Annotated in this window: 57 protein-coding genes and 1 pseudogene (2 of these 58 cut by a window edge); 27 read left to right on the top strand and 31 right to left on the bottom strand. The window is 41.0% G+C overall.

Translation table 11 applies throughout. From position 1 onward, the window contains the following. A protein-coding gene (locus ACSLGF_RS11160) for a D-TA family PLP-dependent enzyme (RefSeq protein ID WP_456005354.1) crosses the window boundary here: on the bottom strand, positions 1 to 1062 show its 5' portion. Its footprint begins 45 nt before the window's first position; 1062 of the gene's 1107 nt are visible here — the first part of the coding sequence; the start codon lies at positions 1060 to 1062; its stop codon lies beyond the left edge, outside the window. Positions 1063 to 1231: 169 nt separating this feature from the next. Continuing rightward, on the bottom strand, positions 1232 to 1810 hold the full coding sequence (locus tag ACSLGF_RS11165; RefSeq protein ID WP_456005356.1) for a competence protein ComK: 579 nt from the start codon (positions 1808 to 1810) through the stop codon (positions 1232 to 1234). Positions 1811 to 2099: 289 nt separating this feature from the next. On the opposite strand from ACSLGF_RS11165, the gene ACSLGF_RS11170 reads away from it, so the two are divergent. Further along, entirely contained in the window at positions 2100 to 2330 is a 231-nt protein-coding gene (locus ACSLGF_RS11170; protein ID WP_456005359.1) for an IDEAL domain-containing protein, read from the top strand. 62 nt (positions 2331 to 2392) lie between these two features. Here the strand turns inward: ACSLGF_RS11170 and ACSLGF_RS11175 are convergent, their stop codons facing one another. Continuing rightward, a complete protein-coding gene (locus ACSLGF_RS11175) occupies positions 2393 to 3253 on the bottom strand; it encodes an SDR family oxidoreductase (protein WP_456005362.1) in 861 nt (286 codons plus the stop codon). 141 nt (positions 3254 to 3394) lie between these two features. Here ACSLGF_RS11175 and ACSLGF_RS11180 point away from each other — a divergent pair, with 141 nt between their 5' ends. The 4 genes and pseudogenes from ACSLGF_RS11180 (at position 3395) to ACSLGF_RS11195 (ending at position 8493) form a co-directional block, all read left to right on the top strand. After that, the gene (locus ACSLGF_RS11180) at positions 3395 to 4927 is read left to right on the top strand and encodes an FAD-dependent oxidoreductase (RefSeq protein WP_456005364.1); all 1533 of its coding nucleotides are present in this window, start codon (positions 3395 to 3397) and stop codon (positions 4925 to 4927) included. Between the two features lie 25 nt (positions 4928 to 4952). Then, positions 4953 to 6314, top strand: a complete 1362-nt coding sequence (locus ACSLGF_RS11185) for a globin-coupled sensor protein (RefSeq protein ID WP_456005469.1) — start codon at positions 4953 to 4955, stop codon at positions 6312 to 6314. A 61-nt stretch (positions 6315 to 6375) separates the two neighbouring features. Next, a pseudogene (locus ACSLGF_RS11190) lies at positions 6376 to 6960 on the top strand (histidine phosphatase family protein). A gap of 387 nt (positions 6961 to 7347) precedes the next feature. Then, the gene (locus tag ACSLGF_RS11195) at positions 7348 to 8493 is read left to right on the top strand and encodes a serine alkaline protease SapB (RefSeq protein ID WP_456005366.1); all 1146 of its coding nucleotides are present in this window, start codon (positions 7348 to 7350) and stop codon (positions 8491 to 8493) included. A gap of 232 nt (positions 8494 to 8725) precedes the next feature. On the opposite strand, the gene ACSLGF_RS11200 is transcribed toward ACSLGF_RS11195, so the two are convergent. After that, positions 8726 to 10003: a M48 family metallopeptidase gene (locus ACSLGF_RS11200; protein ID WP_456005368.1), complete on the bottom strand. Its 1278-nt coding sequence runs from the start codon at positions 10001 to 10003 to the stop codon at positions 8726 to 8728. A gap of 177 nt (positions 10004 to 10180) precedes the next feature. On the opposite strand from ACSLGF_RS11200, the gene ACSLGF_RS11205 reads away from it, so the two are divergent. Then, positions 10181 to 10597: a sporulation protein gene (locus ACSLGF_RS11205; protein WP_456005370.1), complete on the top strand. Its 417-nt coding sequence runs from the start codon at positions 10181 to 10183 to the stop codon at positions 10595 to 10597. 213 nt (positions 10598 to 10810) lie between these two features. Here ACSLGF_RS11205 and ACSLGF_RS11210 read toward each other — a convergent pair whose 3' ends face one another. From ACSLGF_RS11210 to ACSLGF_RS11220, 3 genes are all read right to left on the bottom strand, one after another. Continuing rightward, the gene (locus ACSLGF_RS11210) at positions 10811 to 12364 is read right to left on the bottom strand and encodes a fatty acid--CoA ligase family protein (RefSeq protein WP_456005372.1); all 1554 of its coding nucleotides are present in this window, start codon (positions 12362 to 12364) and stop codon (positions 10811 to 10813) included. Between the two features lie 173 nt (positions 12365 to 12537). Next, complete coding sequence (locus tag ACSLGF_RS11215; RefSeq protein ID WP_456005375.1) at positions 12538 to 13527, bottom strand: lipoate--protein ligase; 990 nt, start codon at positions 13525 to 13527, stop codon at positions 12538 to 12540. 2 nt (positions 13528 to 13529) lie between these two features. Next, positions 13530 to 14273 carry an MBL fold metallo-hydrolase gene (locus ACSLGF_RS11220; protein WP_456005471.1) on the bottom strand — a complete coding sequence of 248 codons (744 nt, stop codon included), beginning with the start codon at positions 14271 to 14273 and terminating at the stop codon, positions 13530 to 13532. 156 nt (positions 14274 to 14429) lie between these two features. On the opposite strand from ACSLGF_RS11220, the gene yhfH reads away from it, so the two are divergent. Next, entirely contained in the window at positions 14430 to 14567 is a 138-nt protein-coding gene (yhfH, locus tag ACSLGF_RS11225; RefSeq protein ID WP_008359029.1) for a protein YhfH, read from the top strand. 339 nt (positions 14568 to 14906) lie between these two features. Continuing rightward, positions 14907 to 16196: a cation:dicarboxylate symporter family transporter gene (locus ACSLGF_RS11230; RefSeq protein ID WP_456005378.1), complete on the top strand. Its 1290-nt coding sequence runs from the start codon at positions 14907 to 14909 to the stop codon at positions 16194 to 16196. A gap of 222 nt (positions 16197 to 16418) precedes the next feature. Here ACSLGF_RS11230 and ACSLGF_RS11235 read toward each other — a convergent pair whose 3' ends face one another. From ACSLGF_RS11235 to ACSLGF_RS11265, 7 genes are all read right to left on the bottom strand, one after another. Then, positions 16419 to 17468, bottom strand: coding sequence for a M42 family metallopeptidase (locus tag ACSLGF_RS11235; RefSeq protein WP_456005380.1), 1050 nt, complete (start codon positions 17466 to 17468; stop codon positions 16419 to 16421). 328 nt (positions 17469 to 17796) lie between these two features. Further along, entirely contained in the window at positions 17797 to 20106 is a 2310-nt protein-coding gene (locus ACSLGF_RS11240) for a YhgE/Pip family protein (protein WP_456005383.1), read from the bottom strand. A 64-nt stretch (positions 20107 to 20170) separates the two neighbouring features. Beyond that, positions 20171 to 20749: a TetR/AcrR family transcriptional regulator gene (locus ACSLGF_RS11245; protein WP_456005386.1), complete on the bottom strand. Its 579-nt coding sequence runs from the start codon at positions 20747 to 20749 to the stop codon at positions 20171 to 20173. Positions 20750 to 20925: 176 nt separating this feature from the next. After that, positions 20926 to 22338: a protoporphyrinogen oxidase gene (gene hemY / locus ACSLGF_RS11250; protein WP_456005388.1), complete on the bottom strand. Its 1413-nt coding sequence runs from the start codon at positions 22336 to 22338 to the stop codon at positions 20926 to 20928. A gap of 22 nt (positions 22339 to 22360) precedes the next feature. Beyond that, positions 22361 to 23299 carry a ferrochelatase gene (hemH, locus tag ACSLGF_RS11255; protein ID WP_456005390.1) on the bottom strand — a complete coding sequence of 313 codons (939 nt, stop codon included), beginning with the start codon at positions 23297 to 23299 and terminating at the stop codon, positions 22361 to 22363. 32 nt (positions 23300 to 23331) lie between these two features. Next, complete coding sequence (gene hemE, locus ACSLGF_RS11260) at positions 23332 to 24390, bottom strand: uroporphyrinogen decarboxylase (RefSeq protein ID WP_456005393.1); 1059 nt, start codon at positions 24388 to 24390, stop codon at positions 23332 to 23334. A gap of 124 nt (positions 24391 to 24514) precedes the next feature. Continuing rightward, positions 24515 to 26650, bottom strand: coding sequence for a transglycosylase domain-containing protein (locus ACSLGF_RS11265; protein ID WP_456005395.1), 2136 nt, complete (start codon positions 26648 to 26650; stop codon positions 24515 to 24517). 127 nt (positions 26651 to 26777) lie between these two features. Between ACSLGF_RS11265 and ACSLGF_RS11270 the strand changes: the two genes are divergently transcribed. Continuing rightward, entirely contained in the window at positions 26778 to 27263 is a 486-nt protein-coding gene (locus tag ACSLGF_RS11270) for an antibiotic biosynthesis monooxygenase family protein (protein WP_099728533.1), read from the top strand. A gap of 72 nt (positions 27264 to 27335) precedes the next feature. Here ACSLGF_RS11270 and ACSLGF_RS11275 read toward each other — a convergent pair whose 3' ends face one another. Then, on the bottom strand, positions 27336 to 27614 hold the full coding sequence (locus ACSLGF_RS11275) for a hypothetical protein (protein ID WP_456005398.1): 279 nt from the start codon (positions 27612 to 27614) through the stop codon (positions 27336 to 27338). A 150-nt stretch (positions 27615 to 27764) separates the two neighbouring features. Here ACSLGF_RS11275 and ACSLGF_RS11280 point away from each other — a divergent pair, with 150 nt between their 5' ends. Beyond that, entirely contained in the window at positions 27765 to 28952 is a 1188-nt protein-coding gene (locus ACSLGF_RS11280) for a M20 family metallopeptidase (RefSeq protein ID WP_456005400.1), read from the top strand. Positions 28953 to 28966: 14 nt separating this feature from the next. On the opposite strand, the gene ACSLGF_RS11285 is transcribed toward ACSLGF_RS11280, so the two are convergent. Genes ACSLGF_RS11285 through ACSLGF_RS11295 form a run of 3 tightly spaced genes read right to left on the bottom strand, consistent with a single transcriptional unit; the run spans position 28967 to position 31693 of the window. Further along, positions 28967 to 29686, bottom strand: a complete 720-nt coding sequence (locus ACSLGF_RS11285) for an EcsC family protein (protein WP_456005403.1) — start codon at positions 29684 to 29686, stop codon at positions 28967 to 28969. A gap of 53 nt (positions 29687 to 29739) precedes the next feature. Beyond that, on the bottom strand, positions 29740 to 30960 hold the full coding sequence (locus ACSLGF_RS11290) for an ABC transporter permease (protein ID WP_456005406.1): 1221 nt from the start codon (positions 30958 to 30960) through the stop codon (positions 29740 to 29742). Beyond that, positions 30953 to 31693: an ABC transporter ATP-binding protein gene (locus ACSLGF_RS11295; RefSeq protein WP_099680073.1), complete on the bottom strand. Its 741-nt coding sequence runs from the start codon at positions 31691 to 31693 to the stop codon at positions 30953 to 30955. Before ACSLGF_RS11295 ends, ACSLGF_RS11290 begins: the two co-directional genes overlap by 8 nt. A 489-nt stretch (positions 31694 to 32182) precedes the next feature. Here ACSLGF_RS11295 and ACSLGF_RS11300 point away from each other — a divergent pair, with 489 nt between their 5' ends. The 3 genes from ACSLGF_RS11300 to ACSLGF_RS11310 all read left to right on the top strand — a co-directional run bounded on the left by ACSLGF_RS11300 (position 32183) and on the right by ACSLGF_RS11310 (position 34695). After that, positions 32183 to 32611 carry an HIT family protein gene (locus ACSLGF_RS11300; protein ID WP_008348883.1) on the top strand — a complete coding sequence of 143 codons (429 nt, stop codon included), beginning with the start codon at positions 32183 to 32185 and terminating at the stop codon, positions 32609 to 32611. 358 nt (positions 32612 to 32969) lie between these two features. Then, positions 32970 to 34049, top strand: coding sequence for a 3-phosphoserine/phosphohydroxythreonine transaminase (gene serC, locus ACSLGF_RS11305; protein WP_456005409.1), 1080 nt, complete (start codon positions 32970 to 32972; stop codon positions 34047 to 34049). Between the two features lie 127 nt (positions 34050 to 34176). After that, a complete protein-coding gene (locus ACSLGF_RS11310) occupies positions 34177 to 34695 on the top strand; it encodes a tryptophan transporter (RefSeq protein WP_456005411.1) in 519 nt (172 codons plus the stop codon). Between the two features lie 48 nt (positions 34696 to 34743). On the opposite strand, the gene ACSLGF_RS11315 is transcribed toward ACSLGF_RS11310, so the two are convergent. Continuing rightward, complete coding sequence (locus ACSLGF_RS11315; protein WP_034321482.1) at positions 34744 to 34935, bottom strand: hypothetical protein; 192 nt, start codon at positions 34933 to 34935, stop codon at positions 34744 to 34746. A 128-nt stretch (positions 34936 to 35063) separates the two neighbouring features. Here ACSLGF_RS11315 and ACSLGF_RS11320 point away from each other — a divergent pair, with 128 nt between their 5' ends. Further along, positions 35064 to 35420, top strand: coding sequence for a YtxH domain-containing protein (locus tag ACSLGF_RS11320; RefSeq protein ID WP_191097981.1), 357 nt, complete (start codon positions 35064 to 35066; stop codon positions 35418 to 35420). 187 nt (positions 35421 to 35607) lie between these two features. Then, positions 35608 to 36228, top strand: a complete 621-nt coding sequence (locus ACSLGF_RS11325; RefSeq protein ID WP_456005414.1) for an HTH-type transcriptional regulator Hpr — start codon at positions 35608 to 35610, stop codon at positions 36226 to 36228. Here ACSLGF_RS11325 and ACSLGF_RS11330 read toward each other — a convergent pair. Then, entirely contained in the window at positions 36206 to 36550 is a 345-nt protein-coding gene (locus ACSLGF_RS11330) for a YhaI family protein (RefSeq protein WP_230030962.1), read from the bottom strand. The two genes, ACSLGF_RS11325 and ACSLGF_RS11330, sit on opposite strands and share 23 nt — an antisense overlap. A 230-nt stretch (positions 36551 to 36780) precedes the next feature. Here ACSLGF_RS11330 and ACSLGF_RS11335 point away from each other — a divergent pair, with 230 nt between their 5' ends. Beyond that, complete coding sequence (locus tag ACSLGF_RS11335; protein ID WP_456005416.1) at positions 36781 to 37299, top strand: DUF3267 domain-containing protein; 519 nt, start codon at positions 36781 to 36783, stop codon at positions 37297 to 37299. Between the two features lie 82 nt (positions 37300 to 37381). Next, positions 37382 to 37567: a hypothetical protein gene (locus ACSLGF_RS11340; RefSeq protein WP_072368131.1), complete on the top strand. Its 186-nt coding sequence runs from the start codon at positions 37382 to 37384 to the stop codon at positions 37565 to 37567. Positions 37568 to 37620: 53 nt separating this feature from the next. Here ACSLGF_RS11340 and ACSLGF_RS11345 read toward each other — a convergent pair whose 3' ends face one another. Both ACSLGF_RS11345 and ACSLGF_RS11350 read right to left on the bottom strand, forming a co-directional pair. Further along, positions 37621 to 37710 (bottom strand): YjcZ family sporulation protein, encoded by a 90-nt coding sequence (locus tag ACSLGF_RS11345; RefSeq protein ID WP_017360317.1) that lies wholly within the window; start codon positions 37708 to 37710, stop codon positions 37621 to 37623. A gap of 145 nt (positions 37711 to 37855) precedes the next feature. Next, positions 37856 to 37942 (bottom strand): YjcZ family sporulation protein, encoded by an 87-nt coding sequence (locus ACSLGF_RS11350; RefSeq protein WP_008361129.1) that lies wholly within the window; start codon positions 37940 to 37942, stop codon positions 37856 to 37858. A 161-nt stretch (positions 37943 to 38103) separates the two neighbouring features. Between ACSLGF_RS11350 and ACSLGF_RS11355 the strand changes: the two genes are divergently transcribed. After that, positions 38104 to 38976, top strand: coding sequence for a peptidylprolyl isomerase (locus ACSLGF_RS11355; RefSeq protein WP_456005418.1), 873 nt, complete (start codon positions 38104 to 38106; stop codon positions 38974 to 38976). 56 nt (positions 38977 to 39032) lie between these two features. Here ACSLGF_RS11355 and ACSLGF_RS11360 read toward each other — a convergent pair whose 3' ends face one another. The 4 genes from ACSLGF_RS11360 to ACSLGF_RS11375 form a co-directional block, all read right to left on the bottom strand. Further along, positions 39033 to 39263 carry a sporulation YhaL family protein gene (locus tag ACSLGF_RS11360; RefSeq protein WP_456005420.1) on the bottom strand — a complete coding sequence of 77 codons (231 nt, stop codon included), beginning with the start codon at positions 39261 to 39263 and terminating at the stop codon, positions 39033 to 39035. 116 nt (positions 39264 to 39379) lie between these two features. Then, the gene (gene yhaM, locus ACSLGF_RS11365) at positions 39380 to 40327 is read right to left on the bottom strand and encodes a 3'-5' exoribonuclease YhaM (protein WP_456005423.1); all 948 of its coding nucleotides are present in this window, start codon (positions 40325 to 40327) and stop codon (positions 39380 to 39382) included. A 62-nt stretch (positions 40328 to 40389) separates the two neighbouring features. Next, a complete protein-coding gene (locus ACSLGF_RS11370; RefSeq protein WP_456005425.1) occupies positions 40390 to 43176 on the bottom strand; it encodes an AAA family ATPase in 2787 nt (928 codons plus the stop codon). A gap of 16 nt (positions 43177 to 43192) precedes the next feature. Continuing rightward, positions 43193 to 44407 (bottom strand): metallophosphoesterase family protein, encoded by a 1215-nt coding sequence (locus ACSLGF_RS11375; RefSeq protein WP_456005428.1) that lies wholly within the window; start codon positions 44405 to 44407, stop codon positions 43193 to 43195. A 170-nt stretch (positions 44408 to 44577) separates the two neighbouring features. Between ACSLGF_RS11375 and ACSLGF_RS11380 the strand changes: the two genes are divergently transcribed. Beyond that, positions 44578 to 44766, top strand: coding sequence for a YhzD family protein (locus ACSLGF_RS11380; RefSeq protein WP_456005430.1), 189 nt, complete (start codon positions 44578 to 44580; stop codon positions 44764 to 44766). A 226-nt stretch (positions 44767 to 44992) separates the two neighbouring features. On the opposite strand, the gene ACSLGF_RS11385 is transcribed toward ACSLGF_RS11380, so the two are convergent. Continuing rightward, positions 44993 to 45766: an enoyl-CoA hydratase gene (locus ACSLGF_RS11385; protein WP_456005432.1), complete on the bottom strand. Its 774-nt coding sequence runs from the start codon at positions 45764 to 45766 to the stop codon at positions 44993 to 44995. 573 nt (positions 45767 to 46339) lie between these two features. On the opposite strand from ACSLGF_RS11385, the gene ACSLGF_RS11390 reads away from it, so the two are divergent. Together ACSLGF_RS11390 and ACSLGF_RS11395 are read left to right on the top strand one after the other, a co-directional pair. Then, the gene (locus ACSLGF_RS11390) at positions 46340 to 46837 is read left to right on the top strand and encodes a cation:proton antiporter regulatory subunit (RefSeq protein WP_048238384.1); all 498 of its coding nucleotides are present in this window, start codon (positions 46340 to 46342) and stop codon (positions 46835 to 46837) included. 3 nt (positions 46838 to 46840) lie between these two features. After that, positions 46841 to 48064: a cation:proton antiporter gene (locus tag ACSLGF_RS11395; protein WP_456005435.1), complete on the top strand. Its 1224-nt coding sequence runs from the start codon at positions 46841 to 46843 to the stop codon at positions 48062 to 48064. 227 nt (positions 48065 to 48291) lie between these two features. Here the strand turns inward: ACSLGF_RS11395 and ACSLGF_RS11400 are convergent, their stop codons facing one another. Both ACSLGF_RS11400 and ACSLGF_RS11405 read right to left on the bottom strand, forming a co-directional pair. Beyond that, a complete protein-coding gene (locus tag ACSLGF_RS11400; RefSeq protein WP_456005438.1) occupies positions 48292 to 49791 on the bottom strand; it encodes a coproporphyrinogen III oxidase in 1500 nt (499 codons plus the stop codon). Between the two features lie 113 nt (positions 49792 to 49904). Then, positions 49905 to 50771, bottom strand: coding sequence for a Cof-type HAD-IIB family hydrolase (locus tag ACSLGF_RS11405; RefSeq protein WP_456005441.1), 867 nt, complete (start codon positions 50769 to 50771; stop codon positions 49905 to 49907). 67 nt (positions 50772 to 50838) lie between these two features. On the opposite strand from ACSLGF_RS11405, the gene ACSLGF_RS11410 reads away from it, so the two are divergent. Continuing rightward, positions 50839 to 51069 (top strand): hypothetical protein, encoded by a 231-nt coding sequence (locus tag ACSLGF_RS11410; RefSeq protein WP_456005443.1) that lies wholly within the window; start codon positions 50839 to 50841, stop codon positions 51067 to 51069. A gap of 153 nt (positions 51070 to 51222) precedes the next feature. Here the strand turns inward: ACSLGF_RS11410 and ACSLGF_RS11415 are convergent, their stop codons facing one another. Both ACSLGF_RS11415 and ACSLGF_RS11420 read right to left on the bottom strand, forming a co-directional pair. Beyond that, positions 51223 to 51579, bottom strand: coding sequence for a YlbF family regulator (locus tag ACSLGF_RS11415; protein ID WP_012009440.1), 357 nt, complete (start codon positions 51577 to 51579; stop codon positions 51223 to 51225). Positions 51580 to 51700: 121 nt separating this feature from the next. After that, positions 51701 to 52834 carry a DUF445 domain-containing protein gene (locus ACSLGF_RS11420; RefSeq protein ID WP_456005446.1) on the bottom strand — a complete coding sequence of 378 codons (1134 nt, stop codon included), beginning with the start codon at positions 52832 to 52834 and terminating at the stop codon, positions 51701 to 51703. 214 nt (positions 52835 to 53048) lie between these two features. On the opposite strand from ACSLGF_RS11420, the gene ACSLGF_RS11425 reads away from it, so the two are divergent. The 5 genes from ACSLGF_RS11425 to ACSLGF_RS11445 all read left to right on the top strand — a co-directional run. Then, positions 53049 to 54155 carry a YheC/YheD family protein gene (locus ACSLGF_RS11425; RefSeq protein WP_456005448.1) on the top strand — a complete coding sequence of 369 codons (1107 nt, stop codon included), beginning with the start codon at positions 53049 to 53051 and terminating at the stop codon, positions 54153 to 54155. Next, positions 54112 to 55470 (top strand): YheC/YheD family endospore coat-associated protein, encoded by a 1359-nt coding sequence (locus ACSLGF_RS11430; protein ID WP_456005450.1) that lies wholly within the window; start codon positions 54112 to 54114, stop codon positions 55468 to 55470. The genes ACSLGF_RS11425 and ACSLGF_RS11430 overlap by 44 nt, the downstream gene beginning before the upstream one ends. Positions 55471 to 55622: 152 nt before the next feature. After that, positions 55623 to 55832: a YheE family protein gene (locus tag ACSLGF_RS11435; RefSeq protein WP_003211787.1), complete on the top strand. Its 210-nt coding sequence runs from the start codon at positions 55623 to 55625 to the stop codon at positions 55830 to 55832. Positions 55833 to 55852: 20 nt separating this feature from the next. Beyond that, positions 55853 to 56728 (top strand): helix-turn-helix domain-containing protein, encoded by an 876-nt coding sequence (locus ACSLGF_RS11440; RefSeq protein WP_456005453.1) that lies wholly within the window; start codon positions 55853 to 55855, stop codon positions 56726 to 56728. Positions 56729 to 56867: 139 nt separating this feature from the next. Next, a protein-coding gene (locus tag ACSLGF_RS11445) for an ABC transporter ATP-binding protein (protein ID WP_456005455.1) crosses the window boundary here: on the top strand, positions 56868 to 57671 show its 5' portion. 303 nt of this gene lie beyond the right edge of the window; the window shows 804 of its 1107 coding nt (coding positions 1–804); its start codon is at positions 56868 to 56870; the stop codon falls past the right edge of the window.

Consider the following 57671-nt stretch of genomic DNA (forward strand, 5'->3'; position numbering starts at 1 on the left):
TTCACCATCTTGAATGAGGTATGCTTTTTCATGAAGATTGACCACAGGGCAAATGTGATTCGGAATAATTTGTACCTTCTCACCGATCTGGACGCTTTGGCGAAAGCCCTCATGATAGATGATGGCATGCTCGTCAAATACACTTGAAACAAATACATCATCATATTCTTTCACTTTGCCTAATCCTCTTGTTTTGGTCAGCCCTTTTGTACGAGTTTGAGCCGTCAGCCCTTTTGCTCCAACATCTGTAATGACCCGGGACTTTGTCGGTTTACTGATCACCGTCGTCAGCACGGTTGCCGCACAATGTGAAAATGTGCCGAGCACATTGGACTGGGAAGCATCCATCAAGATATACGTGCCTGGTCTGATTTCGGTTACTCCCTTTGGAATATCAAATTGAAATAAGAATGGAGGTGTTGACCCAATGCTCACTACCTCTAGCACCATGCCTGCTTCTTCTGCTATCTGTGCAAACTGAAGCGTTCGATTCACAGCGTCTTCGTATAATGCCTGACAATGTGCTTTACTTTCCGCCTTGTATGTATGTCCGTCATGAGAGAAAATTCCCTTTAAATGAACGAATTCACATGTCTGAATGGCTTGTAAGATTTGACGGAAATCACTCTCTTCAATGACACCAGACCTTTCTTCTCCAACCTCTATCTCAATTAAAACCTCAGCTTTTTTCTCTGCTTTGCGAAAGACATCTTCAATTTGATGAACAAGCTCTACACAATCAATACCGAAGGAAACATGTATCGACTCTGCCAGCTTTCGAATTCGCTTTAGTTTTGTCTCGCCTACAATTTGATTTGCGATAAAAATATCTGTCAGCCCATGAGATGCCATCACTTCAGCTTCTCCTACTTTCGCCACGGTCATGCCAGATGCGCCCATCTCCTCCTGCACCTTGGCAAGCCTAGGCGTTTTATGTGTTTTCGTGTGAGGACGCAGTTTTACTTGCTGACCATCAGCATATTGCTGCATAACGGCTATATTCTCCATCATCACCCGTTTATCAATTAATAGCGCCGGCGTATCCAGTTCATCATAAGTCATCATCATATCCCCTTTCACTGCCACTAGATATATAAAATTTTATACGATATAGTTAAATTATATAATTTTTTATATAAATATCAATTGTTTTTTCTACGAGGAAGAAATGACGATGTGCTAAGCTCGCGTAGGTTGAGGAGTCCAGCGGCTGTCTGCCGCTGGTTTTTGGTTAATATCTGTTACGAAGTTCTCTTAAAATAAAATCGTATACAAGATTGAGCTGTTGTTCCTTTGGATAGAGCATAAATTCTTGTTTTTTAGGAAGACCTCCATCAAGACGATCTTGAAATTTCGTTCGGAGATACGCTGTCCGGTGTACCTGACTCTCAAATGATTTATATGAGACATCTAGTTTGACCGTTTGCCCATTTGTAAACGTGACCATCGTGTCCCCGAGGGATGATTCTTGGAAGGTATGAATGTATTTGTGGGAGATCCAGCCGCACTGAGGACGATTGGATGAATAGGTTGGGAAGAAATACAGATGATTGGATGAGTCAATCACGATCGGAGGCTTGTGTGAAATTCCTGTTACTTCGTATGTTCCCGCCTTTCTGCCTGCATAGCTTGAGCCGAAGAATCTGCAGCTGCGCTCAATGATTTGCAGCGGCTTTAATTCGACGTAAAAGCTTGTCTCTCTTTCTATGACTTTTGAATATACTCTTTTTCCTTCTTCAATCGGAAGGACCGCCATCGTTGTTTGATTAATGACATATGAATCTAAAGGTGTTTCGCTAATTCCTGACACTTCATTTCCTCCTGTGTTAATTTTTGGTTATTTTAGATACTATTAATCTATCACCAACGTATAAGAAACGACAGGATTTTTTCAAAATTTATTTAAAATCATCTTTTTATCATATTTTTTAGTACATTCGATCTATCTAAAAGTCATTTTTAAAGGTATATCATATCCTGTCGATTGGATAAGAGGTGTCGATTTTGCTCAAAAATAAATTGTCTAAAAATTATAAATTCTTGTTGATTTTTTCTTTGCCAATCCATATACTATAAAAAAGGCATCGGGGGGATTCTTTATGAAAGAGAAAAAAACGTACGCTGAGCTCATGAAGTCCCGCAACACCCAAAAAACCGAAGAAAACGGCGTCACCATTTTAGACATCTATATTCAAATGGTTTTAGATGAGGCGCTTTATAAACAGCGCTTAACCTTCCTTAGAGAAGAGATTGATAGGGCACTGGATCAGCGTGATGAAAAGCGATTCAATGACCTGTCAGCTCAATATGCAGAACACTGCTTACATTAATCATGATGATTTTACTTGCGGCAGAGAGACAGCAACTCGTCTCTTTACCGCAAGTTTTTTGTTTACCCATTTAAAATGGTTCCGCCATTCACATGCAGGATTTGTCCATTCATGTAAGACGAGTCTTCGCTCGCTAAAAATAAATAACTTGGCGCAAGCTCTACTGGCTCACCAGGCCGTTCCATTGGGACATCTCCACCAAATTCAGAGACTTCCTTTTCCGTAAAAGTTGATGGAATCAGCGGCGTCCAAATGGGCCCCGGAGCGACCCCATTCACTCGAATCCCTTGTTTAATGAGCGATAAGGATAATGATCTGGTAAATGTCACAACCGCCCCTTTCGTCGATGAATAATCGATTAAGGTTTCATGCCCTTTATAGGCTGTGACGGAGGTTGTATTAATGATACTGCTTCCTTTCTTTAAATGAGGGAGCACAGCCTTTGTTAAATAAAACATGGCAAAAATATTCGTTTGAAATGTCCGAAGAAGCTGATGCGAGGTAATCTGTTCAATGCTTTTTTGCGGATGCTGTTCTCCTGCATTGTTTACCAAAATATCAATGGAACCGAAGGCATCTTTTGTTTTTTTAACGACCTCATTTGAAAAAGCCTCATCCCCTAAGTCACCTGCAATTAAGATGACGCGGCCTCCCGCCTTTTCAATATAGTCCTTCGTTTCCTCTGCATCACGATGTTCACTCAAGTAAACAATGGCTACATTGGCTCCTTCCTTTGCAAATAAGACAGAGACTGCTCTTCCGATCCCGCTATCTCCACCTGTCACAATGGCCGTTTTCCCCGCTAACTTTTTATTCTGCACCTCTCGATCAAAAATAGGTCTAGGGTTCATTTTATATTCAAGACCCGGACGTTCATTCTGATGCTGAGGCGGCAATGTTTTCTTCGGCTGCTTTGTTGACACGTCAGTCCACTCCTTCCTTTTATCTTGTTTATTTTTATGTGTTGGCTATTTTTTTATGTATGTCATGCTTGTTTCCTTTCAGATGTATGATTTTCTGCATTGTGGAAAAATTATACACAACAAGTAACTGGAGGCGACAACATGGAACAAGAACATAAAGGAATGAAGCAGGCAAAATCGTTATGGTTAGCGGAGAGTCAGAAGCATTCTTTTCCTTCTGTAAGTGAGGATCTCACAGCAGATGTGATTATTGTAGGTGGCGGTATCACCGGTATCGCTACTGCGTTTGAAATGACAGAACGCGGGCTGGATGTCATCATCATTGATGCCGATCAATTACTGCAAGGCACGACCGGACACACGACAGCTAAAATCACCTCACAGCACGATGTGTACTATCATGAGCTGATTCAGCAAATTGGCATGCCAAAAGCCCATTTGTATGTAGAAGCAAATGAGAAAGCAAAAGATCTCATTCAAGCACGTGTTAAAGAGCACGAAATCGATTGTCAGCTAGAGGTAAAAGATGCTTACCTTTATACAAAGGAAGAAAGCGGCATAAAAAAGTTAAAAAAGGAATTAGATGCCTACAAACAGCTAGGCATTGACCGAGAATGGAAAACAGAGCTTCCTTTTGACACTGACATAAAAGCTGCCCTTGCGATGACGCAGCAGGCACAGTTTCATCCCCTTCATTATCTAAATGCACTGATCGACCAGCTCATTGAGCGAGGTGTGCGTATTTTTGAACAGACAACCGCAGTCGATGTTAAAGAAGGGAAACGGCCTGCTGTCGTCACAAAAAGTGGGCATCATCTGATAGGCCGCTATATCATTACCTGTTCACACTTTCCTTTTTATGATGGCAAAGGACTTTATTTCACTCGAATTCATCCCGAGCAATCTTATGTAGTAGCAGCCAAAACAACCAAGCCGCTTCCAGACGGCATGTACTTAGGAATCGACCAGCCCGCTCACTCTTTAAGAACGGCAGAACTTCACGGTGAAGAAGTGGTTCTCATCGGAGGAGAAGGCCATAAAACCGGACAAGGCGGTGATGAATCCGCACACTATGAAGCACTAGAAAAGTTCGGAAACGATACACTTGGAATTGAGGAGGTTCTTTATCGCTGGTCGACGCACGATATGGTCACTATGGATCAAATCCCTTACATTGGCCACCTGACCAAGCATCATCCGAATATCTTTGTTGCTACCGGCTTTAGAAAATGGGGCATGACCACAAGCCATGTCGCAGCGACTCTTATCGGTGATTTAATTGAGGAGAAATCGAATCCCTACGAATCGATCTTTACACCATCAAGACTTGTTTCTGACTCATTTATCAAAGATTTTATGAAAGAGAATACCAATGTCGCTGCCAAGCTGATCAGCGGGAAATTAAAACGAACTGATCAAACCATTGATGATTTAAAACCAGGCGAAGGCGGCATTGTATCTTATGAACATAAGAAATGCGGTGCCTTTAAATCAGAGGATGGGGATGTCTTTCTTGTCGATACAACATGTACTCACCTAGGCTGTGAAGTCGCTTGGAATAATAGTGACCGCACCTGGGATTGCCCTTGTCATGGTTCACGTTTTTCAATTACTGGAGAAGTAGTAGAAGGCCCAGCAAAGAAACCACTAAAAAGGTCATATAAAGAACAGTAAAATTTCACTGTTTTCCCTTTAAAAAATCCAATATTATCCGATAAAAAACATAAAGTCTGATATTTGTGATGATTATAGGGGGACAAAAACATTGTTATTTAAAAAAGATACTAAAAGAAAAAACACTGCTTTTTTCACACAGCAGGATGATGGGATAAAAAGAATCAACTTTTCGGAGAATACGGACATTGCCAAGCAAATTAAAATGATTGATTTGACGCAGCAAGACCTTTTTATATTGAAACAGCTGAATCCAATCGTTCAAGATGATATTGCACATATCGTTGATAAATTTTATAAAAATTTAGAAGTAGAGTCTTCCTTGATGCATATTATTCAAGATAATAGTTCTGTCGAACGTTTGAAAAAAACACTCCGCATTCATATTAGCGAAATGTTTGCAGGTGTGATTGACGATGCCTACGTGGCAAAAAGAATTAAAATTGCACAAGTTCATTTACGGATTGGCCTCCAGCCTAAATGGTATATGGCGGCATTCCAAGACCTTTTGCTTTCAATTATGGATTTATTTGCACAGCATATCCAAGATTTCAAAGAATATCAAACGGCAGTCAAAGCGACGACGAAAATTTTAAATTTAGAGCAGCAGCTTGTCCTAGATACGTTCCAAAATGAATATTCTAAAATTCGTGATGAAGCGGAAGAACAACAGCAAGAGCTTCATATAAAAATTACAGAAACCTCAAATTCGCTTGCTTCTCTCTTCTCCAACACAACAAGTGCAGTGGACAAGCTTGTATCAAAATCTGATGAGATGGCGGATATGTCACAGGCTGGAACGAAAATATCAGCACAGGTCGAGGAAAAATCAATCGGCGGTAAAAAAGAATTAGAAATTCAGCAAACACAAATGAATCAAATTGATGGCAGCATGACAAAGATTGAAACAGAAATTAAACGCTTAGAAGAAATCGCAAAACAAATTGAACAAATTTTTGGGATCGTCACAGGCATAGCAGAGCAAACGAATTTGTTATCTTTAAATGCCTCAATCGAATCTGCACGTGCAGGTGAACATGGAAAAGGGTTCGCTGTCGTCGCAAACGAGGTTCGCAAATTATCAGAGGACACAAAGAAAACGGTCTCAACTGTTTCAGAGCTTGTCAACAACACCAATTCACAAATCGCCATTGTGTCACAGCATATTGCGGACGTGAATTTACTTGTGACAGACAGTAAAGAAAAAATGACTCAAATCAATTCTCTTTTCGATGATATCGTGAGCAGCATGAACTTAAGTAAAAACCAAAACGGAAAAATTGAAATAGATCTCCAAACATTCCTAAACGAGCTGAAGGAAGTCAAACAAACGGTTTCCCAAGTGGCCAGCTCAGTCGAATCCTTAACGAGTCTGACAAATCGCTAATCCAGTCATTTTTCTTCTGCTTTAGTATAATAGAAGAAAAGCTAGAAAAGGCGGGATTCGATTGACAACAATTTGCCTAGTCAGACACGGGGAAACAGATTAGAATGCAGCGAAACGAATTCAAGGGCGAACAAATATCCCTTTAAACGACACAGGTAAATGGCAGGCTGAACAAACTGGACTTTACTTAAAGGATGTCCATTGGGATGTTGTCATTTCCAGTCCATTATCAAGGGCAAAAGAAACAGCTCATTTGATTTTAAAACATGTACATGCACCTCTCGTCATCATGGACGATTTCATTGAACGTGATTACGGTGACGCTGAAGGCATGTCGATGGAGGAGCGCCAGAAGCTGTTTCCAGATAAGCAGTATCCAAATATGGAACCACTTGAGACGATTCAAGATCGAATGTTAGAAGGGGTTGAAAAGGTCAGAGCAGCCTATCCAGATCAACATGTCCTGATCGTGGCGCACGGTGCTGCCATCCACGCCCTACTCACCGCTTTAGCTGACGAACATATGGGTCTTCAGAACACGAGACTTGTCAATGCTTGCTTAAATTATGTGGAATGGAAAGATGGTAAATGGAAGGTTCGTGATTACAACGTGGTCAGCCATTTAACTCAATCTTCTCCCTCTTAAAGAACCTGTGATCTTAGCAGGTTCTTTTTTATGACAGAAACAATGATAAAATAATATTTTTTTATATCGAAATTCGAAATAGATGCTAGCCTTTTCTACCTATTTAATGGCCTTTCGGGTATCGAATGTTTGTCCCGAAATTGATCATGAGAAAAAAAGCACACTTCCTTTTTAATAGGAAAACGCAGAAAAACTAAAATAAACATAATTCACCACCTATCACAAGTGACTTAATTCCCTAATTTCCGCTAGGACTTTCACAAAAATTCAGGTCTACTCTTATTTGCCTATCTCTATTAAACTGAAAATACAGAATAATCAAACGTTTCATTCTTATAGACTACGGATGATTATTCTGAAATAAGAAAAAAGGGATGTGGAATGTGCGTGAAAAAGAAAAATGTGATGACAAGTGTTTTATTGGCTGTCCCTCTTCTGTTTTCATCAGGGTTTGGAGGCTCGATGGCAAATGCCGAGACTGCCTCAAAGTCAGAAAGTGAAAAAAGCTATATCGTTGGCTTTAAAGCTTCTGCCACCACAAACAGCTCTAAGAAACAAGCGGTGACTCAAAATGGTGGAAAACTAGAAAAGCAATATCGGCTCATTAATGCTGCACAAGTGAAGATGTCCAAACAAGCCGCAAAAAAACTTGAGCATGACCCTAGCATTGCTTATGTAGAAGAAGACCACAAAGCAGAAGCATATGCACAAACCGTCCCTTATGGTATCCCTCAAATCAAAGCTCCAGCTGTACACGCTCAAGGTTATAAAGGTGCTAACGTCAAAGTAGCTGTCCTTGATACTGGTATCCACGCTGCACACCCTGACTTAAATGTTGCAGGCGGTGCTAGCTTCGTCCCTTCAGAGCCAAATGCCACCCAAGATTTTCAATCACACGGAACTCACGTAGCCGGAACCATTGCTGCTCTTGATAACACAATTGGTGTTCTTGGTGTCGCTCCAAGTGCCTCCTTGTTTGCTGTTAAAGTGTTAGACCGTTACGGCGATGGACAATACAGCTGGATTATTAGCGGTATTGAATGGGCTGTTGCCAATAACATGGATGTCATCAATATGAGCTTAGGCGGACCAAGCGGTTCAACAGCGCTGAAAAATGCTGTTGATACAGCAAACAACCGCGGAATCGTTGTTGTTGCTGCTGCAGGTAATTCAGGTTCTTCTGGCTCTTCAAGCACTGTTGGCTATCCAGCAAAATATGATTCTACGATTGCCGTTGCCAATGTGAACAGCAGCAATGTAAGAAACTCCTCTTCTAGCGCAGGACCTGAATTAGATGTTTCCGCACCTGGTACATCCATTTTAAGTACAGTACCAAGCAGTGGATACACCTCTTATACTGGAACGTCTATGGCTTCTCCTCATGTAGCAGGAGCAGCAGCGCTTATTCTTTCTAAGAACCCGAATCTATCAAATTCACAGGTTCGCCAGCGCTTAGAAAACACGGCAACACCGCTTGGTAACTCCTTCTATTACGGAAAAGGGTTAATTAACGTTCAAGCGGCTTCTAACTAAACAAGTGTGCAAATAAAATCCGGCTGACCCAGCCGGATTTTATTTCAGCGTGTAGACAAACCCTCGCATTCGGTGTCAGTCCTGCGTACCGGTGCTCACGAATGTCAAATTCGCTCCGCTCCGGTACTCGTCCTTCCTAGACTTCAAAGGTTTTCTATCACGCTGAAAAGAAGACAAAGGGCTAAAATAAAGATCATTTTAGCCCTTTGTCAACAATCTGATTTGTTTACTGCTATTTCGACATTCCCTCTTTTTTTGCTGCCTTTTCCATATCCATGATTCTCTCCATCATCGTCGGATGTCCATAGCGGAATATTTTCACTAGAAGCGGTGGATTGACTTGGGACAGACCTGATTTTGTAAGTTTTTGAAAAGATGTCACCCCCGCCTCCCCATCTTTTGTCAGGTTCACGGCATATTCATCAGCTGCCCGTTCTTGATGCCTTGAAACAGCATTTGTAAAAGGGGAAGCCGCAAATGACAGCATGGATACAATGATCAAAAGAAGCGGAAGAGCAGCGACATCCTGTGGTCCCTTCAGCCGAAATGAGGCGGCTCCCTTTTGATGAAGGTAAAAATAAAGGCGGTCCATTGCAAAAAATCCTGCTAGTGACAGCACTAAATATCCAGCTAGGCCAATATAGACATGCTTCATGACGTAATGGCCCATTTCATGCGCCATGATAAATAAAATTTCCTGATCCTTTAGCTTTTGCAGCGTCGTGTCCCATAAGACAATGCGTTTATTTTCACCAATCCCTGTTACGTAAGCGTTCATCGTGTTTGTTTTCTCAGACATATTGACCTCATATACATGATCTGCCGGGATATGCGCTTTTTCTGCAAGCGTTAATATCTTTTTCTCAAGTGCTTGATCCTTTAATGGGTAAAAATCGTTGTATAGCGGATCAATGACGACCGGTTGTATAAAGAAGAGGAACAGTGTGACTGGGACTGTCAAACACCAGGCATACAGCCACCATAACTTCCTTCTCTTTTGAATAAGCCAAAAGAACACAAGAACACATAGGGCAAGGAGCGGATATTGAATCCAGAAATCCAGCGTTTGATCCTTTAACCAGCTTGCTGTGCTTTGAGCAGATACTCCGTAGTATAAAGACAGCTGATAGCCAATCCACTTGATCGGCAATGAAACCAGCATCGTTAGAAGTGACAGCACGAAGACATAAACAAGTTTACTTAAGAATGTGAAACGAGCTGCTGCAAAGCTCCAGTCTGCTAATTTCCGTGAAAACCCTGAAATGAGCAAAAGGAAAAAGACGTACCAATCTAACGGGATTGTCATAAAGTACAGCAGGTTACGTATTTTCGAGAAATTCTCGCTGATGACAAGCTCATGGCTTGTCATAAAGGTATGCGGGTCTGCACTTGTCCCTTTCACACTTTCAGGAACAGATGAATCACCCATTAGAAACAAATAAAAATAAATAAAAAGACCGTACAATATGTATGCTAACGTTGCAAGAGCTATCCATTTACGTACGCGCACAGGTCAGCCTCCTTTCCATCCCTCTCTTTATTCTAATCACGCACATTTTTGTTTAGAACCTGTCTCATTTGCCTCCATCATAGCATGCCCCATCTAAAAAAGCTTGAGCGGAAAAAATGATTATGCTTCTAAAAAACCGGAGAAGCTAAAGGTAAAACAGTGAGTTGGAGGATCAAAATGAAGAAAATCCTTGCAGGAATTGTGATCTTTGGACTTTTACTGATCACCTTCTTTTATGTGTTCAGCCGGACTAGTGACATTTTCGATGAGAATCGAGCAGAAAAATTATTGCTTTCACCGACGAATCAGTCCATTTCTTATGAAATAGATGATAAAGACACAGCTGAAGATTTAATTGAAGAATTAAACAAAGGCAAACAAACAAGCAATCATCTTAAGAAAAATATAAAAAAACCTGATTATATTGCCAAGGTGATGTTTGGACGAACAAACGGCACCACCTTTCAGCTATGGACCAACCGTTCTCAGGTCGTTTTTTTAGTAGATGGCACGTATTATGAACTGAATCAAAAACAGTCAAATTCTTTTCAGAAACAGTTAAAAGAAGCCATTCAAAAAGGAGTCTCTTCATAAGAGACTCCCCAGATTGTTGACAAAGGGCTAAAATAAAGATCATTTTAGCCCTTTGTCTTCTTTTCAGCGTGATATAAAAACCCTTGAAGTCTAGGAAGGCCGAGTACTGGCGCGGAGCGAATTTGATATTCGTGAGCACCAGCACGCAGAACTGACACCGAATGCGAGGGTTTTCTTCACGCTGAGGATCCTCTTCATAAGAGACTCCCTTTTTTATTTACTTTCTTCTGTTTGATACTTGTCCTTTAGCGCTCTTCTTAAAATTTTACCTGTTGTGTTCTTTGGAATATCATCTATGAAATGGATCGTTTGGGGCTGCTTATATTTCGCTAAATAGCGTGAACAATGTGTGATGATGTCTTCTTGATTGATGTGAGCATGTTTCTTAGGGGAAATGTAACAGACGACAGCCTCACCTGTGTTTGGATCTGGCACACCGATGACGACGGCTTCTGCTACAGCTTCATGTTGATAAACCACTTCTTCTACTTCTCTTGGATAGACATTATAACCGCCAACGAGAATCATATCCTTTTTTCGATCGACAATATAAATATATCCATCTTCATCTCTTCTCGCCAGATCACCTGTATACAGCCACCCGTCCCGCAATGCAGCTTCAGTATCCTCTGGCATTTGATAATAGCCTTTCATGATGTTTGGCCCTTTTGCAATGAGTTCTCCGACTTCATTCGGACCGACTTCCTCTCCAAGCTCATTCACGATCTTATTCTTCACATTCATAATGTCGGTCCCGACTGAACCCGGTTTTCTTTTTCCATCAAGAGGATTGAAAGCAGTCACTGGGGAAGCCTCTGATAATCCATAGCCCTCCAGCACCGTGACACCGAACTTTTTCTCAAAACCGTGTAGTAAGGCAACAGGCATCGAAGCACCGCCTGATATACAAATCCTCACTGATGTCATCGCTTCATCATGACCGTCTTGGCGGTATAAATAGTTATACATGGTTGGAACACCAACAAATAGCGTGGGTTTTTCTTTTTCCATCATGCGCAAAAGCTCTGATGGGCTGAAATGCGGCAGGACATAAATGGTCGCGCCATGAATCAACGGTGCATTCATACAGACCGTTAAACAAAATACATGGAACATGGGCAAAGCAGCAATGACCTTGTCCCTTTCATCAATCGATAGGTACTCAGCAATGTCTCTGGCATTTGAATAAAGGTTGAAATGAGTCAGCATCGCACCCTTTGGTTTTCCTGTCGTACCAGATGTAAATAAAATAACCGCAGTATCGTCAGGCTGAATGGAAGGATGTGTCGTTTCTGGCGCATGTCCAGACACAAGCTTTCCAAAGAAGACAAGACGATCAAATACTTCCTTGAAACTTGATCTGCACGCCGATTCATTTTCTGCACAAATAATCACTCGTTCAATAGACGGAAGCTGTTCATACACCTGCTCGTATACTGGCAAAAGCTGATCAGGTGCAACAATGCCTTTTACATCTCCTGTGATCAGCATATATCCAATTTCACTTGGCGTGTATGTTGGATTGACAGGTACAACGACAAGCCCTGCCTTCAATGCACCAAAAAAAGAAATGACGAAATGCGGTGAATTTCCTAAAATAAGCGCGATATGATCCCCAGCTTGAAACCCTTCGTTGACTAAGCCATCTGCAAAACGCTCGATACTTGTCATCAGCTCTCGATAGGTCCACTTCTTTCCTTCAAAGATCAGTGCGATATTTTCTCCCTTGGTCATCGCAGTCTGCTCAAGATTTTTGATCAAATCCATTCTCCCACCCCTTATGCGTCGTCAATGAATGAATAGCCATTCATTTTATGACCAAACATTCCTCCTTTCTATTATAATAGACAATCGAAAAAATCCACAAGATCAAATGTTAATCGCTTTCATTTCTTTCAATCAAAAAAGCACCGCTATCTCTAGCCGTGCTTTTCCCCCGCTTAATAAATCAAATCAAGAAAATCTTCTTTCGATACGTTGCCGAAATAGTGGCGCATATCCATATCTTCTAATACGTCGCTGATGGTTTTACGATCATATTGCTGCCCGATCAGTCTTTTTTCAATATCGGCAATATCCCCCACACCAAAGAAGTCACCAAAGATCTTGCAGTCTTGGATCATGCCTTTTTTCACCTCTAAACGCAGATCGATCGAGCCAGCTGAGAACCGCTTAGAGTGCTGCAAATTAAACTTAGGTGAACGGCCGTAGTTCCATTCCCATTTTTGATATCGATCCTGGGAAATTTCATGGATCTTTTGCCAATCCTTTTCAGTCAGTTGATATTGAGGCACGTCCCCATCCGTATCAAAAATGTAGCTTAAAAGAATTTTTCTAAATTCTTCTGTTGTCATTTTTTGATCCATTAGTTCGCTAATATTCGCGACCCTGCTTCTAATGGATTTAATGCCTTTAGATTCAATCTTTTCTTTTTTCACATTTAATGCAGAGACGACATGTTCAATTTCTGAATCAAATAGCAGTGTGCCATGACTGAAAATACGTCCTCGTGTGGCGAACTGGGCATTTCCAGAAATTTTGCGTCCATCTGCCATGATGTCATTTCTGCCGCTTAATTCAGCTTTGACTCCTAGCTTTTCAAGTGCTTTGATGACTGGCTCCGTGAACTTTTTAAAGTTATGGAAGCTTTCCCCGTCATCTTTTGTGATAAAGCTGAAGTTTAAGTTTCCTTTGTCATGGTAAACTGCACCACCGCCGGATAGGCGGCGAACGACTTTGATTACATTGTCTTCCACATATTTTGTATTGATTTCTTCTATTGTATTTTGGTTCTTTCCAATAATAATGGACGGCTGGTTGATGTAAAACAGTAAATACGTTTCTTCTGGATCTAAATATTTTAAGCAATACTCTTCAATTGCCAGATTAATCATTGGATCATCATGTTGTTCGTTATCGATAAACAGCATCTCTATCTTCCTTCCTTGTTCCATCTAAGCCCTGAATGGGCAAGCTGTATACTGCCAGTATATAACGCCTGTGCTTCATTGACTAGGTCTTTATGCCGTCCGAAATGAGGCAGATGGGTGATGATGAGCTCCCCGACATTTGCTTCATTTGCTATCTTCCCTACTTCAGTGCTGTTCATATGTCCTGCACCCGCTCCGTCTTGCCTGGCGTAAAAATTGCTCTCGGCAATGAGCAGATCTGCATTCTTACTAAATGGGATAAATGCGTCCTGATAGCTCGAATCCGCTGTATACACCACCACAGCATCATCTGCCTGAATTCTCATGGCATAGCATTCTGCAGGATGAACCGTTTTCAAAAAATCAATTTGAAATGGGCCCATTTGAATGCCTTCTGCCGGATGATAAGGCTTTGCCTTTGTATGTACATCATCAGAGAGCCGCCTAAATGCTTCTTGATCACCTGTATGTCCATAGATCGGAAGCGAACCGCTGCTTTTCCCTAAATGATAACCCACTAATTTCGCATATTGGAGAGGTCCGATATCAGCAATATGATCGTGATGATAATGAGAAAGGAGAACAGCATCTAGTTCTTCTATATCAATGGTTTGCTGAAGCTTAGAAAGAACACCGCTCCCGCAGTCTACAAGCAGCCGGAAACCATCTGATTCAAAAAGATAACCTGATGTCGCCTCACCGGCTGCTGGAAACCCTCCGTAGCATCCAATAACGGTTAATTTCATCGTCATTCTTCCCTCCTTTTGTAAAAATCCCCTTCTTACAATATACCCATTTTTCATGGAAAAAGCATTCTTCTTGCCTATTGTTACAAAACAGATTGACAATTATCAATCTGTTATAATACAATAATAGCAACAAAATGTATTGGAGGATGACAAATGCTAGGAAAAATCACTGAGTTTTTTAGAAATTTGCCCTCAAAGAAATGCACAAAATGTGGAAATGATTTAATGGAACAGCACGAGTGTTACGGTAATGAATGTGAGGAATGCTCACAAGTAAGTTATCTTAAATAAGGGAATAAATTGAATAAAAAAGCACTTTTTTCCTCCGTCGTCAGTTGGAGTCAAAAGTGCTTTTTATTTTTTCGGAAAAATAGGTAAAAAGGTAAAACCCTTGTCACAAAAGGGATTTTTAGTATTTTTATATGATGACTTTTAGTTCTGATGACACTTTTTATTGACTTAAAACAACGAAGGGGGTTCGAAGCGTCCATTTTTTCAAACAATTTTGTATTTTCTCAATATAATTTAATCGTGGACGAAACTCTTTAATTTTAGTTATACTTTAATTCATATATTAAAACTTAATATGATGGGAATATTCCTTTAATGAATAAGTTAGGGAGGAAATCTATGAAAAAATTAAAATTCGGATTAGCTACACAAATCCTAATCGGTCTTATTCTCGGCGTCGTTGTTGGTGCGATCTTTTTCGGTAACCCAGATGTTGAGACATACTTAAAACCAATTGGAGACTTCTTCTTAAGACTCATTAAGATGATCGTCATACCGATTGTCGTCTCTAGCTTAATTTTAGGTGTTGCAGGTGCCGGTGATGGTAAAAAAGTAGGGAAGCTCGGTTTTAGAACCATTCTTTATTTTGAAATTATCACAACATTTGCGATTGTCCTTGGTCTTGTACTTGCTAACTTTGTTCAACCTGGTGCAGGCGTTGACTTTGGACATACGGAAAAACAAGATATTAGCCAGTATGTTGAAACGGAAAAAGAGCAAAGCAGTAAATCAGTTGCTGATACGTTCCTTCATATCGTTCCAACGAACTTCTTCCAATCATTGGCGGAAGGTGATTTGCTTGCGATTATTTTCTTCACTGTGTTATTTGCACTCGGGGTTTCAGCCATTGGTGAACGCGGCAAACCAGTGCTCGCCTTCTTTGAAGGTGTATCACATGCCATGTTCCATGTCGTCAATGTTGTGATGAAAGCTGCACCATTTGGTGTCTTCGCACTCATTGGTGTGACAGTTTCAAAATTTGGTCTTGAATCTCTTATTTCATTAGGTAAGCTTGTAGGTCTTGTTTATTTTGCGCTGGCTCTCTTCCTTATCGTTGTATTCGGAATCATTGGAAAGATGATCGGCGTCAATATTTTCAGATTTCTTGCTTACATGAAAGACGAAATGCTTCTTGCCTTTAGTACATCAAGCTCTGAAACAGTTTTACCAAGAGTCATGGATAAAATGGAGCGCATCGGATGTCCAAAAGGAATTGTCTCTTTCGTTATCCCAATCGGTTATACGTTTAACCTGGACGGCTCCGTCTTGTATCAAGCCATCGCTGCGCTTTTCCTTGCACAGGTATATGGCATTGACCTCACGATCGTACAGCAGCTCACACTTGTTCTTGTGCTGATGGTGACATCAAAGGGAATGGCTGCCGTTCCTGGTACTTCATTTGTCGTATTACTCGCAACACTAGGAACGATCGGTGTACCTGCTGAAGGTCTCGCATTTATTGCAGGTGTTGACCGTATCATGGATATGGCGCGAACTGTTGTCAACTTAACAGGTAATGCACTTGCAGCTGTCGTGATGTCTAAATGGGAAGGGCAATATGACCCTGAAAAAGGACTTCGTGTGATGACTGGACAAGATGTTCCTGAGCCAACACAGCTTTCAAGCTAATCAAAAAGAACCCCGATAGATGGGGTTCTTTTTGATTGTTGACAAAGGGCTAAAATGATCTTTATTTTAGCCCTTTGTCTTCTGTTCAGCGTGATAGAAAACCTTTGAAGTCTAGGACTGGCGCGGAGCGATTTTGACATTCGTGAGCACCACCACGCAGGACTGACACAGAATGCGAGGGTTTGTCTACACGCTGAGAACCCCAATAGTCGGGGTTCTTTTTTATGGTGTGATTAATTTGGATTGAACATAGTAGTAAAGAAGATTGGCTGTCTGAATCAGTGAATCTTCATGGGTTCTTTCAAAAGCATGCGAAGAGTCAATGCCAGGTCCAATCAGTCCATGAATGATATCATGCCCTGCTCTAATCGCTGCTGATGCATCAGAACCATAATAAGGGTAAATATCAAGACGGTAATCAATTTCATTTGCTTCAGCTAATGCTGCTAAATGCTTGCGTAAACCATAATGATAAGGACCGCTTGAATCCTTCACACAAATCGACACACTATATTCATCGGTTGATTGACCATCACCGATCGCTCCCATATCGACAGCTAGATATTCCACCGTTTCTTCTGGAATATTCGAATTTCCACCGTATCCAATTTCTTCATTATTTGAAATTAAGAAGTGTGTCGTATGTGGCAAAGTGATGTTTTCCGTTTGAATCCGGTGAATTAAACGCAGCAATAACGCCACACTTGCTTTGTCATCAAGGTGTCTTGATTTAATAAAGCCTGAAGACGTCACTTCTACTCTAGGGTCAAACGAGATAAAGTCCCCTACTTGAATCCCAAGTGCTTTGACATCGTCTGCATTTTTCACCTTTTCATCGAGACGAATCTCCATATTTTCTTGGTTTCGTTTCGCTTTTCCAGCATCCTCATATACGTGAACTGACGTTTGATGCATGAGGATTGTTCCTGTGTATGTACGGCCTGATGCTGTTTCAATTTCACAATACTCGCCTTCGATTGAGTTATACTGAAAGCCCCCGATGAGTGCAAGACGAATTCGGCCATTTGATTTCATTTCCTTTACCATTGCACCGAGCGTATCGACATGCGCTGTCAGCATACGGTGTTCCTCGTCATCTGCTCCTTTTATTGTGGCAATTAATCCGCCTTTTCGATTACGCTTTGTCTCAATATTCAGATCTTGTAAAAAACGTTCAACAAAGCCGATCACCTTTTCTGTATTCCCTGATGGACTTGGGATTGATACGAGCTTTTGAATAAGTTGAATCGTTTCGTTTACTTCAGTCGTCATTCGGCATTTCCTCCTTTGTCTGAAAGCAATTCCTTCCATGTATGCCTTTTTCAGCATCTCTTCTTAAAATATATCGCTTCGGGTTCCTGATGTCTAATTTCTAATAGAAAAAACCCTTTCTCTATTAAGAGAAAGGACAGCATGTAGACAAACCCTCGCATTCTGTGTCAGTCCTGCGTGCCAGTGCTCACGAATCTCAAATTCGCTCCGCTCCGGTACTCGTTCTTCCTAGACTGCAAAGGTTTTCTATCACGCTGAAAAAAAGAAGACAAAGGGCTAAAATAAAGATCATTTTTAGCCCTTTGTCAACAATCTGAGGATTCATTCATTAAGCTTCTTCTTGTTTCATTTTTCTCACGTTCCAAGCAAAGTATGCTGTTGTTGCGGCCATCATGATGATGGCAACTGTTCCAAGGATCGCTGCTTGGTGCCATAAATAGCTGTCATCACCACTTGCAATGATCGTTCTAAATCCGTTGATTGTATACGTCATTGGAAGCAGACTATGAATGACTTGGAAGAATTTTGGGACGAGCTCAAGCGGGAATGTACCCGCACTTGCTGCAAGCTGAAGAACCAAGATAATGACAGCGATGAAGCGCCCTGGGTTCCCCATTGTTGTCGCCAGAAGCTGAATGATCGCTAGGAACGTCAGACTGACGACGATCGCAAAGAGATAGAAGCGCCAGAGACTCTCCACCTCAAGACCAAGTCCAAAGATGAGCATGGAGCTTGCAATGACTGCCTGTAAGATACCGACAAGCAGGAGCACACTATATTTGCTGACAAACCATTCAAACGCATTTCTAGGGCGTCCAGCAGGGTCTTTCATTGGGAATACAACGGTGAGCATGAGAGCCCCTACAAAGAGTCCCATGGATAAGATATAAGGCGTGAGCCCTGTTCCGTAATTATCAATCTTTTTCGCTGTATCGTTTTCTGTTTTGACTGGACTCGCAATCATATTGTAATTGTCCTGATCCGCATCAATTTCACCTGTTTCATCCGCGGCGCTTTTCAATTTATCGGACAGCTTCCCTGTACCGCTCTTTAAGTCGCCTAATCCTTTATCTAGCGATTTTGAGCCTTCAGCAAGTTTAGATGAGTTGCTTTGGATACTCGCTGAACCACTTTCTAGCTTATTTAACGCTGCGCTAAGCTGGCTTGAACCATTTGCAAGCTTATCCGCACCACTTTTCGCTGTATCAAGCTTTCCATTTGCTGTTTGCAGGCCTTCTTGTAATTGCCCTTGACCTGTTTGAAGCTTAAGTGCACCTTGATACAATTTATTCGTACCAGATGTCATTTGATCAATGGCATTTTGTATCGCGACCGTAGATGTGTATAGCTGTTCTGTTTTCTTTGGCAGCTGTTTTACTTGCTGCAGCTGTGCTTTTGCCGAAGCAACCGCAGATTGAACTTCACTAACATCGGGCAGTTCCTGCAAGGCTGCTAAGCTTTGCTCAAGTCCAGACAGGTCAGGCAGTTCAATTTTAGGAAGGCTTTCGAGCTGATCCATTGCCGCCTTTTTCTCTTCGTCTGTCATTGAGCTGTTTTGAATAATACTTTTCACTTTTGCATCTCGATTAGACAGTGCTTCTTTTAATGAAGCAAGTTTTGTATTGAACGTTTGTGCGTTTTTTTTCACCTGATCTAGTTTAGGCGCCATCTTTTCAAGATTCGCTAATTCTGGTGAAGACAATACTTTTTCTACTGCTGCAATTTTTTCCGAAAATGACTGTGCTTTATTGTTTAGCTGCTCAATGCCTGCTGTGAATTGCGGCATTTTAGAAGCAAGCTGCTGATGTCCTTCAAGGCTTGTGTTTAACCCTTCGGTCAATGTATCAATCCCTGTGCCAAGCTCTCCAAATTTCTGATCGATGGTTTGATAGCCCGTTAAGAGCTGACCAAGCCCGCTGTCAAGAGATTGGATCCCTGTGTTCAGTTCACCCATTTTCCCTGCGAACTGATGAACACCTTCACTATATGTTAACGTTCCTTCAGCCAATTTCGCCAGATTGTCTTTTAACTTTTTACTGCCATCTTTTGCGCTTTTTGTTCCGTCATCAATTTTCTTCGCACCATCGCTTGCTTGATCTAATCCTTTTGCAATGGTTTTGAAGTTATCAAAGATGACCTCTGCATAATTTTCTGTGACTTCCTTTGAAACCGAATCTTTTAATTTGATAATGGCATTATTCGCAATTTGTGACGCAGCATAGTTTGCGCCTGGATTCGTATAATATTTCAAATTCGATTTTTTCGGATGTTTGTCTAGCACTGTACTTGCATTTTTAGAGAAATCTTTTGGTATTTCTACGACGAGATAATAGTCCTCGTTATTTAATCCCTTGACGGCCTTTTCTTCACTATCGACAAAGTGCCATTTAAAACTATCGTTCTTCTTCAATTCCTTCACTAAATCATCGCCGACTTGAAGTGTTTTGCCATCATAATGACTGCCTTCATCCAAGTTGACAACCGCTACAGGTAATTGATCAACTGTACCATATGGATCCCAGTAAGCCTTTAAAAATACACCACTATAAATCAGCGGAATAAATAAGACAGCTAAAATCGGGATCAGTAGTTTTTTGCTCGTCACAATGTCTTTCCATTGATTCCGAATTAAATTCATTGCTGTTTTCCTCCCATAGATGAGTGACTAAATTGACAATTTGGTCATTTGAACTCAAAAAAAATTACGTTGTTGTAGAAAGCCCTTTTAGTACATAAAGCTCGAGCGATTCAGCTACTTCTTCTTTTGTTAAAGGCTCGTATCGCTTTTCCCAATCAAAAATAAGTGCAATATATAGTTTCACCATCACAAATGCAGTCAATTCAGGATCACAAGGCTTAATGTCACCTTTATCAATCGCTTCTTTTACTTTTATTTTAATATAGCGAATGATCATTTGCTCCATTTTTTCAATCATTTCCTTGACTGCTGACGTGCCAAGCTCCGCATTTTCCTGAAAGATTTTTATTGTGAGCTGGTGGTTTTTTCGAAATTCCAATATTGCAAAAAGTGCTAAGTGAAGGTTTTCAGAGAAACTGTTCTTCTCATCAATGGCCTCGTCAGCAATTTTTCTCATCTCCATTAAAAGGGATGTGAAAATTTCATCAAACAGCTCTTCTTTGTTTTTGAAAAAGGTATAAATGGTTCCTTTTCCGACGTTGGCAAGCTTCGCCACAAGGTCCATTGTCGTGGCTTTATACCCGAATTGAGTAAATGCCTTCGTGGCCCCATCTAAAATCATTTGTCTCCTATCAACACTCATGGTTCTCACTCCAAAAATGACTATTTGAACGTTTTGGTCATTAAGTACAGAAAGTAATATACCATATCCTTTTCTACAGATGCAACTACTTTGTTCACTTTTATTATTCACAACTTCTTTTCTTATCATACGAACATGAAAAACTCCCTTTCCATGACAGAAAAGGGAGTTTATTTTTATGAAAATAGGTAAGATACAGCCTCAGAGATGGCGGCTTTTCCTTGATCAATACAATCAGGGATTCCGACACCTTCAAAAGCAGCACCTGTGATATAAACACCAGGGTATGATTGCTTAAACGTTTCACGCATATTCGAAATCTGCTGTTGGTGGCCAACGTGATATTGCGGCATACTGGTTTTCCAGCGAGTCACCGTCGTCAGTTCTGGATCTGCTTTAATATCCATGATTTTCTTCAAATCTTCCAGCACGATGCTGATGATTTGATGATCTGACTGCTCGACAATCGATTCGTCACCAGCTTTTCCTACATACGCACGCAATAGTATTTTTCCTTTAGGAGCTGTATGCGGCCATTTTTTATTCGTCCATGTACAGGCTGTAATAGAGAAATCACTGTTTCTTGAGATGACAAAACCTGTCCCATCATATTCATTATGAACATCCTCTTCTTTAAAGCCAAGTGCAACCGTTGCAACAGAGGTAGATGTCATGTCATGCAAATATTCAAGCCCTGCTTCTTTTGGAAACATGGAATAGATCGATTGATGCGGCGTAGTGACAATGGCTGAATCTGCAAAAAGTGTTTGACCGCTGTCTAATTGTACGCCATAGCCTCCATCTGTTTTTTCAATCTGCTTCACTTTTGTCCCTTTATAAATCGTCGTCAGCTTGAGCTTACTTTCTACCGCTTCAACAAGGGCTTGCAGTCCTTGATTGATTGTTTGGAACTGTCCTTGTTTTTTCGCTGTCACTTGCTGCGCTTTCGCATGCTGCTGTGATTTTTTCATCCCAAGAATCAAACTGCGATGCTTTTGTTCCGTTTGATAAAACTGCGGGAAGGTAGACATTAAGCTAAGGCGGTCAATGTCACCTGCATAAATACCTGATAGAAGAGGCTCGATTAAATTCTCAACGACTTCATCGCCCACACGTCTTCTAAAAAATTCACCAAGCGACTGATCTACTGTCTGCTTGCTTTTTGGTAAGACGAAATCCATCGCCGCTCTCGCTTTTCCTGCCACTGAAAAAAGACCAGTTGTAACGAAAGGGCTGATTTGAGTTGGAATGCCCATGACAGCGCCCTTTGGCATCGGGTGAAGGGTTTCATTGACTAATACATATGCTTGCCCCGTTTCATTATTGACGAGCTGATCGGACAGACCGACATCCTTTGCCAGCTGCGGTCCACTGACCTTTCTTTCTAAAAATGAATCAGGACCACGTTCAATAATGTAGCCATCTTTATATAATGTTTGTATTTTTCCACCCAGCCTAGGACTCGCTTCAATAAGAGATATTTGGATAGGGAGACCTTTTTCTTCAATTTCCTTTTCCAAATAGAAGGCGGCGGCTAAACCAGTGATGCCACCGCCAATGATGACAAGGTGTTTTTGATTGTCATGCATAGGATCGCCTTCTTTTATATGATTACTTGCTTTCGTCAAGCTTCTTTAACACGACTGTTGCCAGCGCATCAATAAATGCTGGTTTCGCATTTGGCATTTCTGGACGATAGTAGGCTGCACCGATTTCATCTGTCACGACTTTACATTCATAATCGTTGTCGTATAACACTTCCAGATGATCAGCGACAAATCCAGCAGGCACATATACGAACGTTTTATAGCCTTTTTGTTCGAATAGATCCCGGGTGAGGTCTTGCACGTCTGGTCCAAGCCACGGATCAGGCGTATTACCTTCACTTTGCCAGCCAATTTCATAATGTTCAATTCCCGCACCGCCTGCAATCATTTTGGCAGATTGTGCGAGCTGGTCAGGGTATGGATCTCCTGCTGCAATAATTTTTTCAGGAAGGCTGTGTGCAGATACAATAAGCACAGCCGATTCTCTTTCTTCTTGACTCATGGATGCATACGTATCTTTTACTTGTTTCACCCAATAGTCCACAAACTTCGGCTCATCATACCAGCTTTCAACAGAAGTGATCTTCAAATTGCCAAGCTTATCTGCCTCATCTTGAGCACGTTTGTTATACGATTTCACACTAAATGTTGAGAAGTGCGGCGCAAGGACGATACTCACAGCTTCTGTGATGCCATCTTGATGCATCTCGGCAACCGCATCCTCAATGAAAGGCTCGATATGTTTTAAGCCAATGTAGACATGAAATTCAATGTCGTCCTGGATGTCATTCAAATGATCACACAAACCATTTGCCTGCTGTTCTGTAATTTTTGATAAAGGAGAAATACCGCCGATTGCCTTGTAGCGATCCTTTAAATCTTGCAGCATCTCTGGCTCCGGCTTTCTGCCTCTACGGATATGTGTATAGTAACGCTCAATGTCTTCTTCTTTATATGGGGTGCCATATGCCATGACAAGAAGTCCCATTTTCTTTTTCTCCACAACCAACACTCCTTCAGATCATTTGAAATAGTTTAAATGGATGTTTTTTTATGTTTAGCCGAATAGTCGTGAATAAAACCTGTCAGCTTCTTTAACGTTTCTGGTGAAACATCAGGAAATACCCCATGACCTAAGTTAAAGATGAAGTGATCTGATTTCATCCCTTGATCTAAAATGTCTTTTGCTCTTTCTTCAATCACTTCCCAAGGAGAAAGTAAGATGGTTGGATCAAGGTTTCCTTGTAACGTTTTTGATAAACCTTCTTTTCGCGCTTCGTCTACACTCATACGCCAATCAAGTCCAACGACATCAAGCGGCAGGTCATGCCAATCTTTCACCAGATGACTCGCACCAACTCCGTACATGATCATCGGTACGTTTTCAGACTTAAGCTCTGTGAAAATACGCTGCATGACAGGCTTAATGAATGTCCGGTAATCTGCTGCATTTAAAGCGCCAACCCAAGAGTCGAAGATTTGAAATGCACTGATTCCTGCTTTTACCTGCGCCCGTATGTACGTGATCGTCATATCAGCTAATTTATTCATTAATAGCATCCATGTCTCTGGCTCACTGTACATGAGTGCCTTCGTTTTATGATAATTTTTAGATGGACCGCCTTCAATCATATAGCTTGCCATCGTAAATGGTGCACCGGCAAAACCAATGAGCGGGACATTTAGCTGCTCCTTCGTCAAAAGCTTGATTGTATCAAGCACATATGGCAGGTCTTCTTCAGGATGAAGTTCTCCAAGACGTTCTATATCTGCTTTTGTCCGAATCGGTGAATCAATCACAGGTCCAATTCCATTTTTAATTTCAACGTCCACGCCAATAGCCGGAAGCGGGGTCATAATATCTTTATATAAAATAGCGGCATCTACACCATATTGTTCTACAGGAAGTCTTGTTACATAAGCACATAGCTCTGGCTGATGCGTAATTTCAAATAGCCCGTATTTTTCTTTGAGGGCACGATATTCAGGCTGCGAGCGTCCTGCCTGTCTCATGTACCAAACAGGTACATGGTCTGTTTTTTCCCCTTTGCACGCCTTTAAGAACGTGTCATTAAAAGCTTTCGTTTTTCCCATTACCTTTCATTCCACCTTTCGCCCCACACTCTCTTTGTATAAGGCTCAAACACTGCTTTTACTATACCGCTTTTTCAAGGTACGGTATACTAAAGCGGCTCAATGTTCAAAAAATCGCCGAATATTAACGTCCAAAAGTCTCTGGCTTGACATAAGAACTGCCTTCGCCTTCTTCTTTTGTTTGGGTATTGTATGGAACAACCTTATACTGCGCATCTGAAAACACATTGGCATATGGCATTGTGTAGCTGCCCACGCCTGTCACTGAGTCGATCATCGTCTCGCTTCCATTTCTCTTTTCATAGATGCGATATTCAACCCGTTTATCCTCCTGTTCGTCCCAAGACAGCTCCAATGTAAACAATCCTTTGATTTTAAAGGCATAGCGGGCTTCAAATCCTGATAGTCCTTCTAAATGGATCGGTGATTGAAGTTCTTTAATCCCCTCTGGCTTTTTGAATGTTTCATTGGTGATTTGGGCTGTCGTTAAAATATCTTTAAACAGCTGTACTGGATACTGACTGCCGCCAGTTAAATAGTGGCTGTTATCGGTTTTGTCATATCCCATCCAAATCGCGCCCGTTGTACTAGGCGTATAGCCGGCAAACCAAGCATCTTTCGTTGCACCTTTCACACCTGAATAGGTGGTTGTTCCTGTTTTACCTGCTAAATCTCCAGCATATGAACCGCTCTGAGCTGTCCCGCCTTTGACGACTTGCTGAAGCATTCTCGTCATATTCCATGCGTTTTGCACACTAAACACTCGCTCTTGCTTGTTTCGATTCTTCTCAACAGTTTCCCCTTCATCATTAGTGATTTTCTGAATAAAGAAAGGCTTTTTATACACGCCTTCATTTGCAAAAGTATGGAAGGCTCCAGCGATCTGCAATGGAGAAACCCCTTTTTCTAAGCCGCCAAGTGCCATGGCAAGTCCTTTATCCGAAATCTCCATTCCCATTTTTTCAAGATAAGATTTAGAGGTGTCAATGCCAAGCTGACTTAACGTCCACACAGCAGCTGTATTTTTACTCTTCATCAGGGCATCCACCATCGTGACCCTGCCTTCATACTGGCCATCGTAATTCTTTGGTGAATAGCCGTCATAGCTTTTTTCTTTGTCTTCAAGCAGCGAATAAGGTCTGAATTTTTTCTCCTGCATAGCCGGACCATACACCGCAATCGGCTTGAAAACAGATCCAGGCTGTCTAACAGCCGTTACCCTGTTATAGCCCCTTGCCTGATATTCTCGTCCTCCAATGGCTGCTTTTACTCCACCAGACTCGTTATCAATAAACACGGCGCTGCTTTCCGGAGACCCGCTTTTTCCCGGGAAATAACGGTTGTTTTTCATCGCATCATAGACAACTTTTTGCAAATTCATATCGATCGGGACGGTAATGGTATAGCCGCCTTGAAGCAATTGCTCATGTGAAATGGCATACTCTGATTCCGCTTCTTTAATGATGAGATCGACATAGCTGTCCACCCAAGGCGTTTCTGATTTCTTTTTCAAATGGATACCTAGTGTTCTCCCTTTCGCTTCTACTGTTTCTGTGGATGACAAATATCCTTGTTCATTCATTAAATTCAAGATTGTATCTCGCCTTTTTTTATTTTTATCAGGATGTAAAACAGGCGAATAAGAAGACGGTGCCTTTGGCATAGCAGCAAGTGTAGCACCTTCGCTGACAGTTAAATCTTTGACATCTTTACTAAAATAATAATTGGCTGCCGCCTGAATCCCATAGACGCCATGGCCGAAGTAAAGCTGATTCAAATACATCTCAAGCAGTTTATCCTTTGAATAATCTCTTTCTAAATTAATAGCAATAATGACTTCTTTTGTTTTTCGAAGAAAGGTTTTATCGTTTGTGAGAAAAATATTTTTTGCGAGCTGCTGGGTAATCGTACTGCCGCCCTCTACCTTTCCTCCTGCTAATATATCTCGATAAACCGCCCTTGAAATAGATTGTGCATCAATTCCATGATGCTCATAAAAACGCTTGTCCTCGACAGCAACAAAAGCTTTCGCTACTTTATCAGGTATCTCCTTTAATGACACAGGGTCCCGATTTTCTGAATACATACTTGTGAGTTCTTTTCCATTCTGATCAATGATTTTTGAGGAAGCGTGAAAAACAAGCTTCTTCTCATCTATGACATAATGTCCTAAAAATAAAATGGTCAGATAGCCAATAAATGAAAGCACGAGTGTGCTTCCTGCAATGACTAACGGAATGATTATCTTCTTTTTCTTCACATTAGGTCACCTCATTCCTTTATACGAATAGTATGGGATGTATTGCTTCATAATATGTTTTATGGATTGACTACCAAAGAATTATATATCATTCTTTTGTTATACTATCAAGCAGGAGGCGGTTTAGATGAATGTCTATATTACATATGGAACAGCAGACTTTTTGCATAAAATCGCAAAGAAACACCATCTGGAAAATCTACTTTATATGGTTGGAAAAGAACAAGCAGCTCTTTTTCATGAAACCGAGGGAGAGACCGTATTTAAAGCCCCTCATGCCTATGATGTGATTTATGCAAAAGGCGAGCTTGTCCAATCTGGCTTCGTCACCTTGAATCATATCCCTGTTAAGCTTGAAAGCAGAGCACTTTTTGAATCCACCTTTCAGAAGAAAACAAACATCTCAGAGCATCAGCGCGGCTTCAAGGCCCTGCGTGTCTTAAGACCACAAAAAGATGAAGAGGTCTATCTGATTTTGACACTTTGGGAATCAGAGGATTTATTTCAAGACTTTCAAGAATCAGAAGCGTTCTTTCAGCCGCACGAGGATACAGGCTCCATCTTTTCTCGTCCTGCCTATCTCACATCTTACCATGCCGTCACAGACAACTAAGGAAGTGCTGCTTTTAGCACTTCTTTTTTCATGAAAAAAAGCCCATTAGCCGGGCTCTTCTTTTCATTGTCTTCACTTAAGCTCGTACCGATGAATGATAGGCTGAAGCACATAGAAATTCAGCAATATCCACCCTAATAAGATCGGCCACTTCAACATAGGCGAAGCGCCTTTCAACTGAATAAGCAGCACCAATAGCGGAATCAAGCAGAGCATGAAAAAACTCATCTTTGAGACAAACGTTTCTTTGATTTGGTGCCGACAGCTTGGACACATCATCATTCTCGTATGTGATAAATGAAACTTTTCAACGAAAGAAAATGCTTTTGAACAATTTGGACAGCTTCCCAATGCCACTTCCCCCTTTTGCCAGCTTCATATCAACCTTCGACTTTTATGTAAAATGACCTTTTGATGCTGAACACGAAATCCTCTTCTGTTGAAAGATTCTAACAATTACCATACAATCAGTAAAAGAGCATGAAGGAGGTTTTCGGATCAATGTCAATATCCACTTTACAAAAAAGCATCAATGAACGTCTTGATGAACATTATGAGGAAATGGTTGAAATTAGACGCCATCTCCATATGAATCCAGAACTTTCTTTTCAGGAAGAAGAAACAGCCGCTTTCATCGCGAATTACTATGAAACATTACATATACCGACACGTACTCAGGTGGGCGGTCATGGCGTTCTTGCTTTTATTGAAGGAGCTTCCCCAGGGCCGACCATTGCCCTCAGAGCTGATTTTGATGCACTGCCCATCCACGATGAAAAGGATGTGCCTTATCGATCGACAAAACCAGGTGTGATGCATGCATGCGGTCACGACGGACACACAGCGACCCTTCTTGTATTAGCGAAAATCTTACATGCGCATCGTGATCAATTAAAAGGGAAAATCGTTCTCATTCATCAGCACGCTGAAGAATATGCTCCAGGCGGTGCTAAGCCGATGATTGAAGACGGCTGTTTAGACGGAGTCGATGTCATATTCGGTACTCATCTTTGGTCATCAGAGCCTTGTGGCACCGTTCTGTATAAAAGCGGGAACTTTATGGCAGCCGCCGACCGTTTCTCTATTCAAGTCCAAGGTAAAGGCGGACACGGCGCCCAGCCTCATCTAACAAAAGATGCCGTACTCATCGGTTCACAAATTGTCGCAAACCTGCAGCAGGTCGTCGCCCGTAAAGTCAATCCAATTGATTCAGCTGTTGTATCTGTTGGAGGTTTTGCGGCTGAGAATGCCTTTAACGTCATTGCAGATTCAGCAGTTTTAACCGGCACTGCACGATCCTTTGAAGAAAATGCACGACATATCATTGAACGTGAAATTGAACAGGTGGTGAAAGGGGTTTGCCACATGCATGATGCATCGTACACATATGAATATGTGAGAGGATATCCTGCTGTCAAAAATCACCCAAAGCCAACTGAATATATTGCTGAAATAGCAAGACAGACAGAAGGTGTCATAGAAGTAAAAGAAGCGGAAACCCAAATGGGCGGAGAAGATTTCGCTTACTACCTACAGCATGTTCCTGGCACCTTCTTCTACACAGGCGCCATGCCAGAAAACAGCCAGGATGTATATCCACATCATCATCCGAAATTCGATATCAACGAAAAAGCAATGCCAGTCGCAGCAAAGATACTCGCTCACGCCGTTCTTTCCTATGATGAATGAAGAAAAGCCGCTGATCAGCGGCTTTTCCACTTCATTTCTTTCAATACTCGTAAGTGAAACACATGGCGTGCGACATCTCCAAGCTGTCCTGTCAGCTGATGATTGGCCACCCCGCCAACAGCCGCACCGACGACTGGCATTAATTGAAACAGCTTCACAAGGTCAATGTAATCTCGGTACTCCTGCTGAAAGCTGTACCAATCCATTTTCTCACGGCTTGTTTCCCAATCATCAATGACCTTCATCATCTTTTGACGATGTGCACTGCTTGAAAAGGCAAGTTGAAAAATACAGAGCAAAAAGAGTCTTTCCTCTTTTTGAGACAAATCAAAGCCATAAATACATGCCAGCTCATAAAGACATTTCATTTTAATGCTCAGCAGCAACGGAAAGTCCGCCATTCCGAGGAATAAACCGCCTGCCCCTGTTCCAATTCCTTCGATCGCCGCCGCCTTTTGATAATACTTCACTTTATCCTTTGCCAGCTCATTTCGCTCGACGATCGTTAATTGTTCATCGATCACTGAAAATGAAGTGAAGTGCGTCCCTGATACGGTAGATTCGACCATTGATTTGACCGCACTTGTGATGACTTGATGAAATCTAGCAGGTATTCGGCGATTCACTTGCTGCTGAACTCCTTTTGAAAATCGTTCGATCTTTGAAGGTTTTCTTAAAAATCGCGTTTGAAAAAGAATGGCCTCTTCATACAACTCCCGTTCAGCTGCATTCATCCGGTTCCCTCCTTGATGTCATCATACGTTCGCTGTAAAAAACATATTTCCACTTATCTCATCTTTTTTAATCGACTTTGGACGTAAGGCTTGAATAGAACAAGCACAAATGCCAATGAAATGAGAAGAGCAAGTCCACTTCCCTTCCATCCTCCTGCTGGGAGCGCCGCGCAGCTCAGCAAAATCGATTGAATGATGAGCACATTACGGACGAGAACAAAGAAGCTACGATCCTTTTCTTGCTGAGAAACTGGATATAGTGCCTGTAACGAAAGATGCGCAAAGTGCTTCGTTAACGGAACAAGCTGTACACCTGTAATAAATACTGTGAACAAGACAAGTAACGCGCCCACCCAGTCTGCTGCGCCTGTATACAGAATAATCAGCACAAACACGACCGTTAATCTAAACACAAGACCAAAATAGTCATTTGAACGTAAAAACGCCCTCACATACATGTAAGAAAAAGTTTTACGCTGCTCGTAAGGAACAAACTGCAAGATCCAGTCCATGTACGCTCTTCTTTTCACCTGTTTCTTTAAATGAGGCACATCTGTAAATAAGTTTGCCAAGCGATAAAAGCGCTGTTTCCGTTTTAATTCATCAGAAATATGCAATTCCCATTGAAAAGGCTGTTTTTTCACTGCATTTGTTAAGTATATAAGATAGACGGCATATATAAGATAAAAAACAATTGCAATCGCATAGGCTGCCTGTAAAACGGTATACATCAGAAACGTATTCAATAGAAAACGAAACACTGCATCAAGCCATCTGACATGCTTTCCTTGAAAATAAGTGATTCTCCACTGAATCGCTGTATTCAGGCCCTTTATCAAGATCATTTGCGCCAAAATCAGCACATAAAGCCTGAGATCTCCTGAAGACACAGCCGAATAAAGCGGGAGTGCGATAACCGATACGGCAATCAAAGGAAACAGCTGAGAAAGGAAGCTAAAGTTAAAGGCGTTTTTTAAATAAGGCTCCATTTTCGCTTCCAGAGGAAGCAAAAACACGAGATCTGCCTCTTTGATCAATGTACGTACGTAAGAGCTTGTCAGCACCAATGAGAAAACAACTGCCATGACCCAGTACGAAGGGAAGTGAGTTGGAATATGTTTGAGCCAGCCGCTGTACCAGCTCGCTCCGCCTGCAAGGAAAAAAATAAGCACAATGACAAGATGATCATTGAACATGTATTTCAAATATTTTCTTGTGTCTTGCATGTGTTCCTCTAATCGTGATTTCCAAATGGTTTGCGTTGTTTTACTCATAGCTTTCTTCCTTTGTTAATTCCAAATAAAGATCATCGAGTGTCGCATCTCTCATGTTGAACTGCTCTCTTAGCTCTGTCAGTGTTCCTTTCGCTCTGATTTCACCTTCATGCAAAATAATAAAGGAATCACAATAACGTTCAGCTGTCGCCAAAATATGCGTTGACATCAGGACACTAGCGCCGCTTTTCTTTGCAGCATTCATTCGTTCTAATAGTGCATTTATCGCAAGAGGATCAAGCCCTAAAAACGGTTCATCGATGATATACAGCTCTGGTTCAACAAGGAACGCACACATAATCATGACCTTCTGCTTCATTCCCTTAGAAAAATGAGCAGGGAACCATTTCAACCGTTTCTCCATTCGAAATTCTTTCAGCAATGATGGTAGACGTTCTTCTAGTTGTTCCTTTGAAAGACCGTAAGCCATCGCTGTCAGCTCTAAATGCTCTTTTAATGTTAACTCTTCATATAAGACAGGTGTTTCTGGAATAAAGGTGAATTGCGAACGATACGCTTCTTGATCTTCTTGAAGGGTTCGTCCATTCAGCTCAATGACACCTTTATGTGGTTTCATCAAACCGATGATATGACGAATGGTTGTGCTTTTCCCCGCTCCATTTAAACCAATGAGGCCGACGATTTGATTTCTTTCTAATTCAAACGAAATATTTTTTAGAACGGGATTCTTCGTATATCCACCCGTTACATCTTTTACAGTTAAAAGGGACATGAGTTCGTTCCTTTCTTTCTTTTTTCCTTTATAGTACCAAAAACGAAAGATAATTTGAAATGTTTACCTTTAGACGAGCCACGAATAAAAAATAGGCGCTTTGGTCATCATAATGTATGTAGAAGAAATGAACTTGATGACCAATACGTAAATGAGGTGTTTGTTAAAGGCAAAGAACCGCATGACAAGTTGGTTTTTCATCTAAAAACCTTAGCTTCTGTTTTGCTTCACTGATTCTTGATTTTTGTGTCCTATACAATTTGTATACGACAAACCAAAACGTCAAATGAGGTGTTTACGGCAGAAATAGCAGGCATTTGAATTCTTTATTTCAGTAAATAGAGAATTCAAAAGGCATATCGAATGAAAGCATCAGCATTTCTTCTGCAGGAACAGGATGAGCGACTTAAAGGAGTTTCGCTTGTCCTGTTTTCTTTTTTGCTTCTTTTTGTGATACGATAAAGGAAAAATAATGAGGAGTGACACGGCGTGAGCGACTGCATTTTTTGCAAGATCATTGATGGAGACATTCCATGTGCAAAAGTATATGAAGACGAGCATGTATTGGCTTTTCTTGATATTAGCCAAGTAACAAAAGGGCATACCCTTGTTATCCCGAAAATACATAAAGAAAACATCTATGACATGACACCAGAAGTGTCTAATCACTACTTCCAAGCGATTCCGAAAATTGCAAGGGCGATCAAACAGGAATTTGAACCCATTGGTTTAAACCTCCTGAACAACAACGGTGAAAAAGCCGGACAATCTGTGTTCCATTACCACATGCATATCATTCCGCGCTACGGCAAAGGAGATGGCTTTGGCGCCGTATGGAAGTCACATCAAGATCAATACACGTCAGAGGATTTGAAAGATATTTCTTCTGCTATCCACACGCGGCTTACCTCATCTTAATAGATGAGGTTCAGCGTGTAGACAAACCCTCGCATTCGTTGTCAGTCCTGCGTGCCGGTGCTCACGAATGACAAATTCGCTCCGCTCCGGTACTCGTCCTTCCTAGACTTCAAAGGTTTTCTATCACGCTGAAAAGAAGACAAAGGGCTAAAATAAAGATCATTTTAGCCCTTTGTCAACAGTCTATACCTCATCTTAATAGATGAGGTTATTCTTATTTCTGCCACTTCTTAAAGCTTACATCTCCTAATAGTAAGATATTTAGGACGATTCAAATTTTTTGTCCAAATGCTTCAAATTTGTGATAGGATGGTTTTATCTTTTGATCCATTAACGCGAGAAATAGGGAGAGATTGTGATGAAGCGAACGACGAATTTTAATGCTGGTCCGGCGGCACTGCCGCTAGAAGTGCTTCAAAAAGCACAGGAAGAACTTGTTGATTTTCAACAAACTGGGATGTCTGTGATGGAGCTTTCTCATCGCAGCGGTGAATATGAAGAAGTCCACAATAAAGCAAAAGCGCTTTTAGTGGAGCTGATGGACATTCCAGAAGATTATGAGATCCTCTTTTTACAAGGCGGAGCTAGTCTTCAATTTGCGATGATTCCAATGAACTTCTTACATGAAGGCGAAACCGCTCATTTCATTCAAACAGGCGCTTGGTCAGAAAAAGCATTGTCAGAAGCAAAAGGATTTGGTGAAACGTCTGTGTTTGCCTCAAGTGAAGATGACAATTATTCGTATATTCCAAATGTAGATGCTTCCGGTTTAACAGACGGTGCTTACTTGCACATCACATCGAACAATACGATCTTCGGCACACAGTGGAAAACGTTCCCGGACACTTCATTGCCGCTCATTGCGGACATGTCCAGCGATATTCTCAGCAAACAAATAGACGTTTCTTCATTTGATTTCATTTATGCCGGGGCACAAAAAAACCTAGGACCTTCTGGTATCACGATTGTGATCGCGCGCAAACGTTTTTTAGAGAAAGAAAAAAGCGGCACGCCTAAAATATTAAAATATTCAACACACGCAAAAGCCAACTCTCTTTATCACACACCACCGACTTTTGCGATTTATATGCTGTCTCTTGTCCTTGAGCATGTCAAAAACGCTGGCGGCGTAGAAGCAGCGGAAAAACGCAATGAACAAAAAGCGGGCATTCTCTATGAGGCGATTGATCAAAGTGGCGGCTTTTACAAAGGGCATGCCCGCGCTGACAGCCGTTCTCATATGAATGTCACGTTTACCCTTCGTGATGACACACTCACCGCATCATTTGTGGAGAAAGCCAAACAAGAACAAATGGTTGGACTTGCAGGACACCGTTCTGTCGGTGGATGCAGAGCATCTATTTACAATGCAGTTTCGATTGAAGACTGCCAAAAGCTTGCGGACTTTATGAAAAAATTCCAGCAAGAAAATGAGTAAAAAGGCTTTTCTATCATGAAATCAATTTGTTATAATAACGAGAACTATCAAGTGATGACTCTTGCAATAAATGATGAGCCATATTATTGGAGAGTCCTATAAGAGCTTAGCAGAGGAGAGCATAGAAATGAAAACAAAAGAATTAGTGATTATGTCATTGCTTGCAGCAATGGGAGCTGTTTTGCATACGATTTTCCCGCCCATCTTTTTCGGAATGAAACCTGATATGATGCTGGTCATGATGTTTTTAAGCATCATCCTTTTCCCTAAGGTACAGCATGTAGTCGTGATTGCCCTAGTGACTGGTGTCATTTCCGCTTTGACAACGGGTTTCCCAGGCGGACAAATTCCAAATATGATTGATAAACCAGTGACAGCCTTTATCTTCCTAGCCCTTTTCTTATCTTGCCAGAAGATGAAGAACAAAATCGTGCTGACCGCTGTGCTAACAGCTATTGGAACCGCCGTATCCGGCGTGATTTTCCTATCTGCCGCTTTACTGATCACAGGACTGCCAGCTGCATTACCAGCACTTCTTGTGGGTGTTGTCCTGCCAGCAGTTGTGATTAATACCATCGCGATGGTATTTGTCTTCCCGATTGCTCAGTCCATTCTAAAGCGTGCAAGAATGATAGAAGTTGCTTAACGAATAACGAACCTCTTCATGTCAGATGAAGAGGTTTTTTTCATGCTTTTATAAAAGAAAAAGGGTAAGCAGCAAAACGAGAAGCGAAATCCCTGCACCTGCCGCACACACAAGTGCTTTTTGCTTTAATACATGTTTTGGCGGATAAGACCCTGCATACCCAAGCTGTCTTGCATAATGAATGGAACCACCTGTGAAAACGACACCGATACACGTAAAAACGAACAGAAAGACAGACAACCTTCTCCCCTCCCTTTTCTTCAAAAGTATGCTAAAATAAAGCAAGCTATGTATGGAAGTTCAATGAAGCTGATCATCAGCTAAGAGAGAACATGCGAATGTGTAAAATTTGACTAGAGGTGATTTGAATGGCTAGTGGACGTTCTTTATTAACAGGATTATTTGTAGGCGGTCTCCTCGGAGGTGCGGCAGTGCTCCTGACGACTCCCTCTTCTGGCAGAGATGTACGCGGAAAGATGAAAGACAGCTATGACAAATTCGAAGATACGCTGACAAGATTAAAAAGAGACGGACAAGCTTTAAAAGAGCAAATTGTTGAAACGGCAAAAGAAAGTGCAGAAGTCATTAAAGAGGTTGGGACTGAATTGCAAACATCTATTCAGCAATGGCGCGAAGAAATCAAACCTCATCAGCAGGACTTACAAAAGGAAATTCAGGAAATTGAGGAAAAGCTCAAACAACTGGAGAAAACCTTACAAAACTAATATACTCACAAATAAATATTCGTTTACAAAAGTGTGCGGGGTGCGTATCCCGCACTTTTTTTGTTGAAAAAAGGTTATTTTGTCAATGTTTTTCATGACTTTTAAAAATTCTTGAATTTTCAGCTTTATTAATCTTTATTTTATTGGCATAATAGAATTACAAGAAAAAGAGAAGTAGGTGAAATGGATGAATCATTCGGAACAGCCTTTCGATGTAAAAGAAGCACTTTTATTCAGTCAAAGAATGGCCCAATTGAGCAAAGCTCTTTGGAAATCCATTGAGAAAGACTGGCAGCAGTGGATCAAACCGTATAACCTGAATATTAATGAACATCATATTTTGTGGATTGCGTATCAATTAAAAGGAGCTTCAATATCAGAAATTGCAAAGTTTGGCGTCATGCATGTATCAACTGCGTTTAACTTCTCCAAAAAACTGGAAGAAAGAGGATTTTTGAAATTTTCTAAAAAGTTAAACGATAAACGCAATACGTATATTGAGCTAACGCCAAAAGGCGAAGAGACATTCCATAAACTACTCGAAGATTTCGACCCGGCCCGAACTGGTATTGTCAAAGGCGCACAGCCGCTTCATGACATTTACGGAAAGTTCCCTGAAATTTTAGAAATGATGTGTATTATCCGAAACATTTATGGTGAGGACTTCATGGAGATTTTTGAGAAATCGTTTTCAAACATTGAGAAGGACTTTTTGAATGAGCGTGGAAAAATCACGAAAAAGCCTGAGGAACTTGAAGCCTCAGCTGAGGCAGCAGAAAAAGCGGCTAAATCAAATCAAATTGTTTAATGATCTTTATAAATTCATTCATTAACGGCTGAAACAGCCCTTGATCATGTAAAGCAAATATTGTCTCATGAACATCCAGCTTTTCGATTAACTGTCCCGCAAAAAGCGCAAGGAGATCGTCAAACATGACATAGCCTTGTGCTTTTTGCTTGTCCATTTCATCTGAAAGCTCAGCACAAATACGCTCAATATCCTCTGCTTCTTCTTTCGATACACGCTGCCGGATCAATAGCGCATAATATGGATAACGGCTCATATCTGTCGCCGTCAGTAAAAGTTCCATATAATATTCGAGCTGGCTCATTCGTTCCTCAATACTCATGTACGTTCCCTCTTTCTCTTAGTCTTTCTATTTTAGCCGAAATGACTCATTGATGAAAGAGACGAACCTCCCCCTTATGTCTTTTTTTCTTGAAAAATCCAAAGTTTCCTCTCTTTATTCCATATGAATACAACATTTTATTTTTTTTCATAAAAACCATTGATTTTTATCCTCAGGAAGAGTAAATTATCTGGAGATATTCAATTAGATTTTAGATTGGAAGGATGAAAATGAATTGTTGGAAGACCATTAATCTTGAAAAGGATTATGGTTATACGAGAATGATAATTTCAGCCATAAGTCTTGCTGTACTTTTTTTCATTATGGCATTTTTATGTTTTCAACTGACTCATCCTGAAACGAGACTAAGCAGTCACAATGCACCGCTTTTTGCTGTGCTTTTACTTGCGACATTGCTTGTCCACCGTGTGGTTCACTTGATTCCAGTGATGAAAAACAAGAAAAAAATGACGTTATTTAAACGAAATTGCTGGCGGCGCGTGCCAAAGAGAGTGATGCTTTTCTCACTGCTCAGCCCGTTTTGTGTCATCTCACCTGTTTACTTTTTTTTAGGCATGGCGTTTCCAATGTACGCACACTATTTTATCATCATCGCAAGTATTCATGCAGGCTATTGTTTGCCTGATTTTTTATTTGCATGGAAGCTGCTAAAAGCACCAAAATCCTGTATCATCGATCAAGCCCAAGACGAGTTTGATATTTTAGTTGACCAAACTTCCTCATCATGAGGTTTTTAAAGCCAACTTCTATCTTTTTCATAAAAAATTTGGTAATGTAGTATGGGAATAGCATAGAGAGGGGGGATCTCCGATAGTTTTATTCTACTTCATCGTCTTTGCCGCGTTTATTGTGTATTCAATAAACAGGCTTACTAATACATTATGCCTTGTCAGAGAGATTCCTGAAGAACGGCAAGATAAGGTGTTTCGCTTTATCAATGTATCGATACTGATCTTACTTATCTCATCATTTGTTGAAATTACCATTTCTATTTAAGATCAAAGCAAAAGCTGCCTGTATGAGGGCAGCTTTTTGTATTCTATTTCCCATTAGCAAATCCAAGATGCACCGATAATGATCAATAAGATGAATAACACGACGACTAGTGCAAAACCGCCAGCAAAGACTTCTCCTCCCATATGAAAACACCTCCTGCCAGTTCTTCCTCTGTTCTAAGCTCAGTGTATGCAGGTAAATTGAAAACGTTTAGGCACCTGTCATCGTTTTATAAAAGAACCGCCCGCACGCATGGCAGGACGGCTCCTTTCTGTAACAGCGATTTAATTAGTAAAGATATGCTGCACCAACGATGATCAGCAAAATGAATAGCACGACCAATAAAGCAAACCCATTAGAATATCCTGCTCCCATATAATTCAGCCTCCTTTTTGTGATCACTATATGTGTATGTGGCGCGCAAATTTTTGACTAGACGAATGCCCTCCCATTTGCAATTCTTTTTACAGCGTGTCACAATATGTTATGATACAAGCAATGATAAATAAATTGGAAAGATTAGGAGTGTTTTTTGAATGAAAAAAATAGCTTTAGCAGCTGTAACAGCAGTAAGTGTTTTAACTCTTGGCGCATGCAGTAGCGGTGATAAAGATGTCATCGCAACAACAAAATCAGGAGATGTCACAAAAGAAGAGCTTTATACAACTCTTAAGAAACAAGCAGGTGGAGATGCTTTAAACCTACTTGTTCAACAAAAGGTTCTTGCTGACAAATACAAAGTATCAGATAAAGAAATTGATAAGAAAATGGAAGAATATAAAAAGACACTTGGTGAAGATCGTTTAAAACAACTTCAAGATGAATTCGGAAAAGATTACATCAAAGATCAAGTAAAATATGAGCTGCTGACTCAAAAGGCTGCCAAAGCTAACATCAAAATCACTGATAAAGAAGTAAAAGCGTATTACGATGACCTAAAAGGGAAAATCCGCGCGAGCCACATTTTAGTAGCTGATAAGAAAACAGCTGATGAAGTGGAAAAGAAATTAGATAAAGGTGAAAAATGGGATGCCCTTGTGTCTGAATATTCAACTGACACGGCTTCAGCAACCCAAGGCGGCGATGTAGGCTGGTTTGCAAAAGAAGGCCAAATGGATGAGAACTTCAGTAAAGCTGCCTTTAAACTAAAAGTAAATGAAATCAGTAAACCAGTAAAATCACAATTCGGCTACCATATCATCAAAAAGACCGAGGAACGCGGTAAATACGATGACATGAAAGCGGACTTGAAAAAAGAACTGCTTGATCAAAAACAAGCAGACACAAATGAAATCCAAACGATCTTAAACAAATTGGTAAAAGACGCTGATGTGAAAGTAAAAGACAAAGAACTTCAAAACACGTTCAAAGAAAAATCTCAACAAACAGCACCGAACCAAAACCAATAATCACAAAAACCCCCTCTGCACTCATCAAGCAGAGGGGGTTTTGTATGAAGAGATATTTAAGCAATCGAATGATCCTCATGTTTCGCTGTTTCCTGTGATCTATTCACTTGCTGATCCTGACGTCTGCGCTCTCTTTCCTGTTCCATTCGCTCGATAAAAATTTCTCCTTCCTTTTCAATAAAGGATTGATCAATCTCTTGCTCCTCTTTGGCTGTCGTCATTAATTGATATGCACAAAAAATAATGCCAATCATACATGCATACACCCACCACGGAAAAAACAACATCTTTTCATCGCCTCCTTTTTTCAGGACATCTCTCTCTTCCTTTGTGTTATATGCTTATGCGAAAAGAAGACAAGTTATGAAAAAAACGCCCGCATGAAACGGACGTTTTGACATTGTTATTTATCATGAAAGGTTGGTTTATAAAACGAACGATTCTCTAGTGCAAAAATACGTTCTGTATATTCTCCTGGCTTCACATGCTCAAGCGCACGATCCATCATGTTCATTTTCGCATCTAGATTATCAATATAGTGGAGAATTTCGGCTTCCTTCACCATTGGTGGTTTAGGGCTGCCCCACTCTCCTTTTCCGTGATGACTCAGCACTAAATGCTGTAAAATCAGAATTTCTTCTGAATCAATACCAAGCTCTTCTGCGGCTTTCGCAATTTCTGTCACCATAATGGAAATATGACCAATTAAGTTCCCTTCAACTGTATATGTGGTTGAGACTGGACCTGAAAGCTCTTTTACTTTCCCTAAGTCATGAAGAATGATGCCAGAATATAAAAGATCTCGATCTAATGATGGATATAGGTCAACAATTGATTTCGCTAAATGCAGCATGGACACCACGTGATAGGCGAGACCTGAGACAAATTCGTGATGATTTTTTGTCGCTGCTGGATAATCAGCAAATTCCTGTCCATATTTCTTCAGCAAATGCCGTGTGACACGCTGAATATTAGGGTTTTTCATATCAAAGATATATTGCATAATCGTATCCATCATATCGTGTTTTGGAATAGGAGCTGTTTCAAGAAAATCATCAATTCGAATTTGCTCGTTTTCAGCAACAGGGCGTATATTCCTAAGCTTCAGCTGATTCCTCCCGCGATAATGATGAATGTCACCTACTACCTTCACGATGGTTTGCGCGGCATATGTGAGTTCATCATTCTGCTTTGCATCCCATAGCTTCGCCTCAATATCCCCACTTTGATCTTGAAGAATTAATGTTAAAAATGGTTTGCCATTACTCGCAATCCCTTTAGTAGATGATTTAATTAATAAATGCAGGTCAACTTGTTCGCCGACATCATAGGTCATGATCCCTTTAGCCATTCAATAAAAGCTCCTTCCATATTTCTGCTCATATAAGTATAACATAAGTCATTATTTGTCAATCATTCAACTGCTAAACTCGTAATCTGGCTCTCTTCTGCTGCTTGCTTCATATGATGATGACAGGTGAAATAAAACAGCTGTGTCTCAAAACGAGTCATTTCATTCATCATCTCCAGCACTCTTCCTAGGCGAACATGATCAAAATGAACGAAGCTGTCATCCATCATAAATGGGAGCTGACAATCTTGCTGATGAGACAAAGCGAGCGCAAAACGAATCGCGAGATAGATTTGTTCACATGTTGCCTGCGAAAGCTCCTCTGGGCGGAATATTCGTCCATCCATCCTTTTTACAATCAGCCGGTCATCTTCGGTTGAAAATAAAATGGCTTCATATCGATCATTTGTTAACGGCTGAATAAAGCTGGAAGCTCTTTGAAGGAGCGCTGGCAGCCTTGTTTCTTTATGTTCATTCAATTTTTCTCGAATGACGGAGCGGACAAGCTGAATAGCTGCCCATTTTTTCGCAAAGTGCTTTGCATGTTCCTGCTCGGCTGCAAGCTGATGAGTCAAATCAGACACCGTACCTGAAGCTTCTATTTGCCGGATGTCCACTGCTAGTTCTGCTAAGCGCTTTTCCATATTCCTCAAGTTCAGTTGAATGTCATGTAGATGCTTCTTCGCTTCTTCGCATTCCTCCTCAAGGAGGCGTAATCCTTTCCGAGCAATCCATTCTTCCTCATTAAAACTGCCGCTTCTGTTCAGCTCTTGGTTCAGCTGCTGCAAATTGTACAGCCGCTCCCGGTATTCTTTAGATAGATGGGAAAGTACTTGGTAATCTTCTTTTGACTCCGCTTCTACTTGACGAAAAAGCTCGCCAATTTGTTTTTCGTAATATTGAATTTCCCCTTCTAGCGTTGTCAGCTGCTGCTCCACATGTTGAATGGATACGTTCAATGCCTGGCGTTCTTTTTCTCTTTTCGCCTCATCTTTCAATATCTCTTGAAAGGCTGAGATGTTCTCTTGAATGGTTCCTTCATTTCTTTGAAGTATGCTGCTTAACGCTAATACTCTACGCTCGTAGATTGAATGCTGGTCGGCGAGCACGTCTATTTCCCGAGTAAGCTCCTCATATGCTGCTGTATTCGTTTTTAATTGTTTCAGGATATGGAAGGCTTCTACGAGGAAAGAAAGCTCTGAGGACAAGCCCAGCTGTCTTTTCATTTCCTCTACTTGCTGTTGGACCGGTTCCAGCTCTAGCTCCCAGTCTTCATATTGCCGGATGATTCTTTCGTACAGAAGCTCCTTTTGCCTCACAAGCGTTGCAGCTGAAGCTGCTTGAACCTGAAAGGAATCAGAGGTCTCTCCGCCGCTTCCTCGCCTCATTTGAGAAAGTTTAATGAATGGATAAATGGCAATGAAGACAAAAACAGAAAACACTGCAAAGAGTAATGTCACCCACCACTCTGCTAAAAAGAATAATACGAGCAGGATCACCGCATCAAACATAAACATGACCGGGAATAACCACGCCCGGGAATGAACCTGCTTCTCTTTCGTTCTTGTTCCTCTGACATCTTCTGTGCCCTGCTGCCTGACCTGCTGTTCCTTTAATCCTTTTAGAGCGGTTTCCGCTTCTTCTAGCTCATGTCTTGCGTGATCAAATCGGTCATCCAGCTGCGCTTTTCTGTCCATTAAACGAACGTATTGGCTGACAGCCTCCTTTAATTCCCACTCAAAATCAAGTGAGTCATCAATCTGATCCAGCTTAATTGGACGCTGCCACCTCAGCTTCGCTGTCGCTTCTTCTATTTTTTGTTTCAATGAATCACGCTCTGCTTTACCTTCTGCTAAGCGCTTCATCATAAGCTCAGCCTCAGACGATTCATCGACGACACGTTTCATCTTCATTAACGTATCATTTTCATAGAGTGGTTGCATTTGGGCCAGCGAGGTTTGCAATTGATCTAATTTCTGCTTCAGTGCCGTCAATTGCGCTTTTTTCGGGTGAAGGTGTGATTCTAGTTTATCAAGTTCATGCTCTGTTTCTTGTTTAAATCGTTTGACTCTTTCTGGATAATGCGCCAATTCTTTTTTTAGCTCCACCTTGTTCTCTATCATGGGATACAGTCGAATGTGTTCCGTCAGTTGATGAATATTTTCTTCTGCCTGTTTCATTTCATTTTGAAGCTTTTCTATACTCTCCGTTAATTCAGAATGCTCCCGTTTCTTTTCGGCATAACGGCCTTCTACCAATTTGGCATGTTTCAGCTGGCCTGTCAGCTCTTTTAAACGATCAAGCTGCTGGTTTAATTCCGGCTTGCGCCCATTTGGTTTAAATAGCTGCTCCTGCAGCTTTAGCAGCCTGCTATCCATCTTGGAGGCCGCATCTGAACCAAATAAACTTGAAAAGAGTAGAAATTCACCGATTTGATCTTGGTTTAAGGCTTGGACATTTTGCAGGCCAAACACATCAAATGAATAAATCGATTGGAATAATCTGCGGTCCGTTCCCTTTAAAATAGTGCGTAGAAAAGCTTCGTCTTTCACTTCACCATTTCGTAATAACACCTGTGCTTGACCGCCTTGATCGGACGTTCTCTCAATATGAATGACACCTAACTCCTCATCTACACAAGTGAGAGATCCACCATAAAAAGACCCCTGCTTCGGCTTATACATCTTGCTTTTTGAAAAACCAAATAACATCGATTCAATAAACGCCTTCAATGTCGTTTTCCCCGATTCATTCAGGCCATAAACTAGCTGAAAACCGTCATCAGAAAAGTGAAAGGTTCGATTTGAAAATTTCCCGAAATTCGCAATATGGAGTGAACGTATTTTCATCATGCCTCTCCTTTTCTCATAATTGCTTCAGCTGTTCTGTCAGCAATCTTTGTGCTTCTTCTTTTATATCCACTTCGTCCTCTTTTGTGAGAACTTTCCCTGACTTCCTATAGGTTGGGTGACGCTTGATCGGTGAGAGCAGCTCTTCATATGCCTCAAACTGTGCAATTACTGATGTTAGTCCTTTCAAAAAGGAATCTTCTGGATAGACGACATCCTCGTTTGTTCGGCAGTCAATAGACATCACCCAAACGAACACGTCTTCATCTTCTTCTTGCTCATGAAGAACAGCCATCAGCTCCTCAAGCACCTCAAGCTGCGTGTGCTCAAAGTAAGCAGGCGCATCACCAGTCAATTCAATTTTCACAAAATGAGGAACACCCTGCTCTTTCAGTTCACTGATCTTTCTTTCTACAAGCGTCACCAGGTCCGTCATATGAACCGTTTCTGTGATGTCTATTGTCAATGTCTCAAAGATGACATCTGCACACCCAATAAACTCCGCTGTCTCAGAATCTTCGGAGAGGTGAACAAAGTAACAGCCTTTCTCTCCCGTTTCTTTTATATGTCTGCCCTGCATGTTGCCAGAATAAATAATAAATGGGTCTTCATGGAGAAGGGCTCTCTTATGAATATGTCCAAGCGCCCAATAATCGAGATCCCGCGAAAGGAGCTGCTGAAGCTGAAATGGCGCATACGCATCATGTCCTTCTTGACCCGCTAATGTGCCGTGAAGCATGGCAATGTGATAGGCAGCATCTGTCGTTTTAATGTAATGAGATGTCATATTTTCATAGACAGCCCGCTCTTTGTAGCTAAACCCATAAATACTTGCGACAAGCTGATCCCCTCTATAAAAAGATTGCTCACTTGGCGTATGACTCGAGAAAACGTGAACATTCTCTGGCCACTCAATCGGTGTCCATTCACCGCCTAAATGATCATGGTTACCGTAAATAATAAAGACTTCAATCCCGTGTGCTTGCAGCCTTAGAAACTGCTGCCTTAAAAAAAGCTGTGCTTTCAGGCTGCGATTTGATTCATCAAATAAATCTCCGCTCAGCAGCACAAAATCTACTGCTCGATCAATGGCGAGATCAAACATGTTCTTGGCACTTTGAAATGTACTTTCTTTAAGCCGCTTAAATATTTGGCTTGGTATATGCGACATTCCCGCAAATGGACTGTCTAAATGAAGATCTGCGGCATGAATAAAGGTGAGCTTAGTCAAACGTCTATCTCCTTGTCCGATACTGTAGTTGTCCATATTTTATCACGCCATTTTTGCGAATGCACGTTCTATCACTCTCTTTCTAAAAAACACATTTTTAAAGGCAAAAAAGAGGTTTTGTCTTTCCCTTGTTTAATTACATTAAAAAACAGAGGAAAGGAAGATGAAGAATGGAAAAAACATACTTTTTAACCGTGTTTGATCGGTCAGGTGAGACCTTATTAAATGAAAAAATCACAACAGATAGTGATGAAAAGGCGAAGGAATTAGGGCGTCATCGCTTAATCGAACAGCAATACACGAAGCATTCTCATCGGCTCGTTAATAATGCAGGCAAGCTTCTTTTATTTGAACGTTAAAAAAGCCGGCATTCGCCGGCCTCAGATTGTTAACAAAGGGCTAAAATGACCTTTATTTTAGCCCTTTGTCTTCTTTTCAGCGTGATAGAAAACCTTTGAAGTCTAGGAAGGACGAGTACCGGAGCGGAGCGAATTTGAGATTCGTGAGCACCGGCACGCAGGACTGACACCGAATGCGAGGGTTTGTCTACACGCTGAAGCCGGCATTCGCCGGCCTCACATTCGTTTATACTTTCTGAAACACAGGACGTCTTTTTTCTAAAAAGGCCTGGATGCCTTCCTTGTGATCATGACTTTGCCTCAATCTTGCCTGTGCCGCCCGCTCCTTTTGAAGAACTGCTAACAGCTGTGATTCTGACTGCTGGAAATAGATCATCTTTGTTTCAATAAAAGCTTGAAGCGGCATGTTTATAAACGGCTTCACACACATTTTTTGATACGTATCGACCTCATCCTGAAACACGCCATCTGCGAGACGAAGCTCGAGCGCTTCTTGAGCCGACAGCTTTTGTCCGCTCCAAATCAATTGTTTGGCAGTTTGTTCACTTACTCTTTTTGTGAGGAAAAAATGCCCTCCGCCATCTGGAATTAACCCTATTCCATTAAAATTCATGGCGAGTTTTGCATCCTGATGCATAAACAAATAATCACAGCTTAGAGCAAAGCTAAAAGCAAGGCCCGCCGCTGCCCCGTGGACAAGCGCAATCGTCACTTTTTTCATTCGGGCTAGAGATAGTGTAATTCCCTCGATCAAATCCATCACACGATGAAAATCTTCTTCACGATCCTGCTTTAGCATCATTCCAATATCTCCGCCGGCCGAAAACCCTTTTCCCATTCCTTTGATCACAACGATTTTTGCACTGCTTTCCCCTGCTGTATCACACGCCTCTTTGAATTCAGCAAACATGTCAACATGAAATGAATTATAAGCTTCAGACCTATTGAAAACGATTTCAAAAATATCCCCGTCTAACTGACAATTGATATATGTCATCATCCATTCCCCTCTTTCTTATCAGCTTATGACTTACTTCCCTTTCCATCGAGTAATTCCTTTTCCTCTGAATAAAAAATTTCAAGATCAATTGATACTAAAATAAGCATAATTGTTGAAACAAGAAATATATTTTTATATAGTAAAAATGAGAAAGAAAAAATGATTTGAAAGGGGGAGGATGATTGATAAGGCGTTCCATACTCATATTGGTTAGCTTCATCGTCATGTTTTCTCCCTTTTCAAATGTCGTTTTTGCTTCACAGGCAGAAGCGAGCACACCCAATTTTATTTCTCCATCCATCTATGATGAAGAAATAAACGCAGTGAAGACACCTCCATTTTCAAAAAAACATGCCTCATCTATTCTGTTAAAGCACAGATTATCAATGGTTGATTCAAAAGCTTTTCTTTTAAAGCGTGCTCCATCAACAGCATTATCCATTGATCTATGTTTTTTGGAAATGAAGTGTGCGATCCCCATTATGTGTCAATCAAATTACCTCTACTGATTCATTTTATTTCATCCATATTCACTATATGAAAAACACAACCTATCATATTCGGAGGGATAAAATGAACATTAAAGAAAATGATCTTCCAGGGATCGGAAAGAAATTTGAAATTGAAACGAGAAATAGAGAAAAGATGACGATTGTGATTCATGATGATGGCAGACGGGAGATTTATCGCTTTGACGATGATGATCCAGATGAAGTTCTGTCCACCATTTCTCTCGATGATGCTGAATCCCGGCAAATCGCTGCTATTATCGGCGGTATGGTGTATAAGCCGCAGGCACTTGAAACCATTGAAATGGCCTTCAATGACTTGATCATTGAATGGTTTAAGGTGGAAAAAGGCGCAAAAGCGGTTGGACATACACTCGGTGATTTAGATGTGAGACAAAATTATGAAGTAACCGTGATTGCGATCATTAAACATACAAATGAAAAATTACTCAACCCGGGTGCTGATTCGATTATTCAAGCAAATGATACGATGGTCATTTCAGGCGAAAGAAAACACTTGAAGCGATTGATACGTGATTTTCTTTCTAGAGGGGGAGAGTGATGAATGGATCATTTAGTCTTTGAAGTTGGGACGGCGCTGATTCTCATCGCCATTGCCAGCTTGATTGCCAATAAAATTAAATTCTCTATCATTCCTTTTCTCATCGTCCTCGGAATGATTGTTGGTCCGCACGCTCCGACCATCGGGATCATTGATTTGAAATTTATCGAAAGCACGGAAATTATTTCGTTTTTTGGTAGAATGGGTGTCTTGTTCCTTCTTTTCTACCTTGGACTTGAGTTCTCTGTCGGAAAGCTCATGAAATCGGGCAAATCCATTGCAGTCGGCGGATCTATTTATATTTTAATCAACTTTAGCCTAGGACTGCTTTATGGTTTTATGACAGGATTTGGATTCCTCGAAGTTCTCATTATGGCAGGAGTTATCACCATTTCATCTAGTGCTATTGTTGCCAAAGTCCTTGTGGATTTGAAACGGACAGCGAACCCTGAAACAGAGTTAATTCTTGGAATTATTATGTTCGAGGATATTTTCCTCGCCGTTTATTTATCCGTCGTATCAGGTCTTGTCCTTGGAGATGCCACATCTGTTGGCGGTGCCTTATTATCTATTTTAATCGCTTTTGGTTATATGATGCTTTTCTTTATCATCGCGCGTAAGCTGCCAAAACGATTAAACAAGCTTTTCGATATCCGTTCGAACGAAGTGTTCATCATTGTGATTTTTGCCGCTTTGTTCTTTGTCGCTGGTTTCTCAGAGACGATCCATGTAGCAGAGGCAATTGGTGCTCTCTTACTTGGCCTTGTTTTCTCAGAAACAGAGCATTCTGACCGCATCGAACATCTCGTTGTTCCATTTAGAGATTTCTTTGGGGCGATGTTCTTCTTCAGCTTCGGTCTGAGTATTGATCCATTTACATTAGGAGACGCCTTCTGGCTTGCGATCGGCGCTGTGATTCTCACCTTAATTGGGAACTTCACTGCCGGTATGTTCGCTGGAAGGAGAGCTGGTTTTTCTTATAAAGCCTCTTCTAATATTGGATTAACCATCGTCTCAAGAGGAGAGTTTTCAATCATCGTAGCTGAGCTTGGCATTGCAGGCGGGCTTGCCGCTACATTGAAGCCATTTGCTGCATTATATGTCTTAATCCTTGCGATTTTAGGACCCCTTGTAACGAAAGAATCTAAGCGCATCTATCACATCCTAAACAAAATCTTCAAATGGAAAACAGAAAAACCAAAAGTGAAAAAAGAAACAACCATTTAACCAAAAGGGCCCCGAATAAAGGGCCCTTTCAGCTTGTAGACAAACCCTCGCATTCGGTGTCAGTCCTGCGTTCCGGTGCTCACGAATGTCAAATTCGCTCCGCTCCGGTACTCGTCCTTCCTAGACTTCAAGGGTTTTCATATCACGCTGAAAAGAAGACAAAGGGCTAAAATAAAGATCATTTTAGCCCTTTGTCAACAATCTGAGACACTGCGTCACCGCAGTGTTTAAACGTGAGAAACAAATAATGACTCAAGGAATTGAATTTTCTCTTCCGTATAGTGCTCATAGCGATCATTATACGTTTTTGGATCTTTTGGATTGGCATACTGCGTAATTTTTCCTGATTGCGGATCAATAAATTTACTGGCTGCGCCGCATCCAATGCCAATGATCGTCTGGACTTCTTCCATAATGATGATATTATACAAACTTTCCTGTCCATCTAATGAATACCCAACATTTTCGAGATTCCCTAAGATGTTTTTTTGTCTATATAAATAATATGGATGATATTTATGTTCTTTCGTCCAAGCGACCGCTTCATTCATCATACGTGTGATTTCGTCACGGTCTGCCACTTGATATTTCTCTTTATTGCGCGTCATCTCAGACGCTCTTTTAAAGGAAAGTGTATGCACGGTTAAAGATTCAGGCCTTAGTTCTTCAGTCTGCTGCAAGGAGTGCTGAAATTCCTTTAGCCCTTCTCCAGGTAAACCAATGATTAAGTCCATGTTAATATTATTCATGCCGTACTGTCTTGATAAATGATACTTTTCAATCGTTTCTTCCACACTATGGTGCCGGCCAATGGCTTTCAGTGTTTCATTCTCATATGATTGCGGGTTGATGCTAATCCGGTCAATATTGTAGCGGTTTAGCACCTCTAGCTTATCAGGCGAAATCGTATCAGGACGTCCTGCTTCGACAGTGATTTCCCGTATATGTTTCACATCAGGGAACGAGCGATACATTTCTTCATACAACAAATCCATTTCTTCCGCTGTGATACTCGTTGGCGTGCCTCCGCCAAAATAAACGGTCGTCACTTTGATCCCGTGTTCTTTTAACCATGCGCCCATTTTTTGCATCTCATAATGCAGACCGAACAGAAACGTTCCCACTCTTCCAGCTTGTCCTTTAATGGCATAAGCAGGGAACGTGCAATAAGCACATTTTGTTGGGCAAAAAGGAATGCCAATATAAATACTCACTTCCTGCTGAAGGTCATACAAATCTGGAATCGCTTGAAGCTGACGGTCGACAATCTCCTGCATCAAATCAATTTTTTCATCATGAATCAAGTAATCACGCTTTAACGCCGCATGTGCTTCTTCCTTTGTCATGCCTTCTCTTAGCATCTTGTGAAGTAATTTCGTAGGGCGTATCCCGGTGAGAATCCCCCATTTTTGCGTCATTCCTGTATGCTCCTGAAGCAGGTGTAAATAAACAGACAGCACTGTGTTTTTGATTTGCTTCCAGCGCTCCTTATCGTTTAAGCCCTCTGGCACATCTCTTGTAAAACGACTGTTTATTTCTGATCCAGCGATGTGGCCAGATGCTTCAATCATTCCTCGTTCTTCTTTCCAGCTAAACGCTATCACTAAACCATCATCCAGTTCGTCTGGATCAAACAGCACTTCACTATCTTCTTCAAATAAGTTTGCTATATTGACAAGCGGGCGATGAAATCGTTCATCTGACAGCCCTTTAATTAACATTCGCATCGTATCACCTTTATCTTCAAACTTGTTTCATTTTACAAAATTCATCTAGGAAAAGCAATGAAGGGAATAGATGAAGACCCTGTCATTTCTTGATGGACAGGGTCTTCACCGTATTATCGTTTAATATCGAATTGATGTAAAAAGCCTTCCCTTTGCTGCATTCTAAAGTATTCTTTGATCATATAAGCGACGCCCTGTTCATCGTGAGACCGTGTCACCCAATCGGCTTTACGCTTAACCGAATGAGGTGCATTTCCCATAGCGACACCTAAGCCAGCTAACTCAAGCATTGGAATGTCATCTGGCCCGTGGCCGATGACGACCGTATCTTCTAAAGTAAAACCTAGCGCTGAGCTTAAAAGAGAAAGTCCTGCTTCTTTTGAAACCCCTTTGCATACGATATTCACTTTCTCATCACTGATCCTAATGAGATCGACAGATGGGAATGCTTGTTGAATGGTCTTGTAAATCTCAGGCTGAAGCTCTGCGGTCGAATATACTTCAATCACTGGTGTGCTGACCGGTTCATCCATCAGCATATCACTTAACGATTCTACAAATTGAACGGGATAAAAAATCGGATCAGACGGATGGATCAACGTCTTTCCCATCAGTTGAGACTGTGTTTTTTTCCGGTTGCCGATAGAGAATTTTTCATGCAGCAAGCGGACATTACAATCAAAGCTTTCAAGAATTTGCACAAGATTAAATGTTTTTTCTTCCGTTAATTTCTTCACATGCAGCGGCTCATCGAGTTTATCAGCGATAAAAGCACCACTATGCGTCACAAGAGTTGAATTTGGAATCTTCAACGCCTTGGCGATTTTTTGTGCTGCCCGAAAATGCCGATTGGTGACAATCGTCACATAAACCCCTTTTTTCTTTACATATTCCACAGCTTCTTTTGTAGCGGAATGAATTTTTCCATTGGAACGAAGTAACGTTCCATCTATATTGAGTGCTAGTAGTTTTTTTGACACTGAGGCATCCCCCTTCTTGATGACTGTACTTAAGATGAGGATATGCCCTAGCTTGGTGCTTTAGAACATGCAGTTGAAACAACCCCTGCTTGATGAATCAACGGTAAATAAAAAAAGCCTACCCCTAGGCTTTTTTTTATGTATGGTTTGGATGCGTCACAATGAGGTGATGAAGCTCCCCATGATCCCCTTATCTTTCACACACCAAAGCATTGCTTATATCAGATCCCCTTATGCTTTGCGTTTCTCCCAGAAGCGCTTCTCTCTCATTTGGCTGATCGCCGCAAATCCCAAGTGAAACGCACCCAATTGTCCCTTGAGAGCGCCCATTTGAAAGCACTTTCAATATAAGTATTATCGCAGAATTTATGAGCTTCGACAACCTTTTTTTAAAAAGTTGAGCAGGGGGACATGTTAAATAAAAAAAGGGCGAATTTCATCGCCCTTTCCATTAATTTTCTTCTGGATTGCCATAAAGCTCTTCAAGAGGCTTCATGATAACTTTATTTAATTCACCGATAAGAACACTCACACGTTGTTCTGCTTCCATTAACTGAGAGATTTTATCGTGCTGCTGAACAAGTGCAACTGTTTTTTGAGCTTGCTCCACTTCTTCTTGGGTGATCTCTTGACCAGTCATTTGTTTTTGTTGAAGGTTTACTTGAATGTCACGGAAGTTCTCGAACATTCTTTTAGAGGACTCATCCGCGTTTACCTCATCATAAAGATTTTTTAAAGTTGAATATTCTTCGCTATGACGCAGTGCTTTTTCAAGGTCATATGCAACATCATAAACATTTACAGACATGTTATGTCTCCTTTCTATCCGTTATCACCGATATGATCGGCGGACACCACTCCACTATAACAAACTATGGCTTTCGTTTCACATATATACAATGAATTCATCAAAATTTCTTTAGCTTGTCTTAGAATAGCGTGACAAAAATAGCTTGGATAGCGCCAATCATTCCGCCTAAAAGACCACCTAGAAAGGTAATCATCTTGAGCTCTTTACTGGAGATGCTGATCACAAGCTCTTCCATTTTTTCAAGTGGGAAAAGTTCAATTTGCTCACGAATGATTTCTTCAAATTGAAGCTTGGCGAGCAGACCCTCTAAAGCATTCGATGCCGCTTTAATCCCCTTATCAATCAGCACTGGCGCAAATTGTGTTTTGAGATCATCCGCTACAGCACTGACATAAGCTCCAACTGGTCTGTCTAACATCAGCTTTGTTGAGAAATGGGATAGCAATTGTCTTTTCACACTAAATACAAGCTCCTTCACATTCCATTTTTCATCAAGCTCATGAAGAGAAAACTGCTTTACCTTGTCCCATTCTTGAACAAGCAAATCTGATAAAAACCTTTTTGTTTCTGCATTTTTTAAAAACTTGATAATTTCAGGATGTACACGGTCAATTAAGCTTGAATTCCCAAGAAACATTTGGACCATACTGCCAAGCATTCCTCGTTCCTTTAAGAAATCATCAATCATATTGCCAAGTCTTGCTTTTCCTTCTTCACTTTCAAAGTAATGAATGCCCCTCTTTAAAATATAATCTGCTGCATCTGGAATTTTTGAAGAGATTTTATTTTCCACTTCCGAAGGGAGCCATTCAAATAAAATTTGCTGATCATATTTTTCAAGCAGTGAACCGAGCTTCTGATCAGACCACTGATGGAGCCATTCATCTGCTTTTACGTCAGCCTGCGGAACGCCAAATCTTTCTAACAAGGAGAGCACTGTTATCTCCATATCAGCGCCCCTGTCAATATATTGATGGACTGTATGCATGATCTCTTGCTTTGCCTCCGATGATTCAATTCGTTTTTGAATACCTTCTGGCGTGAGCAAATGCTCCATAACCATGACACCAACCTGCTTGGCTACTTCATCTCTTCTTTTAGGAATGAGCCCTGGTGTGAATGGGAGCTGTTTTCCAAATAAGTAATATGGCTGATAAGGACGAAAAAGCATTTTAATTGCAAGATGGTTTGTCGCTGCTCCTATGACTGCTCCTATAACAATCATAAAGATAAACGTTGTGAATATATTCAAAGTCGTCATCTACCTTTCAAACAACACCCGATGTTTATTGTTTTGATCTATACGTATTATAGTTGTTGTCAAGATTCCAAGCAAATGAAGCATGCAGCGAGACATATGATAAAGCAATCTGTCGTAATGATAAAGGAGCGCAAGGTTTCTGTAAAATCATGAAAAAGTGTTTTTCTGATGGTAAAAAATGAAATTGAAAAGAAGGTGTTTTTTAATGACATCAACGTTAGGTATTGTGGCCCTTTCTCCGCAGCATGAAGAGGCATTCACACGTCAGCTCGCCAAAGCTGCCTCTTCTTTTGATTTAGAGGTTGTTCGTTTTACACCTCTTGATTTAAAGCCTGCTTCGAATTTGATACAAGGTCAAAAATATACGAATGACAAAGGGTTTGCAGCAGCAGAATTTCAAATTCCAGACTTGATTTACGATCGATGTCTTTACCAGCATGACGCACAATCGAAAAAAGCAAAACCAATCATGGAATGGCTAAAAAAGTATCCAAAAACAACTTTTTTGAATACTGGAATCCCAAATAAAATGGTGCTATTCGAGCAGCTCCGTCTCCTTCCTTCTTTACAGCCATATTTACCTGTATGCTCATTATTGAAAGAGCCCTCGGACCTGCTCAATATGGTAAGGAGGGGCGGATATTGTAAAATGCAGCCGCTCTCTCAACAGCAAGCAGCATCTACTTACTTCATTTCCTTAAAAGACAAAACAACATTCACTGTTCAGCTAAGTTCCAAGCAGGTCATCACATTTTCTCGTCCATCAGAAGTTGAACGCTGGTGCAAAAAGTTTGTAGGCCGATATTTTCTTCAATTTTTTAACACGAATGATCAAAAAGATTTTTTATTCAATGAAATTAGAGTTTTTCTTATGAAAGATTCACAAAATCAATGGAATAGCATGGGGATTCACACAAAATCACCTGTGGAAAATAGCCTTTTAAGCAATGCACAAAATTCAAATCATGTGGTAGGCTTTGACCACTACTTACATTCATTGCAGCCACACATCAAAGAGCTCCTATTAGATGATATTGTATCCATTCAGTCATCTCTCCCAGCATATGTAGATAAAACCTACTTTCCATGCTTTGAGTTCGCTGTAGATTTACTTCATACAAATGAAGGCAGACTTTTCATATCAAATATAAGATCAAAGCCAGGGCGATCGGCTCTTTTAAAGGCTTACCCTGAAAAGGAAAATCAATTGATCCGATTCATTCTTCAACATGCACAATTTATGATGTCTCAACCGAAGGAGGCTTCTTATGAACAGAAATCGCTGCATCATCGTCCCTCATCTCACAAGTGAAAAAACAATTCATCTTCCCATCCATTTTAAACAGCAGAATGCAATCTATTCTCTTGCTTTGGGGTCTCGTTTAGTAGACGACTTCACCATTTCCTACCATCAACAAACACATAAAATTTTATTATCGAAAGATCTATACATCGATTTACTGATTCCTTACCAATCAAAAGCTGATGTCATCATCGCTGACCATACACTCTTTATAGGGCCACTGATTGGCATTTTCACCGCAGGTTTTGAGCAAAGTACGCAGCCATTAGGAGCAAGATCAGATTTTTTTATCAAGCTGCTGCAATCCTGCAAACAACATGCTGGTTTTGCATATCTTTTTGGTACTCATTCTATTGATTGGGAAAAAGGAATAGTAGAAGGAATGCTCTATCAAGAGGAAAGATGGGTTAAAAAACAACTCCCTCTGCCGTCAGTTGTTTACGACCGGCTTCCTAGTAGAAAGGCTACTCAGTCGGCTTTCATTCAAGAAACAAAGCGGAAACTCACTCAAGACTACGAGATCCCTTGGTTCAACCCTTATTTTTTTAATAAATGGCATGTACATGAGCAACTTTTAACAGATGAACGAACATTGTCCTTTCTGCCACATTCCATACAATTAGAGCCTGTGGACGCTCTAAGTAAAATAGAAACACTCCTCCATCTGCATCATGTCATTTACTTAAAACCGACAAACGGAAGTCATGGAGACGGTATTTATCAGTTAAAGAATGCGGAAAACGAAATCACTGTACGTTCGAATAAAGGGAAGTCCATTTCATATGATTCAGTAGACCATTTCGTCAAACAGCTGCGAAAAGATTGCGTCATTCATGAAATTATTGCCCAACAAGGCATTGAACTTCTGCATATAGACAATCAACCGCTGGATTTCAGAGTTCATACGAATAAAAATAAGTATGGTCATTGGACAGTCACGGCAGCAGCGGCAAAAGTTTCAGGAAATCACACAGTCACGACCCATCAGTTACACGGAGGATCGGTCAAAACACTCTATGATGTCTTTCCTGAAGAGAAGAAGCGTTTGCAGATTTTGCAACAGCTTTCTCATACTGCCATCACGCTTAGTCAGGTGATAGACGAAAATATGCCCGGCCATATTGGTGAAATTGGTTTTGACTTAGGCATTGATCACACAGGCGCAATCTGGATGTTTGAAGCCAATTCTCGCCCAGGCCGTGAGATTTTCCAGCATGCGTCCTTGAAAAAATCAGAATGGCTGATCGGGAAAAGAATTGTGGATTACGCGTCTTACCTTTCACAAACAGCACTCACAACTACAGACCACGCGAACGTCTATTGATTGTTTTTCGTCTCGCGTGTCGGTTCTGAAATCTATGCTTTTCCTATGCTCTTTTCATCAGATGAGATACAATAAAATCAAGTTCAAGGTTGTTTCCGTATTGTCGTGTTTATTTATTGTTTCATCAATAAAAGCAAGGAGGCAATGATGATATGATTTCTCATTTTCAATGGAAACCTCTCTTTAAGAAAGCGCAATTGCCAGGCTGGAAAATATCCTTCTTTCACAATGGTGCGCACTATGAAGGCATCTACCACAAAACGGGTGATATTGAATGGGGCTCCCAGCTTCCGCCTCATGAAGTCGAACCAACCCTAAAAGAAGAAATCCACGAATTAATGCTATTCCATGTCTATGATTAAACTATTTAAGGAGCCTCGCCATGTTAGAAAAGTTAAAGCTTGTTTACGGACACCATATCATCAGTTCACCAACAAATGACAAACAGTTTCTTTGGTATCAAACGGACGAAGGCGAACTATTTGGAGTAGACAAAACGGCGCTTACAGCAAGAGAAACACTTCTTCTCAATTCTTTCCTTACACCAATTGATCTATCTCATACGCAGCAGACTGAGGATGAACAGAAATGGTACAGCTATCTTTTTGAAAACAAACCATTAATCGTCCACCATCCCGTCCGTGTTCATTATTTTAAAATGGACCATCAAGCAGAACAAAGACAGCAAATAAAAGAGGCTGTGAATAGCAGCCTCGAATGCACTCAAATCATATGGACAGACGCTGACACAGCTATGCTGATTCAAACAAACGCCACGTCAGAAAATGGTCAATTAGATCAGTTAAATGATTTGTCTCAGGCCATCACAAGTGATTTTTTAACAGACTCTGTCTTTTTACAAGGACAGCTGCACTTGCCAAATGACCATTTACAGATGAGATTGTTAAATGAACATCAGCTCTTTTTGTGGCATATGCAGCGAGGCAAGCTTAGGTCAGGGGTTGCTACATTTTATCAATGTCTGCCATCTCTCATTCGTTATGATGCCTCTGTGGTTTCTGACGCTATTTCTGATGTGTTTAAAGAAACGGTCTTTGATCGGGATGTTTATCGCACCCTTATGACCTATATGGAATGTAATTTAAATGCATCGCAGGCAGCAAAAGCTTTATATGTTCACCGAAACAGCCTTCAATATCGGATCGATAAATTTATTGAGCGCACAGGTCTAGATATACGACATTTTTCAGAAGCATCGGCTGCTTACCTTATGATGAGTCTTCTCGATCTTTCATAAATAACGGAGGACGTGAGCATCCTGCCCAAAAATGAAAATAAGATGTTGTGCACGTTGTCCATTTACAGACTCTTGCCCATTTTATACACTTTACTTATAAGTAAAGCGCTTTCAAAAAGGGACTGGGAGGCTATCATCTATGGCTGAAATGATGCTCAATCAAATTTATAAAGTGTACGATAACAAGGTAACAGCAGTAGACAACTTTAATCTACATATACAGGATAAAGAATTTATTGTGTTTGTTGGTCCATCGGGCTGTGGAAAATCAACAACCCTTCGCATGATTGCAGGTCTTGAAGAAATTTCACAAGGGGACTTTCTGCTAGACGGTAAACGGATGAATGACGTAGCACCAAAAGACCGGGATATCGCAATGGTTTTCCAAAACTATGCATTATATCCTCACATGAATGTGTACGATAATATGGCTTTTGGATTAAAGCTGCGGAAGTTTCCTAAATCTGAAATTGATGAGCGGGTTCGAAATGCGGCTAAAATATTAGGGCTTGAACAATATTTAGACAGAAAACCAAAAGCACTGTCTGGCGGTCAAAGACAGCGTGTTGCACTTGGCCGAGCGATTGTGCGCGATGCAAAAGTCTTTCTTTTAGATGAGCCGCTCTCAAATTTAGATGCAAAACTCCGTGTTCAGATGCGTGCTGAAATTTCTAAACTTCACCAGCGCCTGCAAACGACATTTATCTATGTCACACATGATCAGACTGAAGCCATGACAATGGCTACTCGCCTTGTTGTGATGAAAGATGGCTTTATCCAGCAGGTGGGCGCGCCGAAGGATGTGTATGAGAACCCAGAGAATGTGTTTGTAGGCGGATTCATTGGCTCTCCTGCGATGAACTTTTTTACAGGAAAACTTTCTGACGGCGCCATCGCAGTTGGAAAAACGCACATTCGTGTACCCGAAGGAAAGATGAAGGTA

It is taken from the genome of Bacillus sp. A015 (genome assembly GCF_053851875.1).

Excerpts from the sequence above, each read along its gene's own strand:
- ACSLGF_RS11270 (WP_099728533.1), top strand. The coding sequence starts at position 26,778 with ATGAATGTCTATATTACATATGGAACAGCAGACTTTTTGCATAAAATC.
- ACSLGF_RS11380 (WP_456005430.1), top strand. The coding sequence starts at position 44,578 with ATGGAAAAAACATACTTTTTAACCGTGTTTGATCGGTCAGGTGAGACC.
- ACSLGF_RS11385 (WP_456005432.1), bottom strand. The coding sequence starts at position 45,766 with ATGATGACATATATCAATTGTCAGTTAGACGGGGATATTTTTGAAATC.
- ACSLGF_RS11280 (WP_456005400.1), top strand. The coding sequence starts at position 27,765 with ATGTCAATATCCACTTTACAAAAAAGCATCAATGAACGTCTTGATGAA.
- ACSLGF_RS11435 (WP_003211787.1), top strand. The coding sequence starts at position 55,623 with ATGATTTCTCATTTTCAATGGAAACCTCTCTTTAAGAAAGCGCAATTG.
- ACSLGF_RS11410 (WP_456005443.1), top strand. The coding sequence starts at position 50,839 with ATGCAGTTGAAACAACCCCTGCTTGATGAATCAACGGTAAATAAAAAA.
- ACSLGF_RS11400 (WP_456005438.1), bottom strand. The coding sequence starts at position 49,791 with ATGCGAATGTTAATTAAAGGGCTGTCAGATGAACGATTTCATCGCCCG.
- ACSLGF_RS11415 (WP_012009440.1), bottom strand. The coding sequence starts at position 51,579 with ATGTCTGTAAATGTTTATGATGTTGCATATGACCTTGAAAAAGCACTG.
- ACSLGF_RS11355 (WP_456005418.1), top strand. The coding sequence starts at position 38,104 with ATGAAAAAAATAGCTTTAGCAGCTGTAACAGCAGTAAGTGTTTTAACT.
- ACSLGF_RS11320 (WP_191097981.1), top strand. The coding sequence starts at position 35,064 with ATGGCTAGTGGACGTTCTTTATTAACAGGATTATTTGTAGGCGGTCTC.
- ACSLGF_RS11290 (WP_456005406.1), bottom strand. The coding sequence starts at position 30,960 with ATGAGTAAAACAACGCAAACCATTTGGAAATCACGATTAGAGGAACAC.
- ACSLGF_RS11180 (WP_456005364.1), top strand. The coding sequence starts at position 3,395 with ATGGAACAAGAACATAAAGGAATGAAGCAGGCAAAATCGTTATGGTTA.
- ACSLGF_RS11170 (WP_456005359.1), top strand. The coding sequence starts at position 2,100 with ATGAAAGAGAAAAAAACGTACGCTGAGCTCATGAAGTCCCGCAACACC.
- ACSLGF_RS11210 (WP_456005372.1), bottom strand. The coding sequence starts at position 12,364 with ATGGATTTGATCAAAAATCTTGAGCAGACTGCGATGACCAAGGGAGAA.
- hemE (WP_456005393.1), bottom strand. The coding sequence starts at position 24,390 with ATGGGAAAAACGAAAGCTTTTAATGACACGTTCTTAAAGGCGTGCAAA.
- ACSLGF_RS11430 (WP_456005450.1), top strand. The coding sequence starts at position 54,112 with ATGAACAGAAATCGCTGCATCATCGTCCCTCATCTCACAAGTGAAAAA.
- ACSLGF_RS11330 (WP_230030962.1), bottom strand. The coding sequence starts at position 36,550 with ATGAGTATTGAGGAACGAATGAGCCAGCTCGAATATTATATGGAACTT.
- ACSLGF_RS11360 (WP_456005420.1), bottom strand. The coding sequence starts at position 39,263 with ATGTTGTTTTTTCCGTGGTGGGTGTATGCATGTATGATTGGCATTATT.
- ACSLGF_RS11230 (WP_456005378.1), top strand. The coding sequence starts at position 14,907 with ATGAAAAAATTAAAATTCGGATTAGCTACACAAATCCTAATCGGTCTT.
- ACSLGF_RS11390 (WP_048238384.1), top strand. The coding sequence starts at position 46,340 with ATGAACATTAAAGAAAATGATCTTCCAGGGATCGGAAAGAAATTTGAA.
- ACSLGF_RS11325 (WP_456005414.1), top strand. The coding sequence starts at position 35,608 with ATGAATCATTCGGAACAGCCTTTCGATGTAAAAGAAGCACTTTTATTC.
- serC (WP_456005409.1), top strand. The coding sequence starts at position 32,970 with ATGAAGCGAACGACGAATTTTAATGCTGGTCCGGCGGCACTGCCGCTA.
- ACSLGF_RS11395 (WP_456005435.1), top strand. The coding sequence starts at position 46,841 with ATGGATCATTTAGTCTTTGAAGTTGGGACGGCGCTGATTCTCATCGCC.
- ACSLGF_RS11345 (WP_017360317.1), bottom strand. The coding sequence starts at position 37,710 with ATGGGAGGAGAAGTCTTTGCTGGCGGTTTTGCACTAGTCGTCGTGTTA.
- ACSLGF_RS11295 (WP_099680073.1), bottom strand. The coding sequence starts at position 31,693 with ATGTCCCTTTTAACTGTAAAAGATGTAACGGGTGGATATACGAAGAAT.
- yhfH (WP_008359029.1), top strand. The coding sequence starts at position 14,430 with ATGCTAGGAAAAATCACTGAGTTTTTTAGAAATTTGCCCTCAAAGAAA.
- ACSLGF_RS11350 (WP_008361129.1), bottom strand. The coding sequence starts at position 37,942 with ATGGGAGCAGGATATTCTAATGGGTTTGCTTTATTGGTCGTGCTATTC.
- ACSLGF_RS11215 (WP_456005375.1), bottom strand. The coding sequence starts at position 13,527 with ATGCTGTTTATCGATAACGAACAACATGATGATCCAATGATTAATCTG.
- ACSLGF_RS11285 (WP_456005403.1), bottom strand. The coding sequence starts at position 29,686 with ATGAATGCAGCTGAACGGGAGTTGTATGAAGAGGCCATTCTTTTTCAA.
- hemY (WP_456005388.1), bottom strand. The coding sequence starts at position 22,338 with ATGCATGACAATCAAAAACACCTTGTCATCATTGGCGGTGGCATCACT.
- ACSLGF_RS11310 (WP_456005411.1), top strand. The coding sequence starts at position 34,177 with ATGAAAACAAAAGAATTAGTGATTATGTCATTGCTTGCAGCAATGGGA.
- ACSLGF_RS11220 (WP_456005471.1), bottom strand. The coding sequence starts at position 14,273 with ATGAAATTAACCGTTATTGGATGCTACGGAGGGTTTCCAGCAGCCGGT.
- ACSLGF_RS11235 (WP_456005380.1), bottom strand. The coding sequence starts at position 17,468 with ATGACGACTGAAGTAAACGAAACGATTCAACTTATTCAAAAGCTCGTA.
- ACSLGF_RS11205 (WP_456005370.1), top strand. The coding sequence starts at position 10,181 with ATGAAGAAAATCCTTGCAGGAATTGTGATCTTTGGACTTTTACTGATC.
- ACSLGF_RS11335 (WP_456005416.1), top strand. The coding sequence starts at position 36,781 with ATGAATTGTTGGAAGACCATTAATCTTGAAAAGGATTATGGTTATACG.
- ACSLGF_RS11370 (WP_456005425.1), bottom strand. The coding sequence starts at position 43,176 with ATGAAAATACGTTCACTCCATATTGCGAATTTCGGGAAATTTTCAAAT.
- ACSLGF_RS11245 (WP_456005386.1), bottom strand. The coding sequence starts at position 20,749 with ATGAGTGTTGATAGGAGACAAATGATTTTAGATGGGGCCACGAAGGCA.
- yhaM (WP_456005423.1), bottom strand. The coding sequence starts at position 40,327 with ATGGCTAAAGGGATCATGACCTATGATGTCGGCGAACAAGTTGACCTG.
- ACSLGF_RS11440 (WP_456005453.1), top strand. The coding sequence starts at position 55,853 with ATGTTAGAAAAGTTAAAGCTTGTTTACGGACACCATATCATCAGTTCA.
- ACSLGF_RS11240 (WP_456005383.1), bottom strand. The coding sequence starts at position 20,106 with ATGAATTTAATTCGGAATCAATGGAAAGACATTGTGACGAGCAAAAAA.
- ACSLGF_RS11425 (WP_456005448.1), top strand. The coding sequence starts at position 53,049 with ATGACATCAACGTTAGGTATTGTGGCCCTTTCTCCGCAGCATGAAGAG.